The following is a 46,930-nucleotide window of genomic DNA, read 5'->3' as shown; positions in this document are numbered from 1 at the left end:
GACTGCAGCCTCCCGTAGGAGTACGACCCGTATCTCAGTGTCGTCGTTGGGGGCCGTGCTCTCACACCCCCTACCCGTCATAGCCTTGGTGAGCCGTTACCTCACCAACTAGCTGATAGGACATAGGCCTCTCCCGAAGCGCATTGCTGCTTTACCCAGACTAAATTTTTGAAGACAAACATCTTGCTATAATCTTGAGAAAAAATGATCTGTTGTTCTCAATAAGTTCTTATGCAGCTTTTCTTCAAAAATTTAGCCGGGGACTATGGGGTATTAGCCAACCTTTCGGCTGGTTATCTCCCTCTTCGGGGTGAGTACCAATGTGTTACTAACTCGTTCGCCGCTCATGCAGCAACCTTGCGGTCGCTACATCCGCGCGACTTGCATGCCTTAACCACGCCGCCAGCGTTCATCCTGAGCCAGGATCAAACTCTCTGTTAAGACCCTTCGACAAGCTCAGGGCAAGCCCCGGCAAAATCGAAGGGAGAATTTTTGATTCTGTAATATTCAGGGCAACGAAAAGATTTCGTTGCATACTTATGAATGCTCGCTCATTCGATTGTTAAGGTTCTTTCCTGATCATTCCCAGCCATCTTACAAGTAAAAATCCGCTTAAGGCGGATCTGCCTTGCGCGCTCTCTCTCAACAGCGATGTTAATTGCCGTCTTTCATATATTTTCAACCTCAACACCCAGTATAGTCTAACCGGAGAGCCTGTCAAGCTCCCGAGTAATATCTATGAAATATCCGTTATGTTAGCCATTTTTTCATACTTTGCCCTACTTTGGTTTTTTTGCTACAATGCACGATTATGCCCCGCACTTAACAAACTCCCTGTGCTAGGCATATCGCGATAAATTATATTAAATCACACGAACAAGCGTACCGAAGGCTAAAAGAGCGATGCTCTTTTAGCATAAAAGCTTGTTAAGTTCGGGGTATGCCCGAAGATAAACTTCACAACATCCGCCATTCGTTCGCGCATGTACTTGCCGTGGCAGTATTGAAATTCTTTCCCGAAGCGAAGCTTGGCGTCGGCCCCGTCATCGAGAACGGGTGTTATTACGATTTTTTCCTCAATAGAGCGCTTACGCCGGACGACCTCAAAAACATAGAACGAGAAATGAAAAAGATCATTGGCCGCAGCCTCTCCTTTGAACGACAGGAGATGAAATCGACCGAGGCAAAAAAGTTTTTCGAGAAACAGAAGCAGCTCTTCAAAATAGAACTTGTCCGGGATATTGAACGCTACGGCACAACGGCCCTTGAAGACATTCAGCGCATCACCCACGAGGACCGTCTAACAAAGGAGACTACGGTATCGCTCTATAAGACGGGGGGATTCATTGATCTGTGCCGCGGCGGACATGTTGAAAACACCAAGGAACTCAATCCGGATGCATTCAAGGTAGACAAGACCTCCGGAGCATACTGGCGGGGAAGTGTTGAGCGTGAGCAGATGCAGCGCATTTACATACTTGCATTTGAAAAGAAAGAAGAGTTGGGCGCGTTCCTCGCGCAGCGTATCGAGGCAGAAAAGCGCGACCACAAAAAGCTGGGGCCACAGCTCGATCTTTTTGTTTTCTCGGACCTGGTTGGCGCGGGACTTCCTCTTTTTACCCCGAAGGGCACGCTTATTCGGGAAAAACTTGAAGAGTTCGTGCAATCACTGCAAGAACCTCTGGGATACCAGCGTGTGCGCATTCCTCATATAACAAAAAGGGATTTATATGTCACCTCCGGCCACTGGGAGAAATTCAAAGATGAACTTTTTAAGATTACGACCCGGGAGAAACACGAATTTGCCATGAAGCCGATGAATTGCCCGCACCACACCCAAATTTACGCCGCAAAAAAGCGCAGCTACCGAGAACTTCCCATCCGTTATTCTGAAGTTACGTCCGTATATAGAGACGAGCAGAGCGGAGAACTTGCCGGCCTCTCGCGCGTCCGGGTCATTACGCAAGACGACGCGCATGTATTTTGCCGCATAAGCCAGGTGGAGAAGGAAGCTTTCAAGATCTGGGATATCATCGATAAATTTTATAAACCCTTCAAAATGCCGCTGACCGTGCGTTTCTCGCGGCATGATCCGGCGCACATGGAAAAATATCTGGGAACACAAGAAATATGGAAAAGGGCGGAAGACCAGCTTTTGACGCTTATCAAGAAGCGTAGAATCAAATATGTCGACGGCCTCGGAGAAGCCGCCATGTACGGGCCGAAGATAGATTTTATCGCGAAAGATTCTCTCGGCCGAGAATGGCAGCTTGCCACCATCCAGCTTGATTTTAACTTGCCTGAACGATTTGATTTAACCTGTATCAATGAGAAAGGGGAAAGCGAGCGGATCGTTATGATTCACCGCGCTATCTTAGGTTCTCTCGAGCGCTTCATGGCAATCCTTATAGAACATTACGCAGGCGCGTTCCCCTTGTGGCTTGCCCCTGTTCAGGTCGCTATACTTCCCATCGGTAAGGGGCACAAAGCCTACGCAAAACAAATCGAAAAAACGCTTGATCACGAGAACATCCGAACATTATTGCGCGAAGATGACGAGACCATCGGCAAGAAAATCCGCGAATCCGAAATACAAAAAATCCCCTATTTGCTCATAGTTGGCGACAAAGAAAGATCCAAAAAAACCGTGGCCGTGCGTGTGCGTGGTAGGGGCGACATCGGTGCAGAGAAACTAGAGAAGTTTTTGAAGAAAATAAAAGAAGAAATCAATAGGAAAAAATAAAAAACATGAACTTTTTTCAGAAAAAATGGTTGCAAATAAGCATCATTCTTATTCTCGGGTTCGCAACCCGGTTTTTGTGGATTTCACATCCCAATAACGTCGTGTGGGATGAACAGCACTTCTGCAACTTCACTAAAGGATATTTGGAAGGAAAATATTTTTTTGACATCCATCCGCCGTTGGGAAAGTTCTTTCTGCTTGCAGGACTTAAGACACAAGGAGCCTCAACCGAAAAACTTGATTGCGCCATCGGCAATGAATACCCCAAGGAGTATCCGTATGTCGCCTCGCGCGTTCCAACGGCTATCGCCGGATCCCTGCTCCCTGCGGTCGTTTATCTTTTCGGAAATGCGCTGAATCTTACTCCTGCAACGAGTTTTTTTGCCGCTTCTTTTATTCTCCTCGACAACGCCATTTTCGCTGAATCGCGTTTTGGGCTTATTGATATTTTTGTACCGTTCTTCGGTTTTTTGGCACTTTTGTGTTTCGCCCACCATCGAAAGAAGGAACCGTATGGCAAGATGTGGTGGTTGTGGCTTTTCGGAAGCGCCATTGCCGGTTCTCTGGCAGTCGCAACTAAATGGACTGGCGGGGGCGCGCTTCTGGTGATCGGCTTTATAATGTTCACGGAAATCGCCGAGAGAAGATTGCTGAAGTTGTTTTTTATCCGCCTTTTGTCGCTCTGTGTCGTAACCGCCGGAGTATATATGGCCTTCTTTGCCCTGCATTTCAAGCTTCTGCCTTCTTCGGGGACGGGAGACGCTTTCATGTCCGAGCGGTTCCGCGCCTCACTGCAAGGCACTGTGGAAGAAAAAGACGGGAAACTCCTTCCGCCTTCTTTCCTTCAAAAAACCCTTGAACTCAACAAAAAAATGTTCAATGTGAATGCCGCACAGAAGCTCACTCATCAGGATTCCTCAAGATTTTACGAGTGGCCGATCGGAAGAAAGCAGATCTATTTCTGGGTTGATAAAACGGATAATTTAAAACGCCTTTACCTGCGCGCAAATCCCATCGTGTGGCTTTTCGGCACCATTACGATGTTCGGCAGTATTCTCTACCTGATATTCCGCAGGAAAGCGCTACAGATGCTCATTGCAAAAAGTAATGAGTGGAGGGCTCGCATTTACTCGCTTGAATTCTTGCTGCTCATCTACTTCATCAATTGGCTGCCCTTTGCGGCCATCACGCGCGCCATGTTCCTTTACCACTATTTCTCGTCGCTCATTGCCTCGGTTCTGATTGGCGCATTTATTGTTTTTAATTTGGTGCCTGCGCTCGAAGCTTCTGGAGAAGATGGGGAAAAAATCCTGGATGCTTCGGATGGAAATCGATATCTATACTGGATCCTTCTTGCCATAGCTGGGGCCGCATTCATTCTTTTCTCTCCTCTTTCCTACGGCTTCCGGCCATTTTTCTCATAGGAAGTTTGTCAGAAAATACGGATGGTAAAACAAAAAAGCCCACTTGTGATACGGTGAGCTTTTATAAATAGGACCAAATGCTTTTTATCGCCGAAAGAACAATCGGCCAAAATCCATAGGCCGCAAAGGCCATCTTGCCGGTATTTCCCAAAAGAATCGCAACAAGACCAAAACGAAGACGCGTCAGCCGGACAAGCGTGAGAGCGGCAAATATAACGCCCGGAATGACGCAGCAGATGGCAATAAAGCCGAGAAGCACAACATTCGCGAAAAATCCAAGTACGGCGTATTTCCGGATCCGCATAACCGCGCGATACATCCAGTGGCGAACGTACTGTTCCGGCTCGAAAAGATCAAGAAAAAACTTCCAGACATCCCGGAATGAATCGGTGAGTCCGGCCGCCCGAACTTCTTCTCTCCCCGACTTTATTTTTTCGGTAATTTCTTTGCGCTTCTGATCAATTTTCCTGCCAATGAGCCAGTTCCAGATCAGACATTCAACGTTCCCCGCTATACAGCCGTAAAGAAATGCTTGGAACTGGGTATGGCCGAGAACCAGTAGGGCACCGATTCCCGCCTCAGCGTTGACAATGCACCATACTATGGGGAATTGCCATGCCGCAAAGATAAAAGCCGCCAAAAGTAAAACCCAGTATCGCTGGAGAAATGCGCGCATGGCACACCGACCTTTCGTAGCCTAGCTGGATTGTCAAAGAAGCACGTAACAGCATACCATCAAAAGAAAGGATATGCAACATCGCCTCATCGTCATTATAGGCCCAACTGCTTCTGGAAAGACGGCTCTTGCTATACGACTTGCCAAGAAATTTAATGGCGAGATAATTTCTGCGGACTCCCGGCAGGTGTATACTGGTCTCGACATAGGAACAGGAAAAGCCCCAAGAGATAAATCAAAAGTCAAAAATCAAAACGAAACATATATTTCAGATGGGATAGCGCACCATCTCATTGATGTGTCTTCGCCCAAACGGCAGTTTACGGTTGTGCAATACCAGAGGCTTGCGCAAAAAGCTGTCTCTGACATCCTGCGGAAAAACAAAGTTCCTATCGTCTGCGGAGGGACGGGACAATACATTGATGCCCTAGTATATGGCCTCGCCTTCCCGAAGGTAAAACCCAATAGAAAGCTTCGAGAAAAACTTGAAAGAAAACCAATAAAAGAGCTTTTTTACATGCTTAAAAAACTTGACCCTAGACGATCAAAGACCATAGACCCCCATAATTCTCGTCGGCTCATTCGAGCACTGGAGATCGTACTTACCACGAAAAGACCCGTACCAACGCTTGCAAAGAAAGAACCGCGATACGAAGCGCTTTGGCTCGGATTGAATCCGGTCAAAAAAATACTTCATCACAATATTCACAAACGCCTTCTTGCCCGCATGAAACAAGGCATGGTCTCGGAAGTAAAAAAATTAAAAAAACAAGGCGTCTCATCGCGACGCCTTGAATCACTCGGCCTTGAATACCGCTACATTAACCGGCGTCTTGAGGGTCATCTTAAAAAACAACAAATGATCGGGCAACTTGAACGTGAAATCAGAAATTACGCCAAGCGCCAAATGACATGGTTTGGGAGAAATCGCGATATTCATTGGATATCAGTCGCGAAAGAAGCGTGGCATCTGGTAAAAAGGTTTTTAAATCGAAAAAAAACATAAAAGCCCCTTTCCGGGCTTTTATGTTTTTCTATATCTGGCGTCCCTCGTTTTCTCTGCCCTGCGAGGCCTTTTCGATGGGCCTTACATCATCCACTTCCCCTATATCTATTGCATCTGGTTGCTCGAATTTCTTGATTCCTTTGCATTCCATGCATGCATACGCGGGAACACCCGGGTGATTAGGGCATGTTTCATTTGACGATTCTGGTCCCTTTGACATAAGAAAAAAGTTAATGATATTCTCTACATATTTAGTATAGCATGCTTGCTATATAAATGTCAAGAATTCATGTTTATAAATAATTTTAGGAAGATAATTTCTTCCTCAGCAGTTCTTGTGCCACTTTCGGATTCGCCTTGCCCTTCGTTTCTTTCATTACCTGCCCCACAAAAAACTGAAGAGCGTTTTGTTTCCCTTTTTTGAAATCTTCCACAACAAGAGGATTATCCTCAATGAGCTTGGCGACTACCACTTCTAGCTCCCCCGTATCGCTTATCTGCGCAAGATTCTTGTCGCGTATAATCTCGTCCGGATCCGCCCCCGTCTGTAGCATCTGGGTCAAAACCGTCCGCGCGCTTGCGGAGGAAAGAACTCCTTTTTCAATACGCAGCACGAACTCCGCAAAATTCTCCGCGGATATTTTTAAATCGGCAAAATCCGTTCCTGCTTCCGTAAGCGCCCGCGGAAGATCATTGATAAGATAATTCGCCGCCAGTTTATGAAGTCCTATAAGATGTGTAAGATCATCTCCCGTTTCCTGGCGCGAGGCATCAAGCGACGAGAATTCTCCCCTATCATGTTCTGACGCCAACTCGCTTGCAACTCCCTCAAAATAATCGCCTATGGGTTTTTGGACTGTAAAAATCTCAATCTGGTCTGGGGCAAGCCCGTATTCGCGCAAAAACCGCTCTCGGCGTGAAGCCGGCAACTCGGGAAGCTCTGATCGTAACGCATCTATAAAAATTGCCTCTTCGTCTGCCCCTGCGGCATGCTCGTTCTGGAAAATGGACAATGGCGGAATGTCCGGTTCGGGGAAATACCGATAATCATGGGCTTCTTCCTTGGAGCGCTGGGAATAGGTAACTCCCTTCCCATCATCCCATCCTCGGGTTTCCTGTACTACCTTTTCTCCATTTTCCAGCGCTTCGATATGGCGCTTACATTCATATTCGATTGCCCGCTCTACCGCTTTGAAAGAATTGAGGTTTTTCACCTCTACTTTCTTCCCGAATTCATCGGTCTTACTTACGCTGATGTTCGCCTCGCACCGCATGTGTCCTTTTTCCATGTCGGCATCCGAAACTCCCAGATACCGCAACATAAGCTGAAGTTCCTCGCAAAATTTCTTTACATCTGTGGCGCTATGCAGATCGGGCTCCGTTACCAGCTCCATAAGGGGTACGCCCGCGCGGTTGAAATCAAGCAAAGTGGCATCTTTGGAGTGAATAGATTTTCCGGTGTCTTCTTCCAAATGAATACGGTTTATCCGTACAATAGCCGGGCTCCCCGGGACGGCCAGTTTCCCATTCCTGCAAAACGGCTCCTCATACTGCGTGATCTGGTACCCCTTGGGCAGGTCTGGATAAAAATAGTTCTTGCGGTCAAAATGCGAATGTTCCGCAATGTCGCACGCAAGTGCCATCCCGACCTTGATAACCGCTTCAATGGCTTTTCTGTTCGGCACCGGAAGCGTGCCGGGATGCCCCATACAAATGGGGCAGACGTTTATATTGGGCCTTGATACATCCGGGTCGTTCAGGCAGGAGCAGAACATCTTGGTTTTTGTCTTCAGCTCCGCATGCACCTCCACACCGACTGTGAGCTTATATTTTTTGGACACGTCTTCCATATTCCTAGATTAACATGGCCGGAAACAATAAAAAAGAGGCGGGAAATTCCCGCCTCATAATTTATCATATTTTCTCATCCTCTAACTTTCGCTCTCTGACACGCTGGCGCGCTTCCGAATCAGCACGAGACCAGTAATAGTTGCTGTGATCAACAAACTGCATTGCCTCTCCGCGCCAAGAAGAGCGGGCGGCGACAAGCTTGTGCATTTCTTGCGCTATTTTACGGTAGTTCGGATGGCCCTGCGGCGTTGAGCGTAGTTCTGCAAGATGCATGAGCGCCCGGTCATTAAGCCCCATGGTCCAGCGGACAAAATTGCCATGGAGCACGGCATACTGCGCAAGCAAAGGGTTTTCTTTATGGATACGTTCGAATAGATCGCCGGCTTTCTGGACGCACTCGAGAATATCCGCCAAGAATCCGGCTTCTTTGATCTCTGGGGCAATAAAAAACCCAAGTCGCGTGGTAAAAAGCTGTCGTTGCTGGGTGTTCATGCGATGACGCATGAGGTCCTTGTAAACTCCCCAATCGGTAAGCATATCGAACGTATACGGATAGCCGTGCTCCAAAGCTCTCCCTGGGCGGTCTCGTCGGCTCTTTCGCGCACCGATGTAGGTATGAATAATGCCGAATCTTGCTTCGTCAGACATTGCCGATACTTTCTCAATGAGCTCTCCGAATGAGAGTGCCGCATACGGGAAAAGCATTGCCGCGACAGTTTGAATGTCGTGGCTCGCGGGGTCAGACGACATAGGGAGAAGCTTTACCTCCTCGTGCATAATATTGCCCTTGTCGTAGTCTATACCAAGTTCTCTGGCAAGCGCGAACATCTCACGACGCACCGAAACAACGTATTCATTGCGGCTTGCGCGCTTCACATAGGCCGGAATTACCTCGGAAGCCGCTTCAAAAAGCTGGCGCGCGACTTCGTGCGTCTCCGGAAGATCCGTGGAAAAAAGATGGGTCAAAAGATGCTGGAAAGCACGTCCGTTCCCGAAAAGTCCGACGTTGGTAAGCGTTGAGAGCGGCAGAAGATGCCGCAGGGTATCGCAGGCTTTCGTGCGAACATCCGTGTTATACGTTACCGCAAAAGCTTTTCTTTCTTTTTCATCGGTAAGTTCGGATAGCTTCTCTTTCTTGCCGTCCCCGTTGATATCATACTCGGCCTCTTCAAGAGGTTTGAGTTTCTGAAAAAAAATCTTCATCGGCTCGACAAGCCTTGCGTACGTTTCGAAGATAGCATCCATTGTTGCAAGATACTCCGCGCCGAAAGAAGATTCGGTAAGCTCCGGCCCCCGCCAGTAGAGCCACTTGCCCTCTTCGTCCTTTTGGTCATAAAAGACGTATCTGGTCGATTGCTCTATCGGAGATATGTTGATGCGCCTGTCCTCGTATTCTTTTGTGACAAGCATCGAATGGCGCTCGATGGAGGCATGCGCTCCCTCCAGCTCTCCGACCGAATCGTCTCCATAGGCAATGAGAACGCGCGCAATGAGCTCTTCTGCATGTTTCGGGTCAATAACCCCTTCTTTTATGAATTCTTTCAGCAATGTTTCTCGGAGCGTCCCTTTGGCGCGCGAGTAACGGGCGAACACCGCTCCCACAATGCCCTGGAGGTTTTTGATGACAAAAACGTCATTCTCCGTTGAGGTAACGTATTGCGCAAGTAATGTTTTTTCTTCCGGAGTGAACATGATAAATCTCCTTAAGACAGCAGTGGCTGCGTGATATTCCAGATCTGCTCATGGATGGCTTCGCGAGACTCGTTGGCGTCTACCACATGCCATCCGAATTCTTTGGCAAGTTCGGTGTGCACAAGCCGCACGCGCTCGGTAAGATCATCATCCATTTCATGTGCATGGCCCTGTTCTTTTGCGTCGGCAAATCGCTTGCCGTCAAAAAGAAACGAGACGTCTTCGCGAAGCAGATGGCAGTTCACGCGGGTAAGGAAAGCCCGGTCAACGCCCGCGCCAACCCCCCAGGCAATGCCCGTGCAGGTATAATCTTCCGCAACAACCGTAATGCCTCGAGCAAGATATTCTTGAGACAAAATCGGCTCAAACTGCGTGCGGTTGAGGGCAAACAGCATTTGCGCCTCGCGTGGCGTAAGGCCGTAGGGGTTCTTTTTCCGTAAATATTCGTTTAAAAGCGGACCCGAAGGCTCAAGATCGTAGCACGGATACTTCAGGTACATTGCCCGTCCGCCTTCGCGCAAAATACGCTCCACGAGCAGAGTAGCCTGGGTGGATTTCCCCAGGTTGTTGATGCCGTGGAATACGATGAATGTTCCTCGAGAAGAGTCCATAGGTTGTCCTTTCTTTGTCAAACAACAATATCTTCTTTGGGAAGATATTGTAACAAAGAAATTTAGAAGGTGCTTGTGGATAAAACTTTATGACCCGCCCTTCATGGCTTTGTCAAAAAGAATACCAAATAGCGCGAGCGCCCCGGCAAATAACGCGCCGTAAAAAAGATTGCGGACCAGTGGAATCTGCCGATCGACCAGTACTAAGGGGGAAGATGCGAGGGATAACGAATCCGAACCCTGGAAAGATGCGAGTTGCTGTTTCAAAACCCTCTCAAGGGATACGGAAAGCTTTTCTGCATTTTCTTCTATGGCGGCATGGTATCGAATTTCAAAGAATGGCGTATCCACCCCTCGTACCGAAAAGGCTCGTTCATAGCTACGAAGGGTTTTAAATGACGCATTCATACCCGCATCACGATATACCGCATATACACCGCCGGGGCTTGTAAGCCAGGAAGAGAGCGCCTTCGCGCTTTCATTTGCCGTTTGCAGTGCGTAGTATCCTTCGTAGTCATAGGCATTTTGTGCGGCATAACGTTTATTTTGAACCAAAAAAGACCGCGACGCTTCCGTATAAGGTTCCTGGAAAAGGCTCATAAGCCCTCCTCCGGCAAGGCCAACAAGGAGAGATGCAATGATGAGAAGTTTTTGTTTATTTGTTGGCATAACTTGAAAATCCCAATGTCAAAATCCAAATATCAAAACCAATCTACCGATGGATTATTTGAACTTTGGATTTTGGATTTGATTTGATATTTGAGCTTTGAAATTTGGATTTAGTGTATTCGCGATAACTTCCTGCATCTTCTGTTTAAACATCTCCTTCGAAAATTTCTGCGCATGCTCGCGAATGACGTCGGAGTCGAACTGTGTCTTTGAGAACTGTTCCACGGCTTTTGAAAGAGTGCCGGGTCGTTCATGGTCAAAAAATATTCCCGTTTTCCCTTCAACGATATTCTCAAGCGCCCCTCCGCCACGATACGCAATAACGGGGCAACCAACAGCCATCGCCTCAACTGCTGTTATCCCGAAATCCTCCTCCTGCGGAAAAATGAGAGCTCTGGCTCCTGTATAGAGACTTCGGAGATCTTGGTCGCTGACGTGACCCGCGAATGTTATGGTTTTTCCGGAGATATTCTTTAATCTTTTCAGCTCCGGACCCTCGCCCGCAACGACCAGGGGCAATTGGAGCTCATTGAACGCCCGTATTGCCAGATCAAACCGCTTATAGGCTACAAGCCGCCCAGCGGCAAGAAAATAATCCTGCACCTTCCTTTTCTCTGCCGAAAAAAACTCGATGTCCACCGGCGGATGTATGACTTGAGCATCCACTCTATAGTACTTGCGGATCCGCTCTTTGACAAAGGATGAGTTTGCAATAAAAGCATCTACGCGCAGTGCGGCTTCCTTATCCCATATGCGCAAGTAGTTCAAGAAAAACGGAATGAGATGGCGCAAAAATAGCGGTGCGCCGAATTCTTTCACATAGCGGTGGGAATCGTCCCACGCGTAGCGGATAGGCGTGTGGCAATAGGAAATATGAACCGTATGAGGCTTGGTTACGATGCCTTTGGCGTAGCTTGCCGAATCGGAGATGACAAGATCATATTTGGCAAGATCGAACTGCTCGGCCGCAAGCGGCATAAGCCATGCGTAATTCCGATGGCGCGTTTTGGCATACGGCATGCGTTGCAGAAAAGAAGTGTGGATGCGCCGATCCTTAAAGAGGCCTCTTGTTGATCTCTCGTCATAGATCAGCGTATATATCGGCGCATATGGAAAAAGCTCGCAGAGCGCCTGCAAAACCCGCTCGGCTCCTCCAAGTTCCGTAAGATAATCATGAACAAGCGCCACTCGCATATGCGTAGCGTAGCGCAAATTGGTTTAAAAGACAAAGAAAAAGCCCTATCTTGCGATAAAGGTCGGTCGTTTTTTATGGTTCTTCTTTCCTCACGCACTAAGCTGCTGATTTATCGGTAAAGAGCACAATGATGGTTTTCAATAATATGTATATGTCCAGACGCAAAGACCAGTTTTCTACATAATACGTATCGAGTTTCACTTCTTCCTCAAAGGCGAGGTCCGAGCTACCCGAAATCTGCGCAAGGCCCGTCATGCCGGGCTTTATCGCAAGAACTTTTTTATGGTGTTTCTGGTATTTCGCAACCTCTTCCGGCTCATGAGGTCTCGGACCCACAAGCGACATTTCGCCGCGCAGTACGTTAAAAAGCTGTGGAAATTCGTCGATGCGGGTCTTGCGCAGCCATCGTCCGACTCTGGTTATGCGCGGATCATTTTTCATTTTAAACAGGGGGCCATCTTGTCTTTCGTTGTATGCCAGAAGTTCTTTTTTCATCTCGTGCGCACCGATGATCATCGAGCGGAATTTATAAAGATCGAAGGTCCTGCCCTGGCTGACGCGCTTGAGCCTTACGAACACAGAGCCAGGTGTGTCACCTTTGACAATAACGGCAACAATAAGAAAAATCGGGGAAAGTATGACAAGGCCCAGTATGGAACCCCCGATATCCAGCACGCGCTTCACCACTTTCCCCCAGCCCTCAAGCGCAGTACGTCTCAACTCCACGATAGGCACTCCGGTGAACGTATCCACTACAACATTCGTGGTGAGCGTTTGGAAAAGATTTGGGATAAAACGAAATCCGATATGCTTGTCCTCACAAAAATCAATAAGCTCCAAAACTTGTTCTTTCTCAAAGTTCGGATCGGCCAACAATACCTCATCGATACTATTGCCGTTTTGTTGCATTGCGTCTCGAACTTCATCCATGTGCAGTGTATGTAGATGTTTTACTACCGTATAGCCCAAGTCCGGGTGGCTGTTGAGTTTGTTTGCGATTGTGTGGGAAACTTGGTCTCCTCCAATAATAATCATGCGATGAACGCCGTATCCATGAACTTTTGCAAGATGCGCCTGCAACATTCGCATGAGCATGCGTGAGACGGTAACAGATAGGATTGCGAAAAAGAGTCCGGCAAGAATAATAAACCGGGAATTAAAAAGTTCCCCCGTAAGGAAGATGTAGAGAATGATACCAAGCACTCCCAGAGCACTTCCGGTGACAATCTGGAAAAATTCCTCGATCCGCGCCCGATTTGTCTTCATGCGATAAAGTCCCGCAAGCGCAAAAGCCGCAAGCCACCATAATGCAACGATAGCTGCGATAAAAAAATATCTCGAGAACGGCAAATCAAATGTAAAAAGAGCCGGCCGCCACGCTTTAATGGGACCCGAGAGACGCAAAAAATATGCCGCAACAGCGGCAGAAAGCAGCATGAGATAATCGAGCGGCACAAGAATGACGCTGAAGACGAGTTCGGAACGTTTCATAGATTAAGGCTTCTTGCAGTATATCTAAAATGTTTATTCTTGACAAGTGATAAGTAAGTGTGTAAAGTAATACATGAGAGACCGAGAGGATCGCTGATTTGCACGCTCGTGCAAGTTGGAGGAAAGTCCGAACACTCACCCGCCAAAATTTTGCGAAAGCAAAACTTAGGCGGGTAAACAGGTAGCGGGTAACGCCCGCCGGTCTATTGCGGCTTGCCGCGGTAGCTAGAGGTGCGAACAGAGACGAGTCTTTGCGGAAACGCAAAGGGTGAAACGTGCGCTGTTTTGGAGACAAGACAGCCTGCTAAATCCTTACCCGGGTGCAAGGTCGTACCGATCAGTGCTACGCATTGGTCGGGGTGCCGCTTGATCCGGTTTCACAAGAAGCCGGACAGATAGATGATCCTCATTCCCGCCACGGCGGGATTACAGAATTCGGCTTACGTGCCTGACGCGTTAAGGTCGGGGTTCTCTCTCAACATCGTCAAAAACTCACGGCAACACCGTGAGTTTTTGATATGAAAAAACCGCCTTCCTTTGGCGGTCTTATGGTCGGTGGTGGGTTTTTAGCCAACGGCCATTTTGAGATAATTTCCTTCCGCGACATCCGTCAGTCCGAATCCAAGGCGAGCAGCTTCTTCAAGAAGCGTCTGGCGCGCTTCCTCGTATTCATTGGCGTACATGGATAGTTCCGTAAACTTGCCAAGTTCTTCCACCGTATCAACGCACAAGAACATGTTTCCATACGCGCTGATAGACGGGTCGATCTCGCGTTCATACATGGTACGCGGTTTTTTGGTGATGGTCGCAAGCCTGGTGTAAAGATTCATCAGATCCCGCGCTTGGCGCTCATCGATAGGGATATTGAGATGCGGACGGCGGGTTACGATGTTCTCCACTCCAACGCCTTTGTAGGCGAAGGAATATTGGCTTCCGACCTTCCGGATGCGGATGATCTCGCTGGGCTTGATCGTGGGATGGACTCCATCCAAAAATACGCAGTACGTATCTACCTGTTCGCTTTCTTCCTTGAGCACCCAACCCCGCTCGGCTACACCCTCCGGCCAAGGGTGGCCCTTAAGCTTTATCTGCACTTGAAGTTTGCCGTTGATCTCCGCTTCTTTACGCATAAGGGAAAGGGAATAAGGAACCGTATGCCGTAGGTTTATGCCCAGACGCCCGTTCAACGTCTCAAGCAGTGCCAGCGTCATCTGCGCATTTGTTTCTTCTTCGGATGTGGTTCCCGTATCGAGCCGGAATATCGGCAATTCCGGCATGCGCCGCGACACCTCTTCCAGAGTTGATTCTGCCGCTTCGCAAAACCGAGAGAGTGAATCCTGATTCATGATGGAACCCGCCCGGTCGATGGAAACGCCTTTCTTCTCGCGCGCCAATGCCGTATCAATATCCGTATAAAGATAGAAGATCGCGTCAATGGCCTGCACCCATGCACCGGAAAGCACATAGTCCCACACGCGGTCCCGATGCTCGCGGGTGATCTCTCCGGCTCTGGCATAAAATTCCGACCAAATAAGATGGTCGATGATGCTCCGGTCCTGTATCGCCACATGAAATTCTCGGCTTCGAGAAAGATCGAGGAGATTTTGCATGACGTACGTCAAATACCGCGCAAGCACCAAATCCGTCTCCTGTTTTTTCATGGCGCGAATGGCCCGGTCTTCCGCTCCCTCGGGAGTTACCACCACGCGCATGCCACTCCCCATCACCGCGCGCAGCGAGGAGCTTAGATGCTGGGTCTGCGTAGTTTTGCCGGACTTTGGAACAACGGAAGTGACCTCCACGATAACGGTCTTCGGCGCCGGCTCGCTTCGCCTTGCCGGAATGTCAATGGTCTCAAAGATCCTCGGCCCCAGGACTCTGGCCCGTTCCTCAAAATCCACTTGAGAAAGCTTATGGATAGCTTGCATGTCTTGCACCTCGCTTTTATATGTGAAATTAAAGAACATTGTTGCCCCTATGGTATGCGGGACATTGCCTCTTGTCAACCGTACTGCGGACTCTTTGGCAAATGAAAAAAGAGCTGTGCTGATACAGCTCTTATCGTCCCCACTCGGGCTTGAACGCTTCCGGATTGGAAATTTGCTGGAGTATCGTATACGGGCGCATGAACGTGTAGGGATCCTCCCGACGATAGTATTTCTTTACTTTCGGCGTCTCGTCGCACAATACTACTTCCGACCAATGATTCGGGTAGGCATAAAGAGGATAGCCTGTCACGCGGCTTTGAATGACCACGCAACGCAACAAAACCCCCGCCTCTCTTGCAAGATGTGCCCTATGGATACCGTCTTGCAAGATTGGTATCTGCAGAACAAGATTTTCCGGAGAAGAACGTTCGCCTTCGCCCGCAACGATCTTTACCCGCTCCTCCTGTATCTCCACGAATGGCGGGGCCATACCTACAAGCCGTTCCCCGTCCTTTCCTGCAACCCGCAAATGCAGCACTTGGGAAAGCTGTAAGGTGTCAATGCCATGCTCTTGCAAAAAATGCGCTCGTATCTGCCGCTGCGTCTCGAGGTTTTTCTTTAACACATAGAGCGACGCGGGATTGAGTTCGTCGGGAGAAAAATCGCAAAGACGCATAGTGGCATCTCGGTATATAAATATTTTCTCCGTTCCTGCGGCCTCCAGCGGCGCGTTCCTTAAACGTTCGAATGCTTCTTCTATGGGCATAGTGCCCATCAGGGTAATATTCATTGGTCCATCTCCTCTCTAGATGTCAAAAAACAAGATTCGATTTTGATGAAACTATTTTACCCGGGATGCCTACGCCGTCAATGCATAACAGGCGCGTCTTCTTTCGCCTTTGTAAATGCGCCGAAAAGTTGCTGTATTTCATGCCAGCCCCTGACAACATGTACATCGTTAGGTACGGGAATGCGTTCATGAACGCCGAGCGGATCAAAAAGGATCGGTACTATGGACGTATCCAAAAACTCAAGCACGTCAAGACCGTCGTCTATAAAAAAATCCGGCTTTACCTGGTTCAAATATTCTATTTTGGCCTGGCGGGTCCGGAAAATGGAGATACTGGATTTTGGAAGACGGTCCAGAATCTTCTGCTCCCCGAGCCATTGCCATACTTTTTCTTCCGCTGCTGCCACTTTCTGTACGCTCGCCACTATCAGATTTTCGAAAAACAAGAAATCAAGATCTAAAAAATCCGGCATAAGTCGCGATTTCATCCGACGTACGTCATATACCTCCTTTTTAATGCGTTCTTTAAATTCTTCAGGAACGTATTCGTGAAGAATATTGGAATTCGTCTGCCACGGCTCAAGCCGGCAGCCGAATTCGCTGCATACTTTAAGAAAATTCTCGGTATGATCAATGACTACGCCATCAAGATCCGTTCCGATTCGGAACGGCTGTTTTTTTCTCCTTACAACATCTGGAAGAGAAAGCGACATTCCTCTTAGCCTAGCAGAAAAGTCTATTTATGCAAAGAAAAAGCGCCCCTGGACAAGGCGCCTCGTATATTTACAGCTGGTTGGAGAGTATGAGATCTGCCATATTGTGTATGTTTTTTTCAAATTGCTCGAGAGTTCCGGAATTGAATAGGATGAAATTGGCCATCTCGATACATTTGCCTACCTGCTGGCCAAGCTCCCCCTGTCCAACGCCCAAATCCCTTGCGTCGCGCTCCAAAAATTCCTCATAGGTTTTGGGGTCGCTGGGGCGGGCACGAGCGATAAGCCGCCTGCCGCGCTCTTCTTGCGGGGCAACAACGGCAACAAGCCGAAAATTTGGATGAGCGCGAAGAAACGCGACTTCTGCAGGATTCCGGATGCTGTCGATGGCAACACGATGAAGATTTTCGGTGAACGCCATACCGGCAGTAAGTTTCGCAAGAATCTCTCCGCCAAAATCCCGGCGCAGGCTGTCTCCCACATCCTGGAGCATCTCGCGGGTCACCTCGCAAAGCCCCCGCGCCCTTGCCACCTCCCGAACGCGATCGGAGAGCGAGAAGGATTTGAAGCCGAACTCGCCGCATAAGATCCGCAGCGCCTCTCCTTTTCCGGCCGCAAGCTGTCCCGTAAATCCGATGCATTGTTGCTGAAAGTGCATGACCTTAACCTCCTAGCTGACTTTCATTTTATCGAAATATTTCAGTTTCCCGGGTGACTTTTTATTCTTCGGAAACAAGGCAGTTGCCCGCGTTTCGTAAAGACATTTACGAAACCCCCCGTGAGGCGCTCTACCGGAACGCCTCACCCCCTTTTTTCCGAATTCAATGCGCGTTCTTCCAAAAAATTCAACGCAATTCCGGTGATATGCTGCGTCATCTCGATCTCGGTAAGCTTTGTGGTATCGACAAGCACGAGTTGCGGATATGCGGGAGATAGACGTTCATAGAGAACACGATACTGCTCACTGGCGACCTTGATGGCTGCAGGATTCGTGCTCTCTCCTGCTTTGCTCGAAAGCTCAAAACGAGTCTCCCGCTCAAAAGCGACCTGCGGGTCGCACACAAGAAAGAACGCCGCATCCACCTTCTTCGTAAATGCATTGAGTAGGAAAAAATTCTGTATGATGGACTTTTCTTCCTCGGTAAGCAAGCCTTTGGCTTTCCAGTATTCCATCCACCGCAAAGGATCAAAAACCCCGCGCTCGAAAATGACCAGATCATACAGATGCCCCCAGGAAAAATCTATGAACATCTGCAGTGAGTAAATCCCCGTTCGGAGATTGTACTCCGGCGTATCCCGCGGAATATGGCGTATCACCGCGGGTCCCTCTTGAGGTGCCAATACGCGGAAACCTTCGCGCTTGAAGAACTTATCAAGTTCCCGTATGACCGTACTTTTCCCGCTGGAAGTCCCCCCATCGATCTCAATAAAAAATGGGCTGGGAATGATTTCCATGTTGTGACGAAGGTCTGGCTTTAAGTAGCTCCGCAACAACTGGGCCCTGCGCTCGAATTCGGTAAAAACTTGCTTTTTTCCACTTTCCATGGCAAAACCTCCTTCGTAATTTTATTTTTTAAATGAACTCGAGCTCAATGTAGCAAGAGTATGTTTTATATTCAAAAGGACTTATCCACAGATAAAAATACCGGCTAAAAAGCCGGATAACTTATCATTGATGAAAGAATTCTGCTAAAAAAAATTCCCAATAAGAATAATAATACCGCGCGAGATCACAATAAGCGCAAGCGCAATTACCGTCCACGTGAGTGCCTGCTTGCCCTTTTTCACGCGCTCCTCATTTCCTGCGGAGCGCAAAAGCATGTGCGCGGAAAACATGAGCGAGATGACCGCTCCGACGACGCCAAACACCAGCGCCCACTGGGAGAGAGCATCAAAGATATTATAGATATCCTGTATCTGAAGACCGGCGATGTTTTGAATGAGTGTTTCGTCGGACACAAAAAAGCCGGCAAGCAACATCCTTGTCTTGGGACAAGGATGTCTCCTGCTGAGTCAAAAATTCATGACTTGACATTTTTTTATATACATGAGAGAATAAAAAAGATCAGTATTTTCTACAAAATAGCTTCAATCTGGACATTCGGAAGGCCATATTAGGATAGCATGTGCTGTACGTTTACATAAGTGAAAAGATGGAAAAAGTTCGGCAATCGCTGCATTTTTTCCATCTTTTCACAATAGATGGCTGAATTCAGCTGCAGGGAGGCAACAATGCATGGGCAATGGCTTAAGATTTTTCTTTTCGTGCTTTCGTTCTCCGCTTTCGTGGGGACAGCGAACTCAAAGAACACCACAAAGGAGATGATGTTTACGGAGGGGGGTAGGTACGTCGTTGTCTACTGCGAGGGCGGACAATACGAAGCGAAGTATGTGCGAATCTCGCTTACGCGGCTCCGTGAGTACGCCCACCTTATCCAAGAGGAGCTTCGTGCGGGAAAAAAAGAAACCGGACCTGAAAGGACATATGTGGAGATTAGGGTCGTAGACCCCAAGGACTTTGCGATGCGCCTGCATTCACTGGATCCAACAAAAGAGGCGGGAAAGATTGGCCTTCTCATTTTGAACGATGTGGTGTATCTGAAGAGTTTTTTGAAGGCCGACGATTCGGGATTCAAAAGTTCGCTTCTCGGGTATCTTAGCGTCAGCTACTTCCGGCTCAACGGGAGGTTTCCTTCTCCGGAGGAAACGAACCGTCTTGTTCGCAAAGTAGACGGGACGGTTGCAAACACCGTCTCGGTAAAAGAACTGTCGCTACATTAAATCGCGACGTTTACTCGGTTGCCGTAAGGCAACCGAGTTTTTTAGACGTCCAAATTCTTCACTTTCGTCGCGTGCGTACTAATAAAGCGCTTGCGTGGCGCTACGTCATCGCCCATTAACGTTTCAAAAACCTCATCGGCTTTTTTGGCGTCTTCGAAAGCGACTTGATGCATGATGCGGTTTTGAGGATTCATGGTCGTCTCCCATAATTGTTCGGGATTCATTTCCCCCAAACCTTTATAACGCTGAATGGCGGGACCTCCCGTTTTTACAGCTTCCTCCCCATCCTTCGCCAAAACTTCCCCGGATACAGCAGCGCCCTCTCCCAGCTCGATCTCTCCGGTGATCTTCCCCTGTTTTTTTATGGTTAAAATGTCTCCCTTTGTTTTTTTCTTTTCTTCTTTAACGGCCTTTAAGGATTTTACCGCCTCGTCCTTCTCTCGATCCGAGAACGCGTAGGAAACCTGCTTGCCCGACTGAATGCGATAGAGGGGGGGTTCGGCAATATAGAGATATCCCGCTTCTATAATGGGCCGGAAATATCGCCAAAAGAGCGTCAGAAGCAGTGTTCGGATATGCGCGCCGTCAATATCGGCATCGGTCATGAGAATAATGCGATGATAACGCAACTTGGTGAGGTCAAACTCCTCTGCTACGGCCGTGCCCATGGCAATGACCAGGTTCCGTATCTGCTCCGATGTCAGCATCCGGTCAAGCCGCGCGCGCTCCACATTCAGAATTTTCCCGCGCAACGGCAATATCGCCTGAAACCTCCGGTCGCGCGCCTGCTTTGCCGAACCTCCGGCCGAATCCCCTTCCACGATATAAAGTTCCGACTCTTCGGGATCTCGTGACTGGCAATCGGCGAGCTTTCCCGGAAGCGCAAGCCCCTCCATGATGCCTTTCCGGAGCACGGTATCTCGCGCGGCTTTTGCCGCTTTGCGCGCTTTTTGGGAGATGACGCACTGTTCAATAATGGCGCGGGCATCCTGCGGATGTTGTTCAAGATATGTGGTGATAGCGTCTGCCACAACCGCATCAACCGCGGTGCGCGCTTCGGGATTTCCCAATTTCGATTTTGTTTGCCCCTCAAACTGCGGTTCGCGCAATTTCACCGAGATGATGACGGTAAGCCCTTCATGCACATCTTCACCGGTCAGATTGTCATCCTGTTCTTTGACAAAACCTTGTTTGCGCGCGTAGTCATTCAGCGTCCGGGTAAGCGCCGTGCGGAACCCTGTGACATGCATGCCGCCCTCCGGCGTATGGATGTTGTTGGCAAACCCATATTCGTACCCGAGAAGCGACTGCGTGTAGCGGAATGCGACTTCCACATGAATGTCCTCGCTGTCCTTTTCCACGTAAAAAATATTCTGATGCCGCGATATCTCGTGTCTCGTCAGATATTTCACATATGACACCACGCCTCCTTCGAAATAGAAACTATGCTGTGTACCGAACACATTCTCGCCCAGCACCCCCGAGACCTTTGCGTCCTTTGGCCTTCCTTCGCGCTCGTCGTATACCGAGATATGCACCCCGCGGGTTAAATACGCTTGTTCGCGAAGGTGGTCAATAATGGTCTTCCAGTCAAAGTCTCCCGCGTCCGGGAAAACCGAACGGTCCGCCTCAAAGGTCATGGTGGTTCCATTTTTTTTGCACGGTCCCTTGCGCTCCACTTTCGTGGTTGGCTTGCCGCGAGAAAATTCCTGAGCCCACAAAGCGCCGTCTCGACACACTTCCGCCTTTAAATGGGTTGAAAGTGCGTTCACCACCGAGGCACCAACGCCATGAAGGCCTCCAGAAACTTTGTAGGCAGAGCCTCCGAATTTTCCTCCCGCATGCAAAGTGGTAAGCACCGTCTCCAGTGTGGATTTTTTCGTCTGTGGATGTTTTTCAACAGGAATGCCGCGTCCATCATCGGAAATCCGCGCTCGATTGCCTGCAAGAAGCGTTATCTCGATATGTTTGGCAAACCCCGCCATCGCCTCGTCCAACCCGTTATCTACAATTTCCCACAAGAGATGGTGAAGCCCCGCAGGACCCGTTGAACCAATATACATGCCTGGACGCTTGCGCACCGGCTCCAGCCCCTCAAGCACAAAAATATCTTTGGCGCCATAACTCCCGGACCCCTTGGTGACAAGTTGTTCCGAGTGTTTTTCCAACGTCCTCGGCGTCAAAGCTTTGACAGGTTTTGGAGATGCCTTCAATTTTTGAGCAATTTTTGCGACTTGCTTCTTTTTTGTTTTCTTTTTTACATTCTTTGACATAGTATAAACTATTTTTTATTCCCGAATTTCCCAGTCTTCTTTCTTCAATCCCTCTACGATTCTCTTCATTATTTCATTCACCTCCAAATCTTTCAGCGTCCGCTCTGCGGACTGAAATATCAAATGAAATGCTAAACTTTCTTTGTCATCCCCAACCCCCTCCCCTTCGTAGATATCAAAAAGGTCCACATCAAAAAGCAAATCCTCTCCTTCGCGTTCAATAACATTCTGCACTTCTTCAACCCTCACGCCTTTGGGCACCAGCACCGCGATATCACGCGTAATGGCGGGATATTTTGGAATATCGGCAAATTCCCGTTCCTGCACTGACGCAAATTCAAGCGACGCAAGATCCACGTGCGCCCGCACCACCATGCCCTCAATACCATAGACGTCTTTTGGTTGTTTTGTAACCATGCCTATGCTTCCAATGGGTGCGCCATTTATGTGCAGCTCCGCAAGACCTTCCGGCTCCAACAGCAGTCGCATGGCTTCTTTGCGTTCCGAAGACATTTCTGCAAATACCATATCGCCCAGTCCATGTGAGGCAAAAAACATATCCAGCACTCCCTTCAATTCATACCAGGCCTCGTGCAAAGTAATCTCTTTTTTCAAATAAAACATGATGCCGAGCCCCATATGTTCCTTCATTGTGCCCCCCACTTCCATGAAATGCTTTCCGATCTCGAATATCCGCACCGCATCCCGTTTTTTTGCATTGGCGGCAACGGCTTCAAGGAGACTCGGCATCAGGGTCGGACGCAAATACCTTGCGTCCTCGGACATGGGATTTTGTAGTTCCAAAAGACGCAGGCCGGATTTTCTAAAAAGAGCGCTAACTTGCTCACCAATTAACGTATACCCTATGTGTTCCGAGTATCCCATGCTACAAAGGATTTTTCTTGAAAGTTCGGAAAGGGCATACATGGGGTCCTGGCTCCCTGGCGCAAGATGTGCCTCTGCGCTTTTGGCTTGAATCTTGTCCCATCCATAAAGCCGTCCTATCTCTTCATAAAGATCTTCTGATGTAGCAAGGTCCAGACGCTCTGCTGGTACAACAACCAACAACTTACGACCAACGACTGACAACCGGCAACCCAGCATAATAAGCATCTTTTTCATTTCCGAATCTTTCAAGCTCGTTCCGAGAATCGCGTTACATGCCGTGGAATCAAAGAGAACCCGCACAACGGGCCATTTCTTGGGGTACGCATCAACGGCACCGTCATACATAACGCCACCGGCAAGCTGTTGGATGAGTGAAGAAAGACGCTCCATTGCGCGCTCGGCAAGAACAGGATGCAACCCCCCCGTAAATTGCCTGGAGGAATCCGTGCGAATGCCAAGTTTTTCGGAAGTTCTGCGGATAAGCACCGAGTCGAAATTCGCCGCTTCGAGTATTAAGTTCTTTGTTTTGCTCGTGATGCCTGCCTTCTTTCCACCTTTGATGCCTGCCAGCGCCAACGCTTTCTCATTATCTGCAATAAGCAGTTCGCTTCCATCCAGAACGAATATCTGGTCATCGAGCGTGGTGAATTTTTCCCCTTTTTTCGCTTTCCGCACGACAATTCCTTTTTTTTCCGTTTGTTTCTTGTTGCTTCCTATCTGGCTCGCATCGAAAGCATGGAGCGGCTGACCGTACTCCAGCATGACAAAGTTGGTCGCATCCACCACATTGTTAACAGGCCTCATTCCTGTAGCCAGCAGTTTTTCTTGCATCCATTTCGGTGACGGGCCTACTTTAATACCCTCCACATACCGCCCGATATATCTCGGGCAACCCTCAACGTCTTCTATCCGTACCGAGAGAGCGTCTGCGTTTTTGATTTTGCCTTCTTTGAAACGTGCGTCGGGCAATCGTAATTTTTTTCCGGTAAACGCGGCAATTTCTCGTGCAATGCCGATGTGGCTATTTAGGTCGTGCGCCCTATTGGGTAGGATGTCCATGCTCAATACAAAGTCTCCTCCCATTCGCTCAACCTTCTCAACTTCCGCAACGTGGAACGTCAAAAGCTCCGCCAGTTTTTCGGGCTTTGGCAGTGTCGTCACATATTCTTTTAGCCAGTTATATGAGAGTTTCATATTTCTAATAGTCAAAACTTCTCCAATCCATCTCTATTGCACAATCATCGGACGTACAAAGACGCAATGGTTTATAACAAATATTTCTATAGGACTTACTCAGTGCCTTGCAAAGAAAATCAGATTTACAGATAAAGTTATTGCTCCCACAAAAAGAACTTCTTATGAAACGAGGAATAAACGGATAACGTAAGGCGTGGGTTTCTGAATAGACAGTGTATGTACTGAAAAGGGACGGAATGATGACCGCAAGGGCCAGAGCCCCAGCTATTAATAACATAAATTTCATCGTCCGGGATGACACGTTCATAATCAGAACTTGTTAGACTGCGGCTGGCTGGGGTCCCATCGAAGATGGGCAGACGACGCACTCCATTTTATACTCTCTCTCGCTTATGTATCGCGACACCGTGACCCTATATCCAGCGGGTATCTAATTTTTCGGAACTCAAGGGAGGGATCGATTCTTTAACTTTGGGAGGGTTGAGAAGTGCGCCTCCCTTGGTGAAGAAAAATTAGATACCCACTGGATAGCATTTCACCTAAAACTGCTCAATAAATCTTAGATCTCCGCCAAAAAACAGTCGGATATCGGGAATACGATGCTTGAGCATCGCGAGCCGCTCCACACCGAACGAGAATGCTATCCCCTGCCACTCCCCCGGAATATATCCTGCGGCACGGAATACATTCTGATGCACCATACCGGCCCCTGCTATCTCCAGCCACCCCGTGGTGCAAAGCGTGCACTTCTTGCCGCCGCATCGCACACACGTCATATCTATTTCAAACCCCGGCTCGACGAATGGAAAATATGCCGGGCGCAAGCGCACGCGAATATCTTTTTTGAAGAACGCTTTAAGAAATTGTTCAATGATGGCCTTGAAGTTCGCAACAGAAAGCTTTTTATCAACGTAAAGAATTTCCATTTGGTGAAATTGCGTCTCGTGCGTCGCATCGGTTGCATCCCTACGAAAAGCCCGCCCTTCGTAATAGATGCGGAACGGCGGCTGGTTCTTCTCCATGTACCGAACTTGTATCCCCGAAATATGCGTCCGCATCAATAACCTTTCTTTATTATTTGTTTTTTGTTTTTTGGTATCGGCTGTCTGCTTCAGCCAAAACGTATCCTGCATTTCTCGCGCCGGATGATCTTCGGGAATATTAAGCGCGTCAAAATTATACCATTCGCTCTCTATTTCAGGTCCTAAGACAGCGGCGAACCCCATACGCACAAAAATGTCCCTGATATCTTTGAGGGTGTTGGAAAGAATATGGGCGTGCCCAAGCTCAATTCGTTTTCCCGGCCGGGTCACGTCCAGGCCTTTATTAAAGCTCCGACCTGCACGTAGTCCCACGCCTTTCGGAGCTTTAATAAAGGAGAATTTGCGTCCTAGTTCTTTCTCCAGCTTCAAAACCCGCGCCTCCAGGGCTCCGCGCAGGGCATTCCCCGCCATTCCGGCCTCCTTTCGTTTTGCCAAAGGCAGCTCTGCAACACTCCGTAAAAACAACGGAATTCTTCCTTTTCTTCCAAGATATGCAATACGAAATGCTTCAAGACCGTGAAGATCTTTTACCTTTTTTAACTCTACAGTAGCGTCGTTTTCTAACTTTTTTATCTCCTCGGACATAGGAAAAGTGTAGCAAAAATAGGGTTAAAATTCAAGCAAAAATCGCCCTCGTAAATAGAGCGATTTTTGGCTTAAATAAGGCAACTTTCTGCCTCTAAAAAGTTATCAACATTAGCCTTCCGTTTTTAAAGAAGATTCGATGTGGGGATGGTATTCTTCCCGATAAATTTCAGCAAGAGCCCAGGCAACGGCAAGCACCAACGGACCGATTATAAACCCCAAAAAACCGAAAATATTCAAACCTCCAAGGATGGAAAGAAGGATAAGAAGAGGATGTATTTTCATGCGCTGTTCAATGAGTTTTGGCTTGAAAATATTATCAACAAGCCCCACGGCAATACCGCTCCAAAGCGCAAAACCGATACCGGAGGCGGTAGAGCCTGTTGCAAACAAGAACAGTATCGAAGGAACAAGTACCAGCGAAGTTCCCAGCATGGGAATAAGTGAGGCGAACATGGTTACGGAACCAAGCAGAATGGGAGCATTGATGCCGAATATCCAAAAACCTATTCCCGCAAGAGCCCCTTGCATGAATGCGATAATGAGCGCCCCTCGCATTACCGCGTTAATTGCCACCAGCACCGTGTTGTAAATTTTTGTTTCCGCAGCATCGGACAAGGGGCTGATGCCAAAAAGCTTCTGACGGAACACGTGTCCATCCTTCATAAAATAGTAGAAAGCGATGAAAAAAAGCAAGGCGTTGAAAAAAACACCGCCAACGCCAGAAAATACACTTACGAAGTTTTTAGAGACGAACGATAGCACCGCATTAACACTCCCTTCATCGGCAATTTTATTCTGCAGACTCTCGGCTATCCAATGCAGCAATGGAGATGACGAAGCTCCACGAAGGCGTTCCGTTTCTAAAAAAACCTGGAGGTCTCCGTAGACGCCCCTCACTTCAACGCCGAGCAAAATAAGAAGAGCGGAAAGCGGAAGCGCAACGGCAAAAAAGACGATAAATGTGACGAACAGTGCGGAGACGCCGCGCCCGAACCTTAGCTTCAATCGGAACCAGTTAAAGAGTGGGCGAAAGAGAATCGCAAGCGCCAGGGCAACGGAAAGAATGATAAGATAGGACCAAAGAAGAAATAAACTGACAATGCCCACCAGCACCATGAGAGAGAAAAAGAATACTGCCTGAACTTGTTTTTGTGTCATGGAATGTGTCACTTTAAATTATTTACTATTTCCTCGGTGTGTTTCTGGGTGGCTTTTCATTCATTGGAAACATTGTAGCAACCCGCACAATTGTCCCCCAGACAATTGTGCCCTCGAGAGGAATCGAACCTCTATTGCAAGCTCCGCAAGCTCGCGTCCTATCCGTTGAACGACGAGGGCAATATCCTTTTGATGATAGTTTATATGTTTCGGGCGTAAACGCTTTCGAAAAGGATTCTTTACAGAGCGGACCCTAGGGGATTTGAACCCCTGATCTTCTCCGTGACAGGGAGACGTGTTAACCGGGCTACACCAAGGGTCCAAGAACAACTTTCACTATACACTATTTTTCGCCTTTGACAAGAAAAGTGGTCGTAAGTACGACCACATAATTCGCGTTCATTGCTCTTTCTCTTTGGGAAAGAGCTTCCAAATTTCTGTCAGAGCGCCCAAATGCACCGCAACGGTATGTCTGCATCGCAACCTCATGTTCCGATCTTCCCCTACAAGATCCAAAAGCCTTGCTATTTCTCGTTCAATGTATGCTTTGCACACCATTCCTTCGTCGCTGGAAATGTCCAGAATGAACGGGTTCGATTTACTGTTACCGAATACGCCCGACAGCTTCTCGCGGCATAATCGGAAGGCTTCCTGTGTCTTATGCCTCAGGAGGGGCAAAAGCATAAGCTCCACTTTTCTGCTCTCAAGCATTGCCATATCGAGCGCGCAACAATCAATGTCATTAAGCTCAAACTCCGAATTGCCTTTTTTTGTCGGCATAGTTATTTCCTTTATGAAAAGAGCTTCTGGGGTACAGAGTGGCTGCGGGAGGATTCGCCACTTCACCTCTCGGCATATCCTTCGATATGCCTCGGGTTTCGGGCCTTGTCCTCGCGGCCCCGCAAGCTTGCGGGGCATCGCTCCGGGCTTCTCATCCTCACGCAGGCAAAGCAGTTTGCCTGCTCCGCCCGAACTCACTTCGTTCGTTGTGGCTGCGGGAGGATTCGAACCTCCGACCACGGCCTTATGAAAGCCTTGCTCTACCACTGAGCTACGCAGCCATTGTATCTCCAATGAGCATAACACTGCAATATCCTTTTGTTCAAGGATTCTTGAACAGGGTATATGCGTAAAATGACCTGTAAAATTTTACGGCAAATAAAAAGGGCGTGAAGACGCCCTAAGAGTTGTTACTGGATATTGCGGTATGTTTGCGCGACTTGCTTCAGAGATTTGGAATCCGTACCGATAAGTACCGCGTGGAGACGAATATCTTTGCCCATCAGGTCTTTGACCGTTTCGGTGTTGTCCATTGAATTGTCCTCACCGTCGGTGATGAGAAGGATTTCTGAACGCGATACGTCGCCGCCAAGCTCTCGAATATCCTTCACCGCCTGCGCAAAGGCGCTGAAGATGTGCGTGCCGGAGCCGACAGAATGACTGGAGAGCAGTTTGTCGAGAAGCTGTTCGGCCTCCTGGCTGGTGAGGATCTGCTGAAGTTTTTCAGGACCTGAATCAAAGTAGCGCATGAAGTACTTCGCTTTTCCCGCCATGGCTTTAAGCAACAGGTTCACGATAACGCCGCGCGCCCAGATATGCCGCGGATAGCCGCTCGTCATGGGTTCGTTCATTGAAGGCGAAATGTCCAGAAGAATATACAGCAGTTTCTGGTCGACGTGAGTTTCATGCGATTGGAGAATGAGAAGGTCGTTCTCCGCAAGCCTGAGGTAAAACTCTTCATCGTCCATAAGCATCTGTTCGGGCAGGATGTCCGGAAACTGTTCGATCGCAGTGAGCGGCGCAGGCTCCATGTCGCTCGTAGGGTATTGCACCGCTTGCCGCTCGGCTTGTGTTTCGAGCTGGAAGTCGATGTCCGACTGTGTTGCGGCGATGCGCGCGAGCTCCAGGTCCTGATCCGACAACGCCCGTGCCACACGGCGTACCGTTTCGGGTTCGTCCGCCACCTCTTCCGGGTCCCGATTATCAATTCCGGCTTTCTTGAGAAGGTGGCGAGCAAGTATTTTATTGGCAGAAAGTGCTTCGCGCGCTTTGGCTTCTTTTTTTTCTTGTTCGCGACGCTCCTGTCCGAGCCGTTCTTGTTCTCGGCGCTCTCGGTCTTCCCGGGAGCGGTCGGATATTTCGTTGTCCCTATCTTCGGACGAATCTGTTTTTTTTCTCCGCCGTTGCAGGAAGCGGCTGAGAAAATAGAAAAGACTTCCTCCGGCAAGGACCGGTAATGCCCACTGCAGAACTTCGGGTAGCCATAGCGGCATAATTACACTCCTTCCGTGAGCTTCCTCACCGTCTCGCGAATTCCATCGATCGAAGCAAGCATCTTTTTCTTCTCGTCCTCGGTCGAGGGAAGTTGAGGCTTTACAGCGCTCACATCCTTACGCAACTTGGTAAGCTGCCGCGAGAGTTCCACCAGTTTGTCGCTGGAACAGGCGGAGTCGGGGCACGGCGGGATTTTCAATTTAAATTCCGCAAGAAGCTTCAGCTGCACCTCGTCGATGTTTTGTTTCTTCGTTTCTTTCGCCTTGGCAATGATGGGGTCGGCGACGGCCTTAAAAGGATCATGCTGGCCATCGTCGTAGCCTGTGCAAAGTCCCCAGCGAATGGCCATGAGGTCTTCAAAATCAACCTCATAGCGGCCGTAGAGGAGAGCATTTGCTTCAACGAGCTGCAAAAGCTTGCATCTCCGGCGATCGGAGATGACCTGTGTCGGTATCTGTTTAAGATATGCCCCGATGAGTTCGTCGTATACCTCGACGAAATGCGGATCGGTGATCTGGTTCGCGTCCACCACGATGCTAGAGACGTATTTAAGATCGTCAAGATCGATGCTTACCGAGGGCCGCTCACCGGTGAGAAATTTCGCGTACATGCGCCTACGGCTTTCTGCGCTCTTCAAGTATTCGACGCGGCATTGAAAGAGAAAACGATCAACGACCGCGCCAAGCTCCGGGTGCTTTTTCAGTTCTTCCATGGGATCGCCATTTGTGCAGGCAACCGCCGTATGAAGCTTGGCCTCTTCAGCCTGTCTGCCGCGCTTGAACTGTCGCTCGTTTAAGATGCCGAGTAACGTTCGGAGCAGTGGTGCATTCGAATCGAAAAGCTCGTCGAGTTCCGCAAAATCCGCATCAAGGATGCCGCCGTCACGACGGTATATCACTTCTCCCTGCTCACGCATGCGTTTCGGGTCGGGGATGCCGATGATGCTCGCTTCGGACATAAACTTGGAGAATCCAATAGAGAATATCCTCGCTCCCCTAAAGACTCCGAAGAGCGTACGCAAAAGGTCGGTTTTCCCCGTGCCGTAGGTGCCCCAAACAAGCACATGTTCTTTGGTGAGAAGCGCGTAAATGATCTGCTGAATGAGGTGACGCCGCTCGGGGAAGATGAGGATAAGTTCGTCCGCCATCTGCCGGAGTTTTTCACCGATCACCGCGATACGCGAAAGATCAACAACTGGCTTTCCGTTTCTGGTTTGCTTCATTTCTTTCTTCCTCCAGTTTCAAGTTTACAAGGAACTTCCTGCCTACCCAGCCTATTTTTGAATACTTTATGTAAAGTCTTGGTAGGATATACATTCTGGCATATATATTCTAAAAAGTCAATTATGTACTGACGGTTTTCCGGAATATATGCCATACTGTGATTAATGAAGCGATACACCATTATTATTTTGATAATCCTGTGCGGCGCGCTCTTTGGTGCCATCCTTGTTGTTGCCACGACGGAAAATGGCTTGGGGTCCGGATTGCACCGGGCGATACTCGAGACTAATCCCTTCCGGCCTTCGCCATTTGCCGAAATTATCGCACCGACCCCTCTACCCACCCCTCCACCTCCAAAACCAGTTCGAGCTTTATATCTCACGGCCAGCACCGCCAAAGATCCCGCGCGCCTTGAACATCTCATCGAGCTCGTCAAAAAAACGAATCTGACTGCAATGGTCATTAATGCCAAGGACGACGGACCGCAATTTGAACAGTCTTTAACCGACGCGGTTTTGCGCCTGCGTCAGGCAGAGATCATTCCTATCGCCCGTATCGTTATTTTTAAAGATGCTTCGTTCGCCCGCCAGAATCTCCAAGAGGCGCTGAAATATTCCAATGGCTCATTTTGGCGCGACGCTTCCGGCGGCACATGGCTCGACCCGGCTTCTCGCGCCTCCTGGGCGTACCTTGTGAACATTGCGCGACAGGCCGCCGATATTGGATTTGAGGAAATAAACCTCGATTACGTCCGCTTCCCCACCGATGGCGCACTCTCTTCCATCCGTTATCCCGTATGGGATGGCAAAACTCCCAAGAGCGAAGTTATCGTCGAGTTTTTCAAGTACTTCAACGAAGAGCTCAAGAAAACTCACCCGAACATCAAAACATCCCTGGATATTTTCGGATACACATTTCTCACTTCAACCGGCCTTAACATCGGCCAGCGCGTGGAAGATGCTGCGCTGTATTTCGACTATATCGCCCCGATGGTATATCCTTCTCATTATTCAACGGGTAATTTCGGCCTTGAGAATCCGGCGGCATATCCCTACACCGTGATCAAAAAAACCCTTGAAAAGGGTTTTAGCAAACTTCCGCCCGACTTTCCTCATGAAAGAATCCGCCCGTGGCTGCAAGCCTTCGATATGGGCGCAATATATAACGCCTATATGCTCTCGGAGCAAATTCGGGCATTGAAAGAGTTCGGCATCACCGAGTTCTACCTTTGGAACCCGCATAACGTGTATGATCGTTACGAGAGCGCTTTGCCTCCACACTAATAGTGCGCGATCAGTAAATATATGTGTGTGCCACAAAATTACATATATAAAAAACGCTCTGTTATCACCGGCACTGTTCGTGGCTCCCTTGCGCCATCTGGGCACTAATAGTGTGGGGGCTTTGAAAAAATAATCCCCTCGTGATAGTATTATCCGACACAAAAAGGAGCACTTATGCAACAGATCATTGAAAGATTAAAAAACCAAAATGCGCTCTCCGAGATCATTGAGAAGCGATTACGGGAGTTCTGGAAATATTGCGTGGAAGAGATCCGCGATGTTGCCATCCGGGAATCTGTTGAGTTATATCTGCAAAAAACGGCACCGTGGCAATTTTTTTCTGCCCCGGCCTCGCCGTCGGGGAAACACCATCCCATATGGCAAAACGATCCGGGCGGCATCCTGCGCAACACCGTTGAATGTTGCCTGTCCATAGATATGCTCATGACCCAGGAATGGCAGTTGGGCGATGCGGATGGCATACCGCACGAGCCGGCGAGAAGCATTATTTACGCCGCCACAATCGTGTCAGACACCTGTAAGGGCGGAAATCCCTGGGGACCGAAAACCGATCGCAACCACGGCCGAATCGCCGCGGAACTTTGGAAGACCGCTGCCGGAAACTTGGCAATCCCACAAAACGCACAAGAACTTATTTATGAAGCAGTGTATTGGCATCTGGGCCGGTGGACACCCGGCTGGACAGAAGAAATCGATGCCAGCCTATCCCTGCACACCAAAATTACCCACGCGCTCGACGCGCTCTACGCCGATAAGAATCTCGAGAAAATCTTTATTCCTCGTCCTCTGCCGATGTAAAGTATTTCCGCCCATCATGCCAAAAACCACAGAGCATAAGCCTGTGGTTTTTTTATTGCTTCTAAAAAGAGTTTTTAGGAGACATTATCGTATCTTGAAGTCTCCGAGGTTTCCCATGGGAACACTACCCATTTCTTCTTCGTGCGCACAAAAAAATCCGGTTTAACGGGAGATGCTTCATTAAAAAAAAGGCTCGAAATGTTAAACGTTCCGCCCAAAGACATCAGAAGCCCATGTACCGTTTTCCCGCCATCCACTATATCGTCAACGATAAGCGTATCCCTTGTAATATCTTCCCTGGAGAGCAACACCGGCACATCAAGAAGATGCGAGAGTACAACCGCAAGAATAAGTCCGCCCCTGGGAATGCCGTATACGCTTTTGAAACGCTTTTCCCGCGCCCATACGGCAATTTTTTTTGCGTCTTCCTCAAATTCCGCCCATGTATAGTTTTCGGAGTCTTCTGGTGGCATAGGAATAAAAAAATAAGATGTGCCCGGGGCGAGAGTCGAACTCGCAAGCCCTTTCGGGCAAGGGATTTTAAGTCCCTCATGTATACCAGTTCCATCACCCGGGCGTAAGACAATGATATGAGGCGCGAGCGGGATTCGAACCCGCGCATAGGAGTTTTGCAGACTCCCCCCTTAACCACTTGGGTATCGCGCCATATATTCCCACAGATCGCCTTCTAAGATTCGTCCAATATAATACGCTCCTTAAATTTTCCCCTTTCTTCTGCCTTCTTATCTCTGACCTGCCCAACCTCCTTTCGATCAAAACCTTTGTGGTCCGCGATTGCGTCGATCACTTCAAGAATATCGGCAAATTCTTCGATATTTTCATCTTTTTTGAACTCCTCAATTTCCTCAAGCAGTTTGTCCTTTAATTTCTCCCAATACTCTGCCATATCCGCAACATGCGTAATTGGCGTACCGCCTTTTTTACGAATATATCCCGGAATCTTGTCTCTCACCAGTTTATTATATTTCATACCATCACTCAACTCTTAATTTCATTTCCTCTTTTTATCTTATCACAGCTCTTGCCGCTTCACGAACGCGTAATAAGGCATACAAGAACTCTCCCTCTACCTGGCATCCGGACGCATATTTGTGTCCTCCGCCTCCAAGCTGCTTGGCGATCGCCGACACGTCCACGCCTTTGAAGTTCTCGCTTCGCAGACTTATGCGGAACTTGCCAGGCTCGGCTTCTTTGAAGAACGCCGCGAATTTTTGTTCTTTGCCGGTACTGATGAGATGCGTAACAAGCGAAAGATCGATATCGCCGCCTGTCTCCAGAAGGTCCTTATGGTGAACGACGGCGTAGCTCATTCCTATATCGGCATCGTACATTATGGCGGAAAGCGCATCGGCGATGATACGAAGATTTTTCTCCTCCTGACTCGGACGGATCACCTGCGTCACCTTGTGCATGCGCGCGCCGTGCCGCACAAGATCGGATACGATCCTTAATGTTCCGGGAGAGGTGCTGGAATGTTGAAGCCCTCCCGTGTCGAATACGATACCCGCAAGAAGGCATGTTGCAAGTTCCTTGTGCAGAGGAATGTTCGCAAACACACAATATCGATACACCAGTTCACACGTTGAGGAAGCGCCGGTATCCACGATCTGCACTTCGCCCCTTTGATCGCTGGACGGATGGTGGTCTATGGTCGCGATGCGCATGGGATGGGCCTCAATATATTCATGAAGCTTCGTGCGCGCAAAATCTCCATAGTCGACGGCAACAAGCACATCGCCCGGCAAGTTTTCCGCCGTGGCATGATGCGTGGTGACCGCGGGAAGAAAGAGAAGCTCCTGGGGAACGCCGTCGGGAAGAAAAATGGATGTCGGCCGGTTTAACTTCTTTCCGATATGCGCCATGGCATAGACGGCTCCGATCGCATCTGCATCGGGCCTCTCATGCGTAGCGAGCAATACGTGGGACGCCCCGGCAATGAGGTTATGTAGCCTTTCGAATCCTTCGCGGTTTTGATCTTGGTTTGGCATGGGAAGACTCATCATTGTGCACGGCCTTGAGTATCTGGTCAATGCGGCCAAGGTGCTCGAGTGCATGGTCCGGCACGAACCGTATTTTTGGGACGGGACGCATGCGAAGCTGTCTATTGATGTTCTGTTGGATATGGAAAATGGCTCCTTCAAGAATACCAAGAACTTTCTCTCTGTCATTTTCGGGGAATACGCTGATAGAAACGGCCGCATGTTGTCCGTCGCTTGAAACTCTCGTTCCCGTCACGGTGATAAGCACGCCCGCAAACGCAAAATCGCGCTGGAGCGTCCGCGCAACCTCGTGGTGCAAAAGCTCTTGGATTTTTTCATGGCGGTAAGGCATTGCAACAAAACGCCGTTCCACTTGTACTATGTAGCTGGTGCTGGCAATCCAGTCCTTACGCATGCCCAGAGGGGCAAGATATCTATAATTCCCTTCTTTTTTCGAAGCGTTCATACACTTCAACCGCATCCCCAACTTGCGGCACCTCCCCCTTCCCCACATACAGCATGCCGCATTCCTGCCCTTCTTTCGCCTCCGATGCGTCGTCTTTTGCGATTTTAAGTTCTCGTATTTTCCCTTCGCTCACGATGGCTCCATTTCGCACAATGTCGCACCACGCGCCGCGAACCACTTTGCCCGACGTGATACGGCCACCGATGATAATGCCATCTTTCTCCCTCTTAAAAATGGCAAGTAATGAAACTTTGCCCATTTGGGTTTTCACGATCTCTGCCGGCAACAGAAGGGAAAGTTCTTTCCGCACTCCTTCGATAAACTCGTAAATAAGTTCTAGAATCACCACGCGCACGCCTCTTACCCTTGCATATTGCTCGACCGCGCGCGGCAAGGTAACGCGAAAACCCATAATTGCGGCCCTGGTGCTCTCGGCCGATTTAACATCGGCTTCGGTAATATCTCCGACGCTATGTTCAATGATCTTCAGTGCAACCTCATCGTGGGTCATGCGCAATAGCGCCTCGATGATGGCTTCTTCAGAACCCTTCGTGTCGGTTTTGAGAATTATGGGAAGAATATGTTTGGAAGCGGCAACAACTCCTGCGGATGCGGCCTGCAGTAGCGCATCGGCGGCTTTTTGTTCTTCCTTGCGCTTCTCAACAAGTGCCTCCGATCTCCGTATAGCTTCCTCGGCATTTGCCACAACCTCGCAGGTATCTCCAAGAACCGGCACCGTCTCCATGCCGGTAACCAAAACCGGCGTTGATGCGGTCGCTTGAGCAATCTCTACTCCTTTGAAATCCTCAAGAATTCGAATTTTCCCTATCGCCTCCCCGCAGATCAGCGCATCGTTCTTCTTTAATACCCCGCTGGTGACCAGAATCGTTGCCGAAGGACCCCGGCGCGGATCGAGCCGGGATTCAATAACTACTCCCTGGGTAGAAAGACCTGTCTCTGCCGGAATTTCCTCAAGATCCCACAACAGGAGCAACATATCCAAAAGCTCGGGGATGCCCTTACCCGTCTTTGCCGATACTTCGAGGGCCGGAACCTTCCCGCCCCATTCTTCTATAAGAATATTATTCTCTGAAAGCTGTTTTTTAATGCGCGGAGAGTCTGCATTCGGCTTATCAATTCTGTTGAGCGCGACAACAAAAGGAAGTTTGGCATTCTCGATGTGGCGGGCGGCTTCCAACGTCTGGGGTTTAATGCCTTCATCCGCGGCAACAACAAGAATTGCAATATCGGCAACATGCGCTCCGCGCCTGCGCATCTCCGAAAATGCTTCGTGTCCCGGCGTATCCAAAAACGTCAGCATCTTGCCATTATGCTCGATCTGATATGCTCCGATATGCTGGGTAATGCCGCCACTCTCTTTCTCTGCAACATTCGATTTGCGGATATAGTCCAAAAGCGTGGTCTTGCCGTGGTCCACATGACCCAGCACAACCACCACCGGTGGGCGTTTTTGTGTCGTTTCACCTGTCATAACCTATATATCTTCGATATAATCGGTTCGTTCGCCAAACACAAAAGCGAGCTTTCATGTTTGGCTCACTGCCGATTATAGCCTACCCTATTTATGAGAAAAAGAAAAGCCGCGGGAACATGTATTCCGCGGCGCTATGCGTAGGTATCGCTCGGCATTGGTCTGCAGTTCTTGCACGGCCGGTAGCCGGCTTCCACCGCATCTTGCCAGGTCAGGAAAAAAACCCGGTTTTTTGGTTTCATCATTCGCTTGCCGGACAAACAATCCAGTCTGCCGAATATTTTTCGAGGTTTATTCCCGGCATATCTGCCCGGGATTCGGCTTTCAACTATCTTCCCGCCCTTAAGAACCTTGTGCATTTGGATCCTTTTCCGGCGAATCTATGGATTTTTCTTTCATGGCGTAGCAGAGAGCGCCAGAAACCGCTTGCTGGGGAGTAATACTCCGCCACTCACTGGATGATCGCGCCCACGACTGTTCTTCTAGGCGTGTATTCATCGGAACATAGATTTTTCTTACCTGTGCCTGGTACATTTGTGTCGAACATCGCAGACACGTATGTTCAGCTGACGTTTTCAGCCATGGCAAGCCGTTGGGGTAAAAACCGGCGATATACAGATCGCACTCATAAAGCGCAATGCCTTTCCGCGCGACTTCCCATAAAGCAAATTCCTCCGCGTGACCACACGCTCCCAGCATCTGTTCGGTGCGGGATGTAATGGAAAGCCGAATGCAGGCTGGGTCGCAAAGAGAGTGCAGGGGTTCAATCGTCTTGTTGCATCCTCGGTATACCACCGCTCCCTCATGCGTTATGACGCAACCGAACTTCATCTTCCGGCATGGCGAATCGAGAGCTTCTTCAAAGCAGGCGCAGTATATAGGATCATAGAACAAAGGATTTCGCACACCGGCTTTATTGGCGCCGTAGAGCATTTGCAAGAGACGGAACGCGAGAAGTTTATAGCGCTCTCGCGCTTTTTTGATAATCCTCTTGCGTTCTTCCGAATCACCTTCTTTGTGATACAGCATACTGACGCGGTCCCGAACCACCGGATTGCGCATTTCGGGAAATGCGTAACCGAATTGCGCTACCGTAAAATCCTCAACTGCGCCATCTGCGCATTCATTCCAGTAGTGCGAGTTCGTCTTGCTTTGGCGATCGGTATATTCGGCTCTCCAAATTTTTCCGCCAAAAAGATTCTGCGCAACCAAAGATACAACCGCGCAATGGCCCCACAACGGATTATCCGGCGTCCATCCTTTTGCATCCTGCGATGTCTCCTCGCTACAAATCGAGGGCAGGAGTTCTTTAAATTGTTCCGGGGTTATAGGTTCCCAGCTCATGGCATTTTCTCCTTGAAGTTGTCCGCTAGATTCTCCACTGGAGAATCTAGCCCCGTGAAAAGCCCCTGGGTGACCGGAGTATTTCACTCTTGTTTTCAAAGTAAAAGACAGTATTTCCAGCGTATACTTCGCTCTCAAACTTTGCAACAAAGAAAAATCCGCCTCTGCATGCGCGCATCAGCGGAATATTTTAATACCAATCGGTGTCATCAAGGCTTGGTTCGAGCAACATTTCCGAAACCGGCTTGCCGCGCGACATACATATGGGCGCGAAGATACATTGCGTTACTCCCTGCACCTTATACCGTTCCGGAAGACCGCAGGTAGGACCGCACGACTCACAGTGCGTCTTGTCGCGTGAACAGCAGTTGCGGGAATAATTCCAAAACGCATAGTGCGTATCCGCGGGAGAGACCCCCAAGCCCTCGGCAATATACCTGATGGCTTCTTTCACGGCTCCGCGAATAGCAAGGTCTTCTTCTTTGGTAACGGGCTCTCTGCGACGAATCCTCCCGGCGAGTGCTTCATCAAGAATTTCCACCGTGCCCTTGCGCAGATGCAGCCGCTGTTCGTGGTAGTTCACCGGCGCCTCAAGATGTTCAGGATCGCAATACTCCCAGTTGCAACTTGCCTGCTGAAGAGCGAGAAAATAGTTCGATTTTTTCTCCAGCGGGTCGCTCGCGTACGCGACAAACTTTTTCAAAAGTCCGTAGAGACCATTCTTGTCGTCATTCCGAATAAGCCAGCCATCCACTTCACGGCAGAGGTCTTCAGCAGACTCCCATCCACGTTCCAGCATAACTTGCCCGATATCTACGATAAACGCGGCGCGCCGAGAAACATCGGTGATAACTCCCCCGCTATTGCCATCGGCGAGAAGCCCCGCAAGTTTCTCCGGAGTCATGTTGGCAAAATTCGGCGGCAGGAATAAGGTTGAATCTTCTTCGGCAAGACGCACGAGTCGCCGCCACAGATAATCCCATCCTTTGCATATCGCGCCGTCAATCGTACCGACAAGCGCCCTTCCTACAAGAGGTGTCGTCTGGTGATTGATGGCAACCGCAACAAGGTTAAGCGTGCCGAGAATGGATGCGGGCACGCTCATTTTGACCGGATCTTCCTTGGCCCCCGGAAATCCGCCGAGAGATGTGATAAGGACAACGACGGTATCGCAAACTGCGTAATTTACTTGAGCGATCATCATCGCCCTCCTTCTTCTGTCAAAGTGCTAAAATAGATCACCAAAAACCAACTATAGCGCGCTATCGTATAATTACAAGGGCACGTATTCCAGACATCATGAGTTAAGCATCAAAAAAAACTATTCCAATGTTCTTGAGAACATTGGAATAGAGAAGAGCGAAGTTTCTACCTTATGGGCACCTTGCTCTTTAGAAGGTGCAGAATGCCAAAAAGCTTCACATCCGCCTTTACTCCGCGAGGCGGATGCAGAAGAAATGTCCGAAGCTTTTTAAGCGGGATTTTGAGCACTTCAATATCCTCGGCATCCTCAAGTTCCGGTTCTTGAATCTTTCTTGCTCCCGTACCGAGATAATATACTATCTCGTCTTCAAGCATGCTGGTGTTGAAGGGGCCAGAAACAAGCTTTCGCAGGCGAGAAACTTCATACCCCGTCTCTTCCAAAAGTTCGCGCCGCGCCATGTCCGGCTCGCTCTCTCCTTTTTTATCCATAAGGCCTGCGCATGCCTCAATGATCCGGCACTTAAACGGTATGCGGAAAATTTTTATCAGGATAACTTCTTTTTTCGGCGTAAGCGCAATAACCGCAACGATGCGTCCGTATGTTTTACGCTTCACCATCTCCCAGGTGCCACGATATCCGGTTTTGCGGTTCCTGAAATGCCGTTCAATAGTTTGTATATATTTTCCGTCGTACACAATAATATCGTTCTTAACATGAAGTTTTAAGGACATGTGTTTAAATCATAATAGTTAAGAATTGATTCCGTTCTCCGTGCTCGCGCTCTGTTCTCTCCACAACGCGGCGTAAAGCCCGCCTTCACGCAACAGCGCCTCATGCGAACCGGATTCAACTATCTTTCCTTTCTCAAGAACATAAATAGTATCTGCGTGCATGATAGTGGACAGACGATGGGCCACCAACACCGTGATGAGGTTTTGCCGGGATGCCGTCACTTTTTTTATGGTCTCGGTGATTGATTTTTCTGTTATGGAGTCGAGCGAACTTGTCGCTTCGTCAAAGACCAGAACATGGGGTTTTCGCAAAAGGGCTCGGGCAATGGCAAGCCGCTGTTTTTCGCCTCCCGAAAGCTTGATGCCGCTCTCCCCGATGCGCGTATCAAGGCCCTTGTTGCCACGCTCTATGATGGTACGGGCAGCGGCGGCATCCAGGGCTTCCTCGCATCCTTTGTCGGTTGCATCCGGGCGAACGAATAAGAGGTTCTCACGTATGGTGCCGGCAAAAAGCTGGGTATCCTGCGACACCAGCCCCATTTTCAGGCGCACCGCATCAAAATCCACAACGCTCGAGTCCACGCCATTGAAAAATATTTTGCCGTCCGTCGGCTGATAAAGCCCCGACAACAGTTTCATAACGGTTGTCTTACCAGAACCGGAGGGTCCGACAAAAGCGATCGTTGTTCCGCCCTTAACGCGGAAGGATACACCGGAAAGCGAAGGCTTGTCCGCAGAAGCATACTGAAACGTTACATTCTCATACGCGATGTCCCGTATAGCCCCCTCAATTGCAATCGGTCGCGCGGGTTTCGGCGCCGGTAAAGTGGCCAGCACCTTGCCAAGTACCTCCATGCTGCCCCTTGCTTCCTGATACTGTGCGGAGACATTACCCAATTCTCCCAAAGGGTTGAAAATAAAAAATGAATAGAAAAGAAGGCTGAAAAATTCTCCAAGCGTAATGTCCCCGTTGAAAATAAGCCAGAGCATGAGAAGCATTAAAGAGGAACGTAGGGCGTTAATGAGCGTTCCCTGGGTGAAATTCAGCTTGCGGATGAGTCGGACCTTATACAACTCGAGCTGTAATATCTGATCGTTGACGGCATTCAGCCTGCCAACCTCCTGCGCTTCAAGCCCCAGGCTTTTGACAAGCTCCACGTTACGCAGAGTTTCGGTGGTGGAACCGGCTAGTTCCCCCGTTTGCACCACAATATTTTTCTGGATGGTCTTGATGCGCCTGCCGATGAAATATGTTGCCGCGCCGAGCAAAGGAATGATAAGAAAATACACCAGTCCCACCAGCCAATGGACAAAGAACGCGTAGATGAGAACAAAAATAACGCCGACGAACGAAAGGAACAGAATGTTGATGGCGCTTACAATAAGCTTCTGCACGTCATCGCGTGCTTTTTGCAACTGGCGCAGAAGCTCGCCCGAACGCTGGTCTTCAAACACCGCATAGGGCAGAGAGAAGGCGTGAGCGATGCCATCGGCATACAGACGCGTGCCCAGGCGCTGGGTGATGACATTCACGTAATAGTCCTGGAAGTTTTTTGCAACGCGCGAGACGAACGCCACGCCAACGGCCGCCAGCAAAAGCAATATAACGCCGTGCAAGAACTCGTCCTGCGGCAAGGTGGCAACACGCGTGGCATACCGGTCCACAATAAGCCGGAATATCTGTGGGTCCAGCAACGAGAATCCCTGGTTTATTGTAGCAAGCGCCAATGCGCCAAAAAGAATGCTCTTATATTGTTTAATATAGTTCCAAAGAAGATGCATAATTAAGCCAGTGTATCATATTGTATATTCTGCGGCAAAAGAAAAGGGCAAGACTGGCTTGATAAGTTTTTGAATATGATATATAATATCTGCTGAAAGCGGAAACGGGTCTACGGGAGGAAATTATGAGCAAGGCGGCATGCCTTGATAGTGGCTCGAACAAGGTTATTCTTGACCACGTAAGATCTTGCGGCGGGAGTGCCGATGTGAACCTGAACGAACTTGCGCTCCGCAGCGGCTTTCAGTCTACGACTCTTTGTCATACGATTAAGCGGCTCGCAAGAATGGGCCTAATCGAAAGGGAAAAGGGTGCCGGCCGCAAGTTGCCCCGAATCACCTTAATCACGGCCAATCTATAGCCTGTGGTAAGTTTGTGCAGCCAAACTCCTCGGAAAAATCGTCCGAGGATTTTATTTATAATAAGAAAGAGAACGAGCATGAGTTCGTTCTAAGATACACGAAAGACCACCCGATGCTTTCCGTTCATTTAGGATGCGGTTATTCGGATTGTTTGCTGGGATAATTCTGTCTTTTTGACGCGCCTAGGCCGAAGTAAATCCGCCCGCCTGGATTCCCCAAAGTTTTTGATAAAGCCCCTGCTGTACCTTAAGAAGCTCCTCGTGCTTTCCTTCTTCAACGATCACGCCGTTTTCCACGACCACGATGCGGTCCATCTGCATAATGGTTGAAAGGCGGTGCGCGATGACAATAGTAGTGCGGTTCTGCATAAGGTGCCTAAGCGCGTCCTGAATATACATCTCGCTTTCGCTATCAAGGGAACTGGTCGCCTCGTCCAGAATGAGTATGGGAGCGTTTTTAAGAATTGCCCGCGCGATGGCGACCCTTTGGCGCTCGCCGCCAGAAAGTTTGATACCGCGCTCCCCCACAAGCGAATTGTACCCCCGAGAAAATGAAGAAATGAACTCATGCGCATGCGCCAGTTTTGAAACCCGTATCACTTCCTCATCGCTTGCGTCTGGTTTTGCATACCTGATGTTGTCCATGAGCGTCCGGTGAAAAAGTATGGGCTCTTGGGGAACGAGCGAGGCGGTCTGCCTCAAAGAATCCTGCGTAACGCTCGCAATATTCTGCCCGTCAATAAGAATTTCTCCGCCCTGAATGTCGTAGAACCGAAGCAAAAGCTTCACGATGGTGGACTTTCCTCCTCCGGAGGGACCGATGAGCGCTACGCGCTCGCCGGGTAAAATTGAGAAATTAAAATCCTTAAGTATGGAAGCTTCTTTATAATAGCCGAATAGAACGTTCCGGAATCCGATACTTCCTTTTGAAACCTCCAGTCGCCCCGCTCCCGTTGCATCTTTTATCTCAAACGGGGTGGAGAGCATCTGGGTCATTTCATTTGCGTCCGCGAGAGCCTCATAGATAACGCGGATATTCTTCCCGGTGTTCCAAAGCTTGTCGGAAAGCCGTATGACATAGGCCTGAAGAAGCGCTACGCTACCAACGTCCAGCTTTCCTGCAAGCCAGAACTTCACGGCAACGTACATAATCAGGAATTCAAGGCCAACCATAAAAAACCCCTGCACCACATCGCTCCACGTCCCCAGGTCCCAGCTTTTCTTGCGCGCCAAGAACTGCTCATTCGTCACCTCGCCGAATCTCTCATTTTCACGCTCATAGGATGCAAAAAGTTTGATGTTGGTATTATTGGTAAAGCTGTCGGCAAGCTGAGCCGTGGTGTGCGTATCAACGCGGGCCCGACGGATGTCATATGGAAGCTTAAAACGCGCGTAAAAGTAGGCGAAGACCAGAAAGGCCGCGCACCAAAAAAGCAAAATGAGTCCGAAGGTAGGGTACTTCCACAAAAGCACGGTAAGAACCAATCCGGTATCAAGCAACGAGCGTCCCAGATCGAAAATTAACTGGTCGGCTATTTGCTCAAACGCACGTTCATAGCGCTTCACCTTGGTAACCAAACTCCCCACAAAGCTGGAACTGAAAAACCCAACGGAGTGTTTCTGCAGATACTGGTAGCATGTGTTTGTGAGGTCCCTCATCACCTTGGACTCAAAGTAATTGTTGACAAAATTGGTCACGCGCCAGGAAGATATCTTCACGAAATTCAGGATGAAAATGAGCACCACAAGATATATGGCCTTTTCTAAATTTTCCGGAACGCGCCCCGAGGCAAGAAGATTAATAAGGTCCCTGTAAAGGAATGGGGTATAGGTTTGGAATACGGTGAACAAAAACACACCCAATACCAAAACCGCCGCCTGAAGGCGGTATTTTTTGCTATGCTCCCAGAATATAGAGAGCGTGCGTTTTGTGAGCGTCTGCATAGGTATGCAAAGAAGACGCTTTAAATAGGAATATCTTACACCTCAACTGCGCCCAGAAACTCCTCCGTTATTTTTTTCACGTCTTCAGCCTTTTCCGTTCCCATAAGACGTATCCGAAGCTCTTTGGCCCCGTCAAATCCCGTGGCATACGATCCGAAGTGTTTTTTCATCACGGAGAAATTCTTGATACCCTTGAATTTCTTTTCAAATAGTTCCGCGTGTTTCACCATACGTTCGAGTCGTTCGCGTACATCGGGCACCCGCTCGGAAAAAAACCAGGGATTCCCAAAAACGCCCCGCCCTATCATTGCGCCATCCATGCCCGATTCCTTCAGACGAGCGCGCGCATCTTCCATTGAAGTGATGTCTCCGTTTCCAATTAAAAGTGTTTTTGGCGCCACGCGGTTCCTTAGTTCCACAATTTCATGCGCTAGCTCCCACTGCGCGGGCACTGCCGACATTTCCATGCGCGTACGCAAATGCACGGTGAGCGCGGCCAAATCCTCTTCCAAAAGTACCTGAAGCCATGCCGACATTTCATCCTTAGATACATAGCCGACCCGCGTTTTGACGGACACGGGTAAATCCCCAGCTCCTTTCTTCAGGGCTCGGATGGCAAGGCGTGCGAGTTCTGGAGTTTTGATGAGCGCGGCCCCTGCTTTTTGTTTTTCAATATCGCGCGAGGGACACCCCATGTTGATATCCACGCCGTCAAAACCAAGTTCGCGGATGAGCACACCCGTTTTTTCGTACTTCTCGGGCTCCACGCCGAATATCTGCGCGACGATGGGGTGTTCGCCTTCACCAAACCATAGGTCGGGCAAAAGCGCTTCTTTGCCTCTTGAACAAAGCCCCCCAATGGATACGAACTCGGTCCAGAACACATCTGGCTTCCCGCATTCCACGAACATCTGCCGGAACGCCGCATCGGTCACATCCGCCATCGGGGCGAGCGCAAAGAATGGTTTTTCCAATGTATCCCAAAAGTTGAAGTGCATGTTTTGAGTTAGAGAGTATTCGAGAAAAAAACCTCATTCAGAAGTTTTATACCGTACCTATTAACTTAAGAAGGTCGTCGAAATTCAACACACATCATCATTTGCACAATCATCCTTACAAACTCCAGTTTGTAAGGATGTTATTGGATGCGTTGGAATGATTTGAGGAAGGCAACGAATGTTTTTCCGTATGGCGAGAGCGTGTGTTCCACGAATTTGCCGCGGTATTTTTTATTGACTAGCCCGGCAATATAGAGCCGCCGCGTGTGCTCCCCCAACGTTTTCTCGTTGGCTCCAATCGCCTCAATAATCTCCTCAAGCGTAAGCCCTTCGCGTGCGGCGATCAAAAGCAGTATCTCGATGCGATAGTGATTGGCCATTCCCTTAAGATGCCGCTCCATCTGCTTTGCTGTTTTGATTTTTCCCATATATTTATAGTATACACAACATCCTTACATACTCAAGTATGTAAGGATGTTGTGTGAGGAATTTGTGATGTTGTGACGGTGGGGGGCAAGCTCACCGGGTTCATTTGCCTTGCTGTTAGTGTCCGTGCTTTATACTCTAGGCTCTGGCCTCCACTTGAGCAATCGATTTTGAGAATTTGAAACAAAAAAAAGTCCACAAGGGACTATTTTTCGGCTAATTTGAAACCACGAAAAGCTAGAATCCAAATGAGGTTGCGCGTGACGCTAACCGGCCTATTATAAGGTTGCCTGATTAAATTTTTGAAGATGGGAGGGTTAAGGCAATGCGCATCCGGTCCTTTCCGAAAGCGTCTCCAGAGGCAATTCGCCGGTCTGTCTTGAACCGTCGGGGAATTCCCACGTGGGATATGCTTTGATATCCCTGTCGCTGCAGACGCCGGTCTGATATTTCCCATCGGGAGTGGAGCACTCAACATACGGCAGGCGGGATGCTGCGTCGCCGAAGAGTTTTTTCTGTGCCTGGCAGTGCGAACAATCGAACGCCCCGTAGAAAACCACGCTCTTGCTTTTAATACAATCGGCGAATGGCCCCAGATTCGAGGGTCCTACGATATCAAAGGTCTCAAAAACATCTTTTATAACTTGCCCATATAAAGCCCATACCTCGGAGGGGGCGGTCGCCGTCACAACGTAGAGCTTGTTTCCGCCTACGGCGAACAGTTGCAGATTCCGGAAAACAACGCCCTGCTGGGTAAATACGGCGCCGAGAAAATGCATATTCTGTCCGCCCGCGGTGGTATGGTCTTCATCTTCCACGATGCTGTAGTTTTTAAACACTTTCGGCAGGGCGTTTTTTACCTCTTCAACAGTGTCGTAGATATCCTGCACGCTGTTTTTCTGCGCCGGACCGACGGCAACATTTATGTTCGCGAAGAACGGTTCGCCTCCGGCGGTGTCGGGCAGGGCGTTCCTGAAGGCTACCGGGGTTTCCGGCTTGCCGCTTTCGACGACTATCCAGTGCTTTGGAACGGACATGCTGAATTTTTCCTTCTCATTCACGTATGTTTTTTGCCGTATGTGGAATGTGCGCAACGAGTCTTTCACCGTTTCTGCGTTACGAGTCCATTTTTCGGGGGGCATTTTGGACCCCGCAAAATACATGATGCCGTCTTTTATCACGACCATAAGAAGTATATGAACATCGGCTCCATTGTCTTTGTAGGCGCTATCCAGGAAACTCGCGTCAAGGCGTCCGCCGGCAAGCATTATCCGTTCTTCCGCAAGAGACGCGCCCGGATGTTCCTCTTCCAGCGACTTTGTAAGCATCCTAACGGCGTCCTGCGTACTTTTAATATCAAGCGACGGGGCCGGCGCGGAATCAACATTAAGCTGTGGACGGAAGGGTTTGCCTTCAACCAAACCGTCTTCGGGCCCGTTGAACACGAATTGCGAATCTTCCGTTCCGTTCTCGTCCGGCGTCCACCCTTTGGGCTGATGCATTGCGAAACCTCCTTTGGTGCTTACGTAGGATGTCAGCTCCAAAGATTCTTTTCCCGTAGGCGTTATCGTCTTTGCCAAGGAACCCGGCCCATCGGCATAAAAATTTGCGTAGGGTTTTTTGAATCTGCCCATGCCGATGCTGTCTATGGGCATCAGAACAAGCCCGGCTACGCAGAGAATGACGCCCGCAATGGCCATCTTGCGCTTTTGCGACCGCAAGGCGCCGCGATAATGGATTAAGGAAAAGATATGGACTCCCGCGCCAACGATGGGATTTGCGGCCCAAAGGAACGGAGCGATAATACCCGCGCTAAGCATGCGGCCCGCGTTCTTGTTCAGCGCCTCTTCCGGCAACGGGTCGGGCTT

General features: G+C 49.2%; 42 protein-coding genes, 5 tRNA genes and 1 rRNA gene. 6 read left to right on the top strand and 42 right to left on the bottom strand.

Features of this window, described 5'->3' with window-relative positions:
* Positions 1-441, bottom strand: a 16S ribosomal RNA gene (locus Q7S09_05395); the annotation flags it as partial.
* 499 nt (positions 442-940) lie between these two features.
* Here Q7S09_05395 and thrS point away from each other — a divergent pair.
* On the top strand, positions 941-2,743 hold the full coding sequence (gene thrS / locus Q7S09_05390; protein MDO8558582.1) for a threonine--tRNA ligase: 1,803 nt from the start codon (positions 941-943) through the stop codon (positions 2,741-2,743).
* Between the two features lie 5 nt (positions 2,744-2,748).
* The gene (locus Q7S09_05385) at positions 2,749-4,167 is read left to right on the top strand and encodes a phospholipid carrier-dependent glycosyltransferase (GenBank protein MDO8558581.1); all 1,419 of its coding nucleotides are present in this window, start codon (positions 2,749-2,751) and stop codon (positions 4,165-4,167) included.
* Between the two features lie 61 nt (positions 4,168-4,228).
* Here the strand turns inward: Q7S09_05385 and Q7S09_05380 are convergent, their stop codons facing one another.
* Complete coding sequence (locus Q7S09_05380; protein MDO8558580.1) at positions 4,229-4,843, bottom strand: hypothetical protein; 615 nt, start codon at positions 4,841-4,843, stop codon at positions 4,229-4,231.
* A gap of 73 nt (positions 4,844-4,916) precedes the next feature.
* Between Q7S09_05380 and miaA the strand changes: the two genes are divergently transcribed.
* Positions 4,917-5,849: a tRNA (adenosine(37)-N6)-dimethylallyltransferase MiaA gene (gene miaA / locus Q7S09_05375; GenBank protein MDO8558579.1), complete on the top strand. Its 933-nt coding sequence runs from the start codon at positions 4,917-4,919 to the stop codon at positions 5,847-5,849.
* A 28-nt stretch (positions 5,850-5,877) separates the two neighbouring features.
* Here the strand turns inward: miaA and Q7S09_05370 are convergent, their stop codons facing one another.
* The 13 genes from Q7S09_05370 to Q7S09_05310 form a co-directional block, all read right to left on the bottom strand.
* Positions 5,878-6,000 (bottom strand): hypothetical protein, encoded by a 123-nt coding sequence (locus tag Q7S09_05370; protein MDO8558578.1) that lies wholly within the window; start codon positions 5,998-6,000, stop codon positions 5,878-5,880.
* 154 nt (positions 6,001-6,154) lie between these two features.
* The gene (gene gatB / locus Q7S09_05365) at positions 6,155-7,699 is read right to left on the bottom strand and encodes an Asp-tRNA(Asn)/Glu-tRNA(Gln) amidotransferase subunit GatB (GenBank protein ID MDO8558577.1); all 1,545 of its coding nucleotides are present in this window, start codon (positions 7,697-7,699) and stop codon (positions 6,155-6,157) included.
* A 64-nt stretch (positions 7,700-7,763) separates the two neighbouring features.
* Positions 7,764-9,392 carry an FAD-dependent thymidylate synthase gene (locus Q7S09_05360; GenBank protein MDO8558576.1) on the bottom strand — a complete coding sequence of 543 codons (1,629 nt, stop codon included), beginning with the start codon at positions 9,390-9,392 and terminating at the stop codon, positions 7,764-7,766.
* An 11-nt stretch (positions 9,393-9,403) separates the two neighbouring features.
* A complete protein-coding gene (locus Q7S09_05355) occupies positions 9,404-10,003 on the bottom strand; it encodes a hypothetical protein (GenBank protein MDO8558575.1) in 600 nt (199 codons plus the stop codon).
* A gap of 87 nt (positions 10,004-10,090) precedes the next feature.
* Complete coding sequence (locus tag Q7S09_05350) at positions 10,091-10,672, bottom strand: hypothetical protein (GenBank protein ID MDO8558574.1); 582 nt, start codon at positions 10,670-10,672, stop codon at positions 10,091-10,093.
* 54 nt (positions 10,673-10,726) lie between these two features.
* The gene (locus tag Q7S09_05345) at positions 10,727-11,866 is read right to left on the bottom strand and encodes a glycosyltransferase (GenBank protein ID MDO8558573.1); all 1,140 of its coding nucleotides are present in this window, start codon (positions 11,864-11,866) and stop codon (positions 10,727-10,729) included.
* Positions 11,867-11,963: 97 nt separating this feature from the next.
* Positions 11,964-13,358, bottom strand: a complete 1,395-nt coding sequence (locus Q7S09_05340) for a sugar transferase (GenBank protein ID MDO8558572.1) — start codon at positions 13,356-13,358, stop codon at positions 11,964-11,966.
* A gap of 566 nt (positions 13,359-13,924) precedes the next feature.
* On the bottom strand, positions 13,925-15,325 hold the full coding sequence (locus tag Q7S09_05335) for a hypothetical protein (protein ID MDO8558571.1): 1,401 nt from the start codon (positions 15,323-15,325) through the stop codon (positions 13,925-13,927).
* Positions 15,326-15,416: 91 nt separating this feature from the next.
* Complete coding sequence (locus tag Q7S09_05330; protein ID MDO8558570.1) at positions 15,417-16,076, bottom strand: hypothetical protein; 660 nt, start codon at positions 16,074-16,076, stop codon at positions 15,417-15,419.
* 77 nt (positions 16,077-16,153) lie between these two features.
* Positions 16,154-16,789 (bottom strand): hypothetical protein, encoded by a 636-nt coding sequence (locus Q7S09_05325; GenBank protein ID MDO8558569.1) that lies wholly within the window; start codon positions 16,787-16,789, stop codon positions 16,154-16,156.
* Between the two features lie 70 nt (positions 16,790-16,859).
* Entirely contained in the window at positions 16,860-17,447 is a 588-nt protein-coding gene (locus tag Q7S09_05320; GenBank protein MDO8558568.1) for an AAA family ATPase, read from the bottom strand.
* Positions 17,448-17,590: 143 nt separating this feature from the next.
* A complete protein-coding gene (locus tag Q7S09_05315; GenBank protein ID MDO8558567.1) occupies positions 17,591-18,334 on the bottom strand; it encodes a hypothetical protein in 744 nt (247 codons plus the stop codon).
* Between the two features lie 144 nt (positions 18,335-18,478).
* Complete coding sequence (locus Q7S09_05310) at positions 18,479-18,748, bottom strand: hypothetical protein (GenBank protein MDO8558566.1); 270 nt, start codon at positions 18,746-18,748, stop codon at positions 18,479-18,481.
* A gap of 273 nt (positions 18,749-19,021) precedes the next feature.
* On the opposite strand from Q7S09_05310, the gene Q7S09_05305 reads away from it, so the two are divergent.
* Positions 19,022-19,570, top strand: a complete 549-nt coding sequence (locus Q7S09_05305) for a hypothetical protein (GenBank protein ID MDO8558565.1) — start codon at positions 19,022-19,024, stop codon at positions 19,568-19,570.
* A 41-nt stretch (positions 19,571-19,611) separates the two neighbouring features.
* Here Q7S09_05305 and gyrB read toward each other — a convergent pair whose 3' ends face one another.
* The 10 genes from gyrB to Q7S09_05255 all read right to left on the bottom strand — a co-directional run bounded on the left by gyrB (position 19,612) and on the right by Q7S09_05255 (position 30,213).
* Positions 19,612-21,843 (bottom strand): DNA topoisomerase (ATP-hydrolyzing) subunit B, encoded by a 2,232-nt coding sequence (gene gyrB / locus Q7S09_05300; GenBank protein MDO8558564.1) that lies wholly within the window; start codon positions 21,841-21,843, stop codon positions 19,612-19,614.
* 15 nt (positions 21,844-21,858) lie between these two features.
* Complete coding sequence (gene pheT, locus Q7S09_05295; GenBank protein MDO8558563.1) at positions 21,859-23,925, bottom strand: phenylalanine--tRNA ligase subunit beta; 2,067 nt, start codon at positions 23,923-23,925, stop codon at positions 21,859-21,861.
* Between the two features lie 542 nt (positions 23,926-24,467).
* Entirely contained in the window at positions 24,468-25,556 is a 1,089-nt protein-coding gene (gene pheS, locus Q7S09_05290) for a phenylalanine--tRNA ligase subunit alpha (GenBank protein ID MDO8558562.1), read from the bottom strand.
* Positions 25,557-25,667: 111 nt separating this feature from the next.
* Entirely contained in the window at positions 25,668-26,717 is a 1,050-nt protein-coding gene (locus Q7S09_05285) for an AI-2E family transporter (GenBank protein MDO8558561.1), read from the bottom strand.
* 108 nt (positions 26,718-26,825) lie between these two features.
* Positions 26,826-26,897 (bottom strand) — tRNA-Arg (locus Q7S09_05280).
* A 67-nt stretch (positions 26,898-26,964) separates the two neighbouring features.
* Positions 26,965-27,039, bottom strand: a tRNA-Asp gene (locus tag Q7S09_05275).
* Positions 27,040-27,116: 77 nt separating this feature from the next.
* Positions 27,117-27,497 (bottom strand): hypothetical protein, encoded by a 381-nt coding sequence (locus Q7S09_05270; protein MDO8558560.1) that lies wholly within the window; start codon positions 27,495-27,497, stop codon positions 27,117-27,119.
* Between the two features lie 209 nt (positions 27,498-27,706).
* Positions 27,707-27,778 (bottom strand) — tRNA-Met (locus Q7S09_05265).
* A gap of 129 nt (positions 27,779-27,907) precedes the next feature.
* Positions 27,908-28,990: a hypothetical protein gene (locus Q7S09_05260; protein MDO8558559.1), complete on the bottom strand. Its 1,083-nt coding sequence runs from the start codon at positions 28,988-28,990 to the stop codon at positions 27,908-27,910.
* Between the two features lie 2 nt (positions 28,991-28,992).
* Complete coding sequence (locus Q7S09_05255; protein MDO8558558.1) at positions 28,993-30,213, bottom strand: AAA family ATPase; 1,221 nt, start codon at positions 30,211-30,213, stop codon at positions 28,993-28,995.
* A gap of 165 nt (positions 30,214-30,378) precedes the next feature.
* Between Q7S09_05255 and Q7S09_05250 the strand changes: the two genes are divergently transcribed.
* Together Q7S09_05250 and Q7S09_05245 are read left to right on the top strand one after the other, a co-directional pair.
* A complete protein-coding gene (locus tag Q7S09_05250) occupies positions 30,379-31,497 on the top strand; it encodes a putative glycoside hydrolase (GenBank protein ID MDO8558557.1) in 1,119 nt (372 codons plus the stop codon).
* Positions 31,498-31,671: 174 nt separating this feature from the next.
* On the top strand, positions 31,672-32,316 hold the full coding sequence (locus Q7S09_05245; GenBank protein ID MDO8558556.1) for a hypothetical protein: 645 nt from the start codon (positions 31,672-31,674) through the stop codon (positions 32,314-32,316).
* 74 nt (positions 32,317-32,390) lie between these two features.
* Here Q7S09_05245 and Q7S09_05240 read toward each other — a convergent pair whose 3' ends face one another.
* From Q7S09_05240 to Q7S09_05160, 17 genes are all read right to left on the bottom strand, one after another.
* Positions 32,391-32,789 (bottom strand): hypothetical protein, encoded by a 399-nt coding sequence (locus Q7S09_05240; protein ID MDO8558555.1) that lies wholly within the window; start codon positions 32,787-32,789, stop codon positions 32,391-32,393.
* A gap of 20 nt (positions 32,790-32,809) precedes the next feature.
* A tRNA-Leu gene (locus Q7S09_05235) sits at positions 32,810-32,893 on the bottom strand.
* Positions 32,894-32,909: 16 nt separating this feature from the next.
* Positions 32,910-32,982, bottom strand: a tRNA-Cys gene (locus Q7S09_05230).
* 22 nt (positions 32,983-33,004) lie between these two features.
* On the bottom strand, positions 33,005-33,307 hold the full coding sequence (locus tag Q7S09_05225) for a nucleoside triphosphate pyrophosphohydrolase (protein MDO8558554.1): 303 nt from the start codon (positions 33,305-33,307) through the stop codon (positions 33,005-33,007).
* 34 nt (positions 33,308-33,341) lie between these two features.
* The gene (locus tag Q7S09_05220; protein ID MDO8558553.1) at positions 33,342-34,325 is read right to left on the bottom strand and encodes a DHH family phosphoesterase; all 984 of its coding nucleotides are present in this window, start codon (positions 34,323-34,325) and stop codon (positions 33,342-33,344) included.
* The gene (gene rbfA, locus Q7S09_05215) at positions 34,279-34,782 is read right to left on the bottom strand and encodes a 30S ribosome-binding factor RbfA (protein MDO8558552.1); all 504 of its coding nucleotides are present in this window, start codon (positions 34,780-34,782) and stop codon (positions 34,279-34,281) included. Before rbfA ends, Q7S09_05220 begins: the two co-directional genes overlap by 47 nt.
* Entirely contained in the window at positions 34,751-36,274 is a 1,524-nt protein-coding gene (gene infB, locus Q7S09_05210; GenBank protein MDO8558551.1) for a translation initiation factor IF-2, read from the bottom strand. The genes rbfA and infB overlap by 32 nt, the downstream gene beginning before the upstream one ends.
* 134 nt (positions 36,275-36,408) lie before the next feature.
* Complete coding sequence (locus tag Q7S09_05205; GenBank protein MDO8558550.1) at positions 36,409-36,633, bottom strand: Ada metal-binding domain-containing protein; 225 nt, start codon at positions 36,631-36,633, stop codon at positions 36,409-36,411.
* Complete coding sequence (locus tag Q7S09_05200; GenBank protein MDO8558549.1) at positions 36,617-37,618, bottom strand: hypothetical protein; 1,002 nt, start codon at positions 37,616-37,618, stop codon at positions 36,617-36,619. The genes Q7S09_05205 and Q7S09_05200 overlap by 17 nt, the downstream gene beginning before the upstream one ends.
* A 190-nt stretch (positions 37,619-37,808) precedes the next feature.
* A complete protein-coding gene (locus Q7S09_05195) occupies positions 37,809-38,822 on the bottom strand; it encodes a hypothetical protein (protein MDO8558548.1) in 1,014 nt (337 codons plus the stop codon).
* A gap of 164 nt (positions 38,823-38,986) precedes the next feature.
* Positions 38,987-39,553, bottom strand: a complete 567-nt coding sequence (locus Q7S09_05190; GenBank protein ID MDO8558547.1) for an NUDIX hydrolase — start codon at positions 39,551-39,553, stop codon at positions 38,987-38,989.
* Between the two features lie 18 nt (positions 39,554-39,571).
* Positions 39,572-41,335: an ABC transporter ATP-binding protein gene (locus Q7S09_05185; protein ID MDO8558546.1), complete on the bottom strand. Its 1,764-nt coding sequence runs from the start codon at positions 41,333-41,335 to the stop codon at positions 39,572-39,574.
* Between the two features lie 110 nt (positions 41,336-41,445).
* The gene (locus tag Q7S09_05180; protein ID MDO8558545.1) at positions 41,446-41,598 is read right to left on the bottom strand and encodes a hypothetical protein; all 153 of its coding nucleotides are present in this window, start codon (positions 41,596-41,598) and stop codon (positions 41,446-41,448) included.
* A gap of 279 nt (positions 41,599-41,877) precedes the next feature.
* Complete coding sequence (locus tag Q7S09_05175; GenBank protein ID MDO8558544.1) at positions 41,878-43,638, bottom strand: ABC transporter ATP-binding protein; 1,761 nt, start codon at positions 43,636-43,638, stop codon at positions 41,878-41,880.
* Between the two features lie 35 nt (positions 43,639-43,673).
* Positions 43,674-44,636, bottom strand: coding sequence for a tRNA-dihydrouridine synthase (locus tag Q7S09_05170; protein ID MDO8558543.1), 963 nt, complete (start codon positions 44,634-44,636; stop codon positions 43,674-43,676).
* 140 nt (positions 44,637-44,776) lie between these two features.
* The gene (locus Q7S09_05165; protein ID MDO8558542.1) at positions 44,777-45,064 is read right to left on the bottom strand and encodes a winged helix-turn-helix domain-containing protein; all 288 of its coding nucleotides are present in this window, start codon (positions 45,062-45,064) and stop codon (positions 44,777-44,779) included.
* A gap of 315 nt (positions 45,065-45,379) precedes the next feature.
* A partial coding sequence (locus tag Q7S09_05160) for a PsbP-related protein (GenBank protein ID MDO8558541.1) occupies positions 45,380-46,930 on the bottom strand: 1,551 nt, incomplete at its 5' end.

Source organism: bacterium, assembly GCA_030649025.1.
In the GTDB taxonomy this organism is placed as follows: Bacteria; Patescibacteriota; Minisyncoccia; order JAUYLV01; family JAUYLV01; genus JAUSGO01.
Note: the sequence above shows the minus strand (reverse complement) of the source record. Positions and strands in the feature narration are given on the sequence as shown.

Coding starts and splice junctions, on each gene's coding strand:
- Q7S09_05225 (MDO8558554.1), bottom strand. CDS start 33,307: ATGAAATATAATAAACTGGTGAGAGACAAGATTCCGGGATATATTCGT.
- Q7S09_05340 (MDO8558572.1), bottom strand. CDS start 13,358: ATGAAACGTTCCGAACTCGTCTTCAGCGTCATTCTTGTGCCGCTCGAT.
- pheS (MDO8558562.1), bottom strand. CDS start 25,556: ATGTCCGAGGAGATAAAAAAGTTAGAAAACGACGCTACTGTAGAGTTA.
- Q7S09_05270 (MDO8558560.1), bottom strand. CDS start 27,497: ATGCCGACAAAAAAAGGCAATTCGGAGTTTGAGCTTAATGACATTGAT.
- Q7S09_05330 (MDO8558570.1), bottom strand. CDS start 16,076: ATGAATATTACCCTGATGGGCACTATGCCCATAGAAGAAGCATTCGAA.
- Q7S09_05220 (MDO8558553.1), bottom strand. CDS start 34,325: ATGCCAAACCAAGATCAAAACCGCGAAGGATTCGAAAGGCTACATAAC.
- Q7S09_05165 (MDO8558542.1), bottom strand. CDS start 45,064: ATGGGAAAAATCAAAACAGCAAAGCAGATGGAGCGGCATCTTAAGGGA.
- Q7S09_05260 (MDO8558559.1), bottom strand. CDS start 28,990: ATGCCGCTATGGCTACCCGAAGTTCTGCAGTGGGCATTACCGGTCCTT.
- Q7S09_05320 (MDO8558568.1), bottom strand. CDS start 17,447: ATGCACTTTCAGCAACAATGCATCGGATTTACGGGACAGCTTGCGGCC.
- Q7S09_05285 (MDO8558561.1), bottom strand. CDS start 26,717: ATGACACAAAAACAAGTTCAGGCAGTATTCTTTTTCTCTCTCATGGTG.
- Q7S09_05385 (MDO8558581.1), top strand. CDS start 2,749: ATGAACTTTTTTCAGAAAAAATGGTTGCAAATAAGCATCATTCTTATT.
- rbfA (MDO8558552.1), bottom strand. CDS start 34,782: ATGAACGCTTCGAAAAAAGAAGGGAATTATAGATATCTTGCCCCTCTG.
- Q7S09_05180 (MDO8558545.1), bottom strand. CDS start 41,598: ATGACAAAGAGTCGTAGACTGAAAGCCGCTGCGGAGCGCAAGTTCGTT.
- Q7S09_05170 (MDO8558543.1), bottom strand. CDS start 44,636: ATGCACTTCAACTTTTGGGATACATTGGAAAAACCATTCTTTGCGCTC.
- Q7S09_05175 (MDO8558544.1), bottom strand. CDS start 43,638: ATGCAGACGCTCACAAAACGCACGCTCTCTATATTCTGGGAGCATAGC.
- Q7S09_05195 (MDO8558548.1), bottom strand. CDS start 38,822: ATGATGATCGCTCAAGTAAATTACGCAGTTTGCGATACCGTCGTTGTC.
- infB (MDO8558551.1), bottom strand. CDS start 36,274: ATGACAGGTGAAACGACACAAAAACGCCCACCGGTGGTGGTTGTGCTG.
- Q7S09_05345 (MDO8558573.1), bottom strand. CDS start 11,866: ATGCGAGTGGCGCTTGTTCATGATTATCTTACGGAACTTGGAGGAGCC.
- Q7S09_05335 (MDO8558571.1), bottom strand. CDS start 15,325: ATGTTCTTTAATTTCACATATAAAAGCGAGGTGCAAGACATGCAAGCT.
- Q7S09_05200 (MDO8558549.1), bottom strand. CDS start 37,618: ATGAGCTGGGAACCTATAACCCCGGAACAATTTAAAGAACTCCTGCCC.
- miaA (MDO8558579.1), top strand. CDS start 4,917: ATGCAACATCGCCTCATCGTCATTATAGGCCCAACTGCTTCTGGAAAG.
- Q7S09_05370 (MDO8558578.1), bottom strand. CDS start 6,000: ATGGAATGCAAAGGAATCAAGAAATTCGAGCAACCAGATGCAATAGAT.
- Q7S09_05250 (MDO8558557.1), top strand. CDS start 30,379: ATGAAGCGATACACCATTATTATTTTGATAATCCTGTGCGGCGCGCTC.
- Q7S09_05380 (MDO8558580.1), bottom strand. CDS start 4,843: ATGCGCGCATTTCTCCAGCGATACTGGGTTTTACTTTTGGCGGCTTTT.
- gyrB (MDO8558564.1), bottom strand. CDS start 21,843: ATGTCAAAGAATGTAAAAAAGAAAACAAAAAAGAAGCAAGTCGCAAAA.
- Q7S09_05355 (MDO8558575.1), bottom strand. CDS start 10,003: ATGGACTCTTCTCGAGGAACATTCATCGTATTCCACGGCATCAACAAC.
- Q7S09_05350 (MDO8558574.1), bottom strand. CDS start 10,672: ATGCCAACAAATAAACAAAAACTTCTCATCATTGCATCTCTCCTTGTT.
- Q7S09_05315 (MDO8558567.1), bottom strand. CDS start 18,334: ATGGAAAGTGGAAAAAAGCAAGTTTTTACCGAATTCGAGCGCAGGGCC.
- thrS (MDO8558582.1), top strand. CDS start 941: ATGCCCGAAGATAAACTTCACAACATCCGCCATTCGTTCGCGCATGTA.
- gatB (MDO8558577.1), bottom strand. CDS start 7,699: ATGGAAGACGTGTCCAAAAAATATAAGCTCACAGTCGGTGTGGAGGTG.
- Q7S09_05245 (MDO8558556.1), top strand. CDS start 31,672: ATGCAACAGATCATTGAAAGATTAAAAAACCAAAATGCGCTCTCCGAG.
- Q7S09_05325 (MDO8558569.1), bottom strand. CDS start 16,789: ATGTCGCTTTCTCTTCCAGATGTTGTAAGGAGAAAAAAACAGCCGTTC.
- Q7S09_05305 (MDO8558565.1), top strand. CDS start 19,022: ATGCATGGGCAATGGCTTAAGATTTTTCTTTTCGTGCTTTCGTTCTCC.
- Q7S09_05255 (MDO8558558.1), bottom strand. CDS start 30,213: ATGAAGCAAACCAGAAACGGAAAGCCAGTTGTTGATCTTTCGCGTATC.
- Q7S09_05205 (MDO8558550.1), bottom strand. CDS start 36,633: ATGCACAAGGTTCTTAAGGGCGGGAAGATAGTTGAAAGCCGAATCCCG.
- Q7S09_05240 (MDO8558555.1), bottom strand. CDS start 32,789: ATGCCACCAGAAGACTCCGAAAACTATACATGGGCGGAATTTGAGGAA.
- Q7S09_05185 (MDO8558546.1), bottom strand. CDS start 41,335: ATGCATCTTCTTTGGAACTATATTAAACAATATAAGAGCATTCTTTTT.
- pheT (MDO8558563.1), bottom strand. CDS start 23,925: ATGAAACTCTCATATAACTGGCTAAAAGAATATGTGACGACACTGCCA.
- Q7S09_05360 (MDO8558576.1), bottom strand. CDS start 9,392: ATGTTCACTCCGGAAGAAAAAACATTACTTGCGCAATACGTTACCTCA.
- Q7S09_05190 (MDO8558547.1), bottom strand. CDS start 39,553: ATGTCCTTAAAACTTCATGTTAAGAACGATATTATTGTGTACGACGGA.